Below are 55306 nucleotides of genomic sequence, written 5' to 3' on the forward strand. Positions count from 1 at the left end.
ATTTAAGTGATGTGCTGAAAAGGTTGCCGACACATAAAGTGACTCAGATTGAAGAATTGCTACCACACCGCTGGAAACCTGAACCGAATTAAAAAATAGGCATGGGGTTCAGCGGACGCTTACGTTCTGTTATTCCTAAGTAGAAATGTCCTACCTAATAACCAAATAGAAATGTCCTATACAGACACTTCCAAGTCAAGCACAGGATTCAGATTTCGTTCTTTGATTACTGTTTTCTGTGCACGTCTGCTCGGCATCTTTTGAGAACGATTGCGTTTGTTTTGCTGTTCTAATTCTTCGTGCTGTTGTTGAATATGATTGAGAACAGCACCTAAACGTTTATTCTCAACAACCTCTCGCTGGTTGAGCTGACTTAATTTATCGAAGATGCTGTAATTGATTTTTCTTCCTTGATGTTCAATGGCTACCGTGCCATCCGGGTATTCCAGAAACTCAAGATACTTGCCGATCAACCTTTTATTTTCTTCGGTATTTTCCAGTAAATATACGCATTTATCATAAGTAATCGTCAGGCTGTTCGTGACTCTGCGGGGTTCACGCCAGGTAAAAACATCATCTAATTCTTCGGCTGTTTCAGCGACAGTCCGGTGTAGATCCTTGGGATTAAAGGCCATATTGGCAAATTTACGATTAAATTGCTCGATAAAGCAGGGCAGCCAGGCATTCGCTTGCTCAATCGAACAGATGCCTTCCAGGCGCATTTCTTTAATCAGACGGTCCTGAAGCGTTCTATTCGCCCGTTCTACACGGCCTTTGGCTTGTGGTGAATTGGCGAAGATGATATCGATATTGAGGGTACTGAGTACGCGTCCAAACTGGGTAATCTTGGTGTCTTTCTTGCTGCTTTGATTCACCCTGAAGACTGAATGTTTATCACTGTAAAACGCCAACGGCTTACCATGCTGCTCAACATACAAACGTGTTGAAATCATATAGTCAAATGCTGATTCCGACTCACAGAAACGTAAATGCTGTAATTTTCCTGTGGCATCATCGATAAATACCAGCAGACAGCACTTAGCAGCGCGTCCTTCAAACCAGTCATGGTGTGAGCCATCGATTTGAATCAGTTCACCATAACAATCTCGGTTATAACGAGGCTGATACGGGCGTTTCAGGCGCTTGGCGCGAGGAATCCACAGATCGGCTGCAATCATCCAGGAACGCAGTGTTTCCACTGAAATATCGAATCCATGAACAGTGGTGAGCTTTTCATGCGCTAAAGTGGGTCCGAAACCATGCAGTTGATCCGAAACAATATTGAGGCACTTGAGTCTGAGCTCTTCAGGAAGCCTGGAATTGCTGATTTGGCCACGTGCAGCATGTGCTAATGCAGCTGGGCCTTGAGCTTTGTATTTTTGCAATAAACGTCTGATCTGACGTTCTGAAATATGAAGTAGCTGAGCAGCTTGGGACTGGGTTATGCGTTGATCACAGATTTCTTGCAAGACCGACAATCGTTTAAGTTCTTTATCCGACATAGACACCAACATATCAAACCGTCCGCTAAGAAAATTGCAAAAGTGCATATTCTAAAAGCGGACATTTTTACTTTGGAGAAACCGGACATTTCTATTTTGGAGTTACACTCTCGTTTCGCATAACAGCCATTATGTTAAATAATAGGGGCTTCTAAGTACGCGATTAGAAAATTTAGTCTTTAAGAGGAGAAATTTGTTCTAGCTTATCTTCAGGATTATTTTCTCTAATATGTATAATTCGATCATAATTTTCTACTCCTCGTAAGTGAGGTGGTGCAAATGCTGGATACTTGTTGAAAAAGTGCATTTTAATATTTAGTGCATGGTCTAAAATAAAAGCACATTCAATTCCATAGTACTTATCATTAATAAAAAAATTGTCTGTAGTTTCTATTAGTTCTTGGATAGCTAAATCCAATTTTTGAATTTTTTCATTAATATCTTTAGTTTTCTCTTCTATCTTTTTGTCCATTGGTATCACCTATAGAATTAAGTTTCCCTAAAATTAACATAATACACGTTATACGAAGCCAAAAATGGGGGCATGCAGCTCCCATTTTTAGTCTTTTATCCGCTTTTTTGCTTCATCATAAACAATGCTATCAGCTCGTTTTCCAACGGTAATTAGCAAAATAACTACCTGATCATCTTTGACCTGGTAAACAAGTCGGACACCAGCTTTTAATAATTTTATTTTATAGCAGCCTGCAAGATCACCTTTAAGCATATTCTTTGGAATATGTGGTTGCTCTATTACCTTAGCTAATTTTTTCTTGAATTGATCTCGTATAGCACTAGGAAGCTTTTCCCATTCTGCAGTGAAGTCCTTATGACGTAAAAGCTTATAAGTCATCTAATGTGACTTCCTCGAACATCTCTTTAGGATCATTAACACGTTTGCGAACAAGAGCTAATAAATCAGCATCTTCCTCTGAGAGTAAAGCTTTTTGTACTGGAAGCTTTCCAGTCGTAGCAATATATTCAAGAATATTAGTAAAGAACTCAGTAGGTGCAATTCCTTGTTCTTTTAGGATGGAATAAGACTTTTCTTTAAGGGCTTCATCGACCCTGAAATTAACAGTAGCCATCATTTTCCCATTTATTGAATGCATGAGAATATTGTAATGCAATATGCATTACAAAGATAGTTCGTATAACAACCACTATGTTAAATGGATAGTTGTTTAGTGGGAAAATCAAGTTTTTGAAATTTCAAATTGAAGTTTTTTCGTTCAATTAGTAATTGTAATTTATATTCTATTGAATAACTATTTCATAACTTTTCCTATCATATTTGGCTGCATACGTAGCTACTTCTTGATTAATCTTTTTATGATTTTTATCTAAATATGAAAAGATTATTGAATCCTCATTGTGCCGCTCGTAATTGATGGCGTATTTATATTCTGAATAAGGATAAAGAGTACCTAAGCTATAAGTTTTTTGAGCACTAATATAAGTTACTTTAAGGTCTGTAATTGGATAATCAGTCTGATTTTTAATAAAAATATATCCATCCTTTTCAAATGGCTGGCATCCTATAAGTAGAACTAATGTAAGACAGTAAAATAGGCTATTCTTCATTTTGGTAGTTCTTCAATTGGTCTTATGAGTCGATTAATAACTATAACTTTTGAGGTATCACAGCTATGATCTACTTCAGTTATCCAAGAATAATTATTTTTTTCTAGAGGATAGGATTCTCCGCCTCCATATGCTGCTTTATCACCTAAAAAATAAGTATCCGAATCTACTTTTAGGCTCTTAGTTTCCGTATCCCAATCTAGAGTTTTTGTAGCAAAAATTGGCAGAACTTTAGAGCCATCAGCATGTTCTAGGTATAGGCATTTACCTTCCCTAATAAGCTTAGCCTCACTATAACTTGCATTATCTGCTCCCCCCGTATATTGAATACGTGGAACAACTATATTTGATTCAATTTTTTCTGTAACTGGACTGCAGGCTGCAAGTAAACTTAATAAAATAAATTCTAATCTTTTCATATTAAAGGAATTTTTTGAGAGAGTAATAGAGAAATTAAAGCAAATTATTCCAAAAGGCTCTGATTAAAAATTGTTAAAATTAGTAGATATATGAGAGGAAATTATGAAAAAATTTTTATACTTCAATTGCTTATCTTTTATTTTTACTTATTTATCTTTGTTTTATCAGAAATATACATTAGTGGATCGTATAGTTGTAGACAAGCTTGGAAAAGTTAAAGTCATTGGAGGAGGATTTCCCTTACAGTTTTTAGTAGATGGTGAAGTATCTCCAGGTGGGAGTATAGCGCTAGATCCTTTAAATATTATTATAGGAATAGATCAATTTATCTTCTTATATTTTATTTTTGATTATTTGTTCTGGATAAGTGTTTTATTTGCTTTTTACATAATTTTGAAAAGGTACAAACTAAAACAGATTTTCTAAAATTAACATAATACACGTTATACGAATTCCCAAGGCATGGCTTTTAGTTATGCTTTTTTTATCAAAAGAGTATACTGATAAGATAGCCTAAAATTAATAGCCGTTGATTATTTGATTCTTCAGATTTCATCATATCTAGTAAATCATCTATATATTTTGAAATTAAATCTTGTTTTTTTTGAGAAGATGAATTCTTTATAATCTCATATTCATCGCGCTCTAATGGGTGGCCGATAATTAGCCTTATATATCCATTACTTTGTACAATTCTGCTAATTCCTTTTAAGCTACTAGTTAGAATGGATGATGAAAAAAAACCAACGGCACGATCATATTTCACCGCACAGGATAAAATAGGCCGATAGAATTCACTATAGAGATTATTGTTCTCTGTGCGATAGACTGAAAGTAGGTTTAATGATTTTAATGTGTTCATATTCGAGAATGCGTATATTCCTAATACTTAGAAAGTTTGTTTTAGATTACAATCGATTTAAAAATTTATTCAACTCATTAAAAAATACTTTTACTTTTACGAAATCGGTATCAAACCCGATACTTAATCTTAAGCTATTCATGCTTTCTATATAATTTAAGCCTATAGAGGTTAAAACATAAGAAGGTTCAATATTTAAAGATGAACATGCAGAACCTTGGGAACATAATATTTGAGAATTTGTGATGAATTGATTAGCATCAAAATCTGGAAATCTTATGTTTATGATGTGAGGGATATAATCTATTTCTGGGGAGTTGATTAATCCTTTCATGTTGTTTGTTTCAGTCCTAATAAATTCATTTATTTTCTGAATTTGATTAAAACTATTTTCAATAGTCTTATCTTCTATTGCGGCACTGAAACCTAGAATTAGAGGAGTCGCTAATGTGCCTCCACGCAATCCAAATTCTTGCCCAGCTCCATGAATTACAGGTTGTATCCTTGTTTCTCGTAAATCTCTGATATAAAGAGCACCTATCCCTTTAGGGCCATAAATCTTATGTGCTGAGAGTGAAAGAAAATCTATATTCAGTTCATCTACGTCTATGGGTAACTTTTTATAGGACTGGGCAGCATCAACATGAAGTCTAATATCTCTTTCTACACATGCATTGCCAATTTCTTTTATAGGTTGAATAGACCCTAACTCATTATTCACATGCATTATGCTGACAAGAGCAGTATCTTGCCTCATTGCATCTATAACATTTTGAGCTTTGATAATCCCATTGGCTTCTGGTGCAATATAGGTGATTTCATAATCATGTTCTTTAGCTAAAAAATTGCAGATAGCTAAGATACATTTATGCTCAATAGAAGATGTTATGATGTGTTTCCCTTTATTTTTATTAGCTAAAACATATCCTTTAATCGCTAGATTGTTTGATTCAGATGCTCCACTTGTAAAAATAATTTCACTTTTGTAAGCGCCTATTGAATTAGCAACTACTTCTCGAGCATATTCAATTTTTTCTGCTGTGATGCGACCATACTGATGTGCTGAGGATGGATTTGAGTAATCTTCTTGAAAAGAACGAAATAATTCGGTTTCAACAGAAGGGAGTAAAGGGGTCGAAGCAGCAAAGTCTAAATAAACCACGTTCTACTTAACTTAAATTTACGATTATATTTTGATGATACATCTTGAAGTAGAAGTTTTCAAAAAATAATAACTATATACGTCAAATTATGTCGTTGAATCGCTTTTGTTTTATTTTTAATAAGTACGCTATTCGGTAGTAATTATTTTGATACAGGTAATTCATTAATGAACTTCATGATTTTCAACATAAAATGATAGGATTTCCTCTCTTTTTCTAGAATTTTTCTGTCTATATTTTAGAGAATAAAGTTGAGATTTTTAGAAATTAATTATAAAAAATGCCAATTATATCAATAAGATAATTGGCAGTAGTAAAGACTTCTTTTATCCGGTGATGCGTCTATCATCCCAATAACACGGTACTACAATCAAATTGTTTTCATGTAATCGTGACCATAATCGGACACCTAAATCTCGCTGCATATTTTGGACTGTGAAATTGGAAATCAGCAGAGTAGATTTCATGTTGTCATAACGGCTATATAAGACTTTATGCACCATCTCCAGGCGTTTTTCATGCCGGTCATGCAGGCCATATTCATCAATCACCAATAAATCAAAACTGGAAAAATGGTCGATGACTTCTTTCTCAGAGCGTGAAGTATCTGACCAAGTATCCATCATTTTTTGAGCAATTTCTGCGCTGGTATAGTAGCGTGCAGATTTTGTACTGTTATGCAGAATGTTGCGAATAATTGATGCACTCAGATGGGTTTTACCTGTACCCGGTGTACCAATCATCAACATGTTCGGGTTGTGGTTAGAAATAATTTGCTGTGCAAAGGCCTGACATAGCTTGATGGTATTTTCTTGTGCAGGGCATGCAGCTACATAATTCTTGAAGCCACGATCCAGGTAGCGTTTATTGAGCCCTGAATTTTTAATTTTCTGTTGTAGCAATCGCTGTTGCAGTTCATTCTCATAGGCTGCATGTGAGTGATGAACAGTTTCTTTGGCACACAATTTACAGAGCCTGTGACCTGCAATTTCCATCAGGGGTATATGATGGGTAGGGCAAAGTGTTTCCGTTGTTTCTGTGCGAAACTGGAGCGTTTTAAGCATGGTATTCATGATCACTCTCCTAAATCCATTTGGAATTTTCTAAAAAATCCTCATTTTTTTCTTCAAAATTTGAAGATGAAGATGAAGATGAAGATGAAGATGAAGATGAAGATGAAGATGAAGATGAAGATGAAGATGAAGGGCATGGTTCAAGCATGACTTGAGTAATACTCGGGTTCTTCTCAGGAGCTGCTTGAGCATTTACTTTTCGTTGCTTGGCTGATGCTTGAGCATTACTTGCGGATTTCCCCCAACGTGCTTGAGCTGCATTTTTAGCTTTATCAGATTTCATTTGCTGATTTTGCAATGCCTGGCTTTTTAAACTGGTTAAAAAATTTGAATGAATCTGCTCAGATTCGACTTCAAATAATTCCAGGGCCATTAGCGTATTCAACAAAGTTTTAGCCTTGGTATGTTGCGATAATTTTGTGATGCTACATACAGTAGCTAGGTCATGAGGAATGGCACCATTTTTCCAGAAATCCATCATTAATAGCAGTGCAGCACCAATTTGTTCTGCTGTCATTCGTGCAAATTTTGCCTGTAAGTCGCCAATATAGAGTGGCATCCAAATTGAAATATCTTTATGCATGTGTTCACCTTTTTATAGGTATAAAGGGGCTGAGGTCATCAATTAGATGACCTTATATGTTTGTTTTATGAGTGAGCGAGACTCATTAAGCGGAGACGGGCCTGTTGAGCCAAGTCATCGTAATGAGCTTGCCCTTCATCCAGCATTCGCTGTAGCCAAAGTCTCAATGCTTGGTGGTCATCGAAGCATTTATTGATTTCCAGCAAAAAGGCCAGATTGTGCAGTTTGGGAATGTGAAACTCATGAATGAGTTCACGAGCGACCAAATCTGCTTCAGGACTGACCACCACACCACCAAAGAAAGCTTTACTATTCATGTGCAAGCTCCTCTGCAGTGAGTCTCTCCAGCATGGCTTCAAAAGCACTGCCATCGCGACGGGTAACATTCGGAATGTAGCGGCTATAGACCCGGAATAACATTTCAGTGGTTGAATGCCCCAATTGGCGAGCGACCCATTCTGGATTTTCACCTGCCGCCAGCCAGAGCGTTGCTGCTGTATGACGTGTCTGATAAGCACGACGAGGCGTTAATCCTAAAAAGCGCAGGATAGGGTGCCATACACGTTTATTAACTAAACGGTAGTCTAGAGGACCACCATCACGGTTGCAGAAGACGAAGTTCGATTTTCCGTTGTTGAGGCTTTTCTGTTGCAGAAAGGCTTGGTACACCCGGTCATTCATCTGGATCGTGCGGTCAGAACCATACGTTTTGGTTCCACCAAGAACACCATTCACTAACGCTTCACGGATATGGATCTCACGACGTTGCAAGTCGATATTTTTCCATTGAAGGCCATCGATTTCACTGGTGCGCATACCCGTAAAAAAGCGGATGGTGTAATAAGGTTTAAAGTCGTCACGAACAGATGTAATAATTCGCTGAACTTCTTCAAGAGAGAAAGGCGTGACTTCAATCCGACCTTCTTTCAAACTTTTTATGTTTTTGTAAGGGCTATCAAAATCATATCGTTCGGATGCGCTATCTAGTATCATACGAAGTACTGTCATAATCTGGTTGATTCGTGATGGTGAAAGGCATTCTTGGTTATTTCCGTATGTCACTTTGGCGAGGGATGAACGGAATCCAAGGATGTCTGACTTTTTGATGTTAATAACAGGAATTGTTCCGAAATATGGAGTTAAATATTTTCGAATAACAATTCTAATTTTTTCTGCATAGCTGTTACGCCATTCTATTTCTTTATCAGCAACCCATATTTCACAGTACTTAGAAAAAACAGGTGCTTTAGAACTCACTGCATTGATTTGGTTTTCAGCAGCTTTAATTTCTGCCAGTCGAGCACTTTTGGGAAAATATTTTGCATAATCAAATACACCTAAGAGCATTTCAGCTTCCATACGTTCAATCGCTTTTTCAAGTTTTTTACGATTGGTAGGTGTATCTTCCATTGCAGTTGTTTCACGGCAACGCTTATTTAAGTACCGAAAATCAATTGTAAGCTTGCCGTATCTTGTACGGATTGAGGCCATGTGATTGAGCTCCTATTGTAGTTGTAGGCTATGAAGAGAGCCGAACGAGGTTTTTGTCATATCTTCCTCAATGCGTTCCCAAACATAAAGAATTTTGCGCCCACCAAATGGGCGAATGTAATGAACGCCTTCAATTAAGACGCTATCTTTGAGTTGATTTCGGATAGTACGCTCGTTGTAATGAATTCGTTCCGAAAGTTCTTTTGTAGTAAGATACGTGAAGTTCATATGTATATCCTTTTAAAAAGTATCACAATGATGTTATTTAAGATTACAATGCAATACTATAAGCATTTAATACATCATGCAAGTACTTTATTACACAATGGTGGTAGTTAATGATAGTTTGCAATTTACCAGTTTTATTAGCAGAACGCAGAATGAAGGTTGCGGATGTTGCGCGTGAAACAGGGATGAGTAAAACCACTCTGCATAAACTTTATAATGGTCAATCGACTCGTATTGATTTTGAAACTATTGAGAAGCTCTGTTTATTATTAAATGTAGAGGTAGGAGATCTTCTGAAATTACAAGCTGAAGAATCTTAAGACGATGAAATATTTATGAAATTAAGGTGACCAAATTTGGTCACCTTATTTTTTAGAGTATTTTTTGATTGTGAGACAAGTAGTAGATATTGAGTTAAGTAGGGCTGAATTTTAAAAACTTAAAATGATCTGTAATTGTGAGAGTTTTATTGTGTGATCAAATTTGGTCACGATCCTAATTGATCTTGAAAAATATTGAATTGAAAATAATAGAAGTCTAATGACATAGAGATTTTCGGTGGAATAATTTTTTAGGCAGTTTTAGAAAGGGGTTCTTATCTTTTTGATTTATTGAAGGCACCATTTGGTCACCATTTGGTCACCAATTTTGATATAGCACTTTTGTAAACTTACTTTTTTAAGAATAAAGATCTCTTATGAAGAAAAATATTGAATAAAATCAACAAAAAAAGCCTCAATCTTTCGACTGAGGCTTTTGAAATTCTGGAGCGGGAAACGAGACTCGAACTCGCGACCCCAACCTTGGCAAGGTTGTGCTCTACCAACTGAGCTATTCCCGCATGCGGTGTATAATACATGATGCAAAAATAGGGTCAATCATTTTTTGCATGTCATTGTACTGACTGAATAAATAAACAACATTTTTAGAAAATAGTGTGGTTAAATGACTTAGGTTATTTGTTTTTATAAAAGTTTTCATTGTCTGCAAAAGTTTCAATATCGCTTGCTATGCACTGTAGTTATGCGAAAAATAAAAGTATCAGACATAAAAAATCCGCAGTACTAAATTTCTAAAAATGAAGCCGACTGCGGATTTTTTTAGGTGATTCAAAATAATTTTATTAAATTTAAATCATTGAATTTAATCAATATTATTCCACTGTTACGCTTTTTGCCAAGTTTCTAGGCTGGTCGACATCTGTACCACGTAAAACCGCCACATGGTAAGACAACAACTGCACAGGAATACTATACACAATTGGCGCAAGCAACGCGCTGACCTGTGGTACATAAACCACATGCTGGCGTTCTTTATCTGCAGGAATGCCGCTGTGTTCATCTGCAAATACAAACAGCTCACCACCACGTGCCTGTACTTCTTCCATATTGGATTTCAGTTTATCCAGCATGTCATCTTGCGGTGCTAAAATCACCACAGGCATGTCATTATCGACCAATGCCAATGGGCCGTGCTTTAATTCACCCGCAGCATAACCTTCTGCGTGAATATATGAAATTTCTTTCAGTTTCAAAGCACCTTCCAAGGCGATTGGGAATTGTGTGCCACGACCCAAGAACAAGCAGTGATTTTTCTCTACAAACAATTCAGACAAACGTAAAATTGCCGTATCATTTTGCAAAGTATCTAAAATCACTTTTGGTGTGTGCCATAAGCCTGCAATAATTTCAGCTGTTTCTGTCGCTGCAATTGCATTTTTCACCTGACCAATTTTGAGCACCAATAGCATTAATGCTGCCAATTGTGTCGTAAAGGCTTTGGTCGATGCCACACCAATTTCAGGGCCTGCGAGTGTCAACAAACTATGATTGGTTTCACGCACCATAGATGAAGTTGCCACGTTACAAATGGTCATGGTGCTAATATTTAAGCCTTTTGCAGCAGCACGTTTTTGCGTATCACGTAAAGCAGCTAAAGTATCTGCAGTTTCACCAGATTGTGAAATGCACACATACAATGTGTTATTCACAATGACTGGGGTGCGATAACGGTATTCGCTGGCAATTTCCACATGACATGGCAAGTTAATTAGCTGTTCAAACCAGTATTTTGCAATCATCCCTGCATGGTAGCTGGTACCGCAGGCAATAATCTGTACCTGTTGAATCTTGGCAAAATCAAGCTCGGCATCTTTCAGGAAATCTTCACGTAAAGCGTTGCCATTCAATGCTTGTGAAATGGTTTGTTGAATTGCTTCAGGCTGCTCATAAATTTCTTTGAGCATGTAGTGTTTATATTCACCCTTCGATGCATTGCTTACAGTTGCATCCAACTCTTTTACAGGGCGTTCAACCGTTTGACCGTTTACAAAAACTTCAATGCTGTCGCGAGTTAAGCGGGCGATATCACCTTCTTCCAAATACATAAAACGGTTGGTGATCGGCAATAACGCCAATTGGTCTGAACTGATAAAGTTTTCGCCAATACCGACACCAATCACCAAAGGAGAACCTTCACGTACCGTGATCAATTCATCTGGATAATCGGTATGGATAATTCCCAGAGCATAAGCACCTTTCAGTTGAGGCACGACTTGCTGTACCGCAACCAATAAATTCGGTGCAGTTTTAAGAGCATGGTTGACCAAGTGCGCAACCACTTCAGTATCCGTTTGAGAGCTGAACATATAGCCTAAAGCTTCTAGCTCATCTTTCAGTTCTTGATAATTTTCGATAATACCGTTGTGTACGACAGCAACATTGCCAGAAATATGCGGATGTGCATTGTTTTCTGTCGGTTTGCCATGTGTTGCCCAACGTGTATGGGCAATACCGAGTGAACCTGTGACTTGAGAATCTAGTACTGCTTGCTCAAGATTTGCGACTTTACCGACACGACGCTCACGCAAGACCTGACCTTGACTAATCAATGCCAAACCTGCGGAATCATAACCGCGATATTCTAAACGCTTTAAACCTTCAATGAGGATATTGGTAATACTACGTTCTGCAACGCCACCGACAATACCGCACATAGGAACTTCCTCTTATTTTTTCAATTTCTGTGGACGTTGATAATTTTCTTTAGTGAACTGTTTAGAACGTTCCACAGCTAAACACTGTTCTGCAACATCACGGGTAATGGTCGAGCCTGCGCCTACCGTTGCACCATTGGCAATGGTGACAGGTGCAACCAATGAACTATTTGAACCAATAAAGACTTGGTCACCAATAATGGTTTTAAATTTATTGGCACCATCATAATTGCAAGTAATCGTACCTGCACCAATATTGCTGCCTGCACCCACTTCGGCATCACCTAAGTAGGTAAAGTGGTTGGCTTTGGAGCCTAAACCAATTTGACTGTTTTTCACTTCAACAAAGTTGCCAATATGCACTTCATTGGCCAATACCGCACCCGGACGTAAACGTGAGAATGGACCAATTTGCGCAGCTTCACCTACAACCGCTTGGTCAAATACGCTATACGGCTGAACTTTAGTGCCCGCAGCAATTTTGGTGTTTTTGAGGATACAACCTGCACCAATTTCTACGCCATCACCCAGTTCGCAATCGCCTTCAATAATTACGTTAATATCAATGCGAACGTCTTTACCTGCAGTGAGATTACCACGTAAATCAAAGCGGGTTGGGTCAATTAAATGCACACCTTGTTGCATGAGTTGCTTGGCTTGGAAGTTCTGGAACTCACGTTCTAAGGCAGCCAATTGCACACGGTCATTCACGCCTTCTACTTCAAAAGCCAGTTCGGGTTCTACCGATGCAACTTCTAAACCATCGGCAATTGCCATCGCCACAATATCGGTTAGGTAATATTCCCCCTGCGCATTGTTATTACTTAGTTTTGGTAGCCATTCATGTAATTTGGTATTGCTGACGCAGTAAATACCCGTGTTAATTTCTTGAATTTGACGTTGTGCTTCAGACGCATCTTTATGTTCAACAATCGCTTGAATTTTACCGTCTTCACGTACAATACGACCATAACCAGTGGCATCAGCAAGGGTAAGTGTCACCAAGCCAATTTGGGTTTCACGTGAAACATTGAGCAGCTTTTGTAGGGTTTGCTCTGTAATACAGGGCACATCTCCCGATAAAATCAGCGATACACCTTCACGTGGTAAAACAGGTAAAGTCACTTTGACTGCGTGACCTGTGCCGAGCTGTTCCGCTTGTTCGACCCACTGTACCTGTTCATGCGCAAACGCATTTTGAACCAAAGCACCGCCATGACCGTAAATGGTAATAATATGATCGGCTTGTAATTTTTTTGCGGTATCAATCACGTGACCCAATAGTGGGCGTCCTGCAAGGGGTTGTAATACTTTGGGTAAATTTGAACGCATGCGCGTACCTTTACCTGCTGCAAGAATAATCACGGTGGTAGACATATTGAATCCTAGTGATGGCTAAACCAAAATAAATGATAAATAAATATAAATACACAACGCGGCCCAAAGGCCAGCAATAATATCGTCCAGCATGATGCCAAAACCACCCTCGACTTTACGGTCAATCACGCGGATTGGCCATGGTTTCCACACATCAAATAGTCGGAACAGGGCAAAACCTGCAATCACCCAACCCCAGTTGATTTGATCAACAAAAATCAGGGGGAGGAAGGTGATGGATTGTCCTGCAAACTCATCCCAGACAATGCGCCCATCATCATGTACGCCCATAACCTGTGCAGTACGTCCACAGATATATATGCCAACGAGGGACATGATGGCAATGGCAAAAAGGCTTGGAATGAAACCAAGCGCGAACCAAATGGGAATGAACAGTAGGGCAAAGGCCGAACCAAAGGTACCAGGAGCTTTGGGTAGTAGACCTGAACCGAAGCCAACACCACAGCATACAATCAGTCGGTCAGTCCAAGACATGGCTTTGAAATTAATCGCGGGTTTTTGCAAAGTGTTGGTATCCATGAAAATGAAGTGAACGATCTACGCCATTCTGTTCAAAGCTTAAGCGGTTTTGATTGTTAATTTTGCCAATAATATGAATAGGGGTATTCAGCGGTTTTTGCAAAAGCTGCTGATAATTTTGTGGGCTTATTGTAAAGCATAACTCATAGTCATCGCCACCTGCCAAGGCATATTGCCACTGCTTTTGTTGTGGTAATTCGGTTAATGCAGCATCTATAGGCAGTTGGCTGAGTTCAATACAAGCACCGACCTGAGAGGCTTTGAGAATATGCCCTAAATCTTGTGCCAAGCCATCTGAAACATCAATCATGCTTGAAGCCAGACCTTTGAGTTGTTGTCCAAGTTGACAACGTGGTGTTGGGTAGTCGAGACGTTGTTTTAAAGGATGATCGAGATGATCTAAACCAAAAGCGGCATCACCGACTTGTCCGCTGACGCAAATATAATCACCGACTTGCGCGCCTGAACGTGGAATGGCATGTCCTTGTTCAATCCAGCCTAAGGCGGTAACGGAAATGGTGAGATGCGGGCTTTGTGTGGTATCTCCACCAATTAAACTTACCCCAAATTGATCGCAACAATCATGTAAACCCTGACTAAACCCTTTGAGCCAGTCGTGATCAATTTGGGGTAGGCTCAATGCCAATAATATACTGTGTGGGGTGGCACCCATGGCGGCAATGTCAGATAAATTGACCGCAACCGATTTCCAACCAATCGCATGTGGGTTGGTATCGAGGGGGAAATGTCGTCCAGCGACTAAAGTGTCGGCACAAATGACCAATTGTTGTTGCGGCGGAGGGGTGAGCAGAGCTGAGTCATCACCGACACCTAAATCGACTGCATCGGGACGCGGTCTGTTGAAATAGGTCTCAATAATGGAAAACTCAGCCATACAACAATCGACTCAATACTTTGAATTAGTTGCTTTGTTGCTTTTCTGCTGCACGTAAGCTGTTGGCAAGACGGTCTAATACACCATTGATGTATTTGTGGCTGTCTGCACCACCAAAGTGTTTTGCCAATTCAATCGCTTCATCCAATACCACACGGTATGGAATTTCCAGATGTTGTTCTAACTCATAAGCACCTAAACGTAAGGTGGCGAGTTCAACACCATCGAGGGCTTGAATGTCACGATCAAGAACAGGCACCAGTAATGCATCCAATGCTTCATGATTGGCAACCACTTGAGTCAACAATTCATGATAATAGCCGAGATCCACTTTGTGCATGGCATTTTCCACACGGGTACGTGCTTCAATTTCATGTACTGGATTGTGGCTCATCTGCCATTCATAAATACCTTGCACAGCAAAACGACGTGCTTTACGTTTTGCTGCATAAGTTGCTTGAAGTGTTTGCGACATAGCGTTAAATAGCCTTTAACAAGTTAACCATTTCAATTGCAGTTAAGGCAGCTTCACTTCCTTTATTACCTGCTTTTGTTCCAGAGCGTTCAATTGCTTGTTCAATACTATCCGTAGTCAATACACCGTTAATCACAGGTAAGCCAGTATCTAAACCAACCACACCTAAGCCTTTGGCACATTCGCCTGCAACAAAGTCAAAGTGTGGAGTGCTACCGCGAATCACTGCGCCGAGTGCAATAATGGCATCATAACCATTCGATGCAGCTAATTTTTTAGCCACAACAGGAAGTTCCCAAGCGCCTGGTGCATGAACAACGGTGATATTATCCTCTGATACGCCATGACGTTTCAATGTGTCAATTGCGCCATCAAGCAAATGCTCAACCACAAAACTATTAAAACGACCGACTAAAATCGCATAACGGCCTTCGCTAGCGAGATGTAATAAACCTTCAATACGGCGAATTGCCATAGCAACCTCGATTATTTCTCTGATGTTGGATCTGCGGTGATATATTCCACCACTTCTAAGTTAAAGCCTGATAAAGCATTGAAACGTAATGGTGAGCTGAGTAGCTTCATTTTTTCAACGCCTAAATCACGTAAAATTTGTGCACCCACGCCAATGGTTTGGTATTGCTGTGACAATGCAGCATTGGCTTTGCCTTGTTTCGGGGATTTAAGGCTGTCTAGGGCAGGGCCCAAGTCTTGCAATTGAGCTTGACCAATCCAGACCAAAACACCACGTTCACTGTTGGCAATTTCTTTTAAAGCACGGTCTAAATTCCAAGTTGCCGAACCATCTGCTTTTTTCAGCTTCAGCAAATCACGGGTTGGATTAAAACCATGCACACGTACTGTGGTAACGCCTTCTTTCGGCTCGCCTTTGACCAATGCCAAGTGAATGTCTGGGTTCCCCAGTTCACGGTAGCGATATAAGTCAAAAGTACCATATTCGGTGTCGATGCTTTGCTGATCCAAACGCTCTACAGTTTGTTCATTGGTCATGCGATAGTGGATTAAATCGGCAATAGTACCAATTTTTAACCCGTGCTTTTCAGCAAAAATTTCTAAATCTGGACGACGCGCCATCGTGCCGTCTTCATTGATGATTTCACAAATTACCGATGCAGGCTCTAAACCTGCCAAACGGGCAAGATCACAACCTGCTTCGGTATGTCCTGCACGGTGCAATACACCACCTGGCTGTGCCATGAGTGGGAAAATATGCCCAGGCTGAACAATATCGGCAGGCTTGGCATGTGCAGCGACAGCGGTTTGAATGGTATGCGCACGTTCTGCGGCAGAAATACCCGTGGTAATGCCTTCAGCAGCTTCAATCGACAAAGTAAAGTTCGTACCGTGTTGTGCACCATTGGCATCAACCATTAACGGTAGGTTTAATTGCTGGCAACGGTCACGACTTAAGGTTAAGCAAACAAGACCACGCGCGTGTGTGATCATGAAGTTGATATCTTCAGGGCGAACGTGGGTTGCGGCAATGACTAAATCACCTTCATTTTCACGATCTTCATCATCCATGAGGATGACCATTTTTCCTGCACGGATATCTGCTACAAGCTCTTCGACAGTATTGAGCGGCATCAACCTTCACCTTCTTATTTGTCTGAAACGACATTGAATGAGAGAGATGCATAGTCTAACGGTTTTTTACCTGTTTTGCCTATGCTTATCATTTTCATTGCGTGACTTATGGTTATACACAGTGTCATCAGGCTTGAAAAGAGGCGAAAATAAGGATTTACTGCGTTGCTGTAGATTGTTTAGGCCATTAAGATGAAATGCAAAATCTGTGAAAAATAAAACTGTAGAGGGCATAGGATATTATCGCCCTCATTCTCGCCTTCATTTGAACCCAATTGGGTTTTGGGAGAAGGCAAGAATCAGGGATGAGATGATTCATTAAATTCAGGTATAAGCGAATTTCTGTTTAGCGCTCACGCAAGGCTTCTTTGGCTTTGTTGAATGGTTTGATCAGATAATCCAACACCGTTTTTTCACCCGTTTTAATATCGACTGTTGCGACCATGCCCGGGGTAATATCAAACGCTTGTCCTGTTTTGTTGCTGAGTTTGTCTGAATCGGTACGGATATAAACCCTTATCTTGGGATATTTTCTATTTCATATTACATCTTGTTTTGAGCGTTTTGGTTGTAAAATAAAACTGATTAAAAAATCCACAAAATGATCAACCTTTTTGACTGAGCGCTGAAAACATAAAAAATAAACACTTTTCTGTGATTAATTGCACAATAAATGCAAAAAAGTCATGTCTTGCATATCCTTAATTGTCTTTGTGTGGTTAGAATATAACAACTGTGCCCAAGATCTCTCACGTCCGTTATGAATATATTAATCGTTGATGATCATCCGCTGTTTCGCCATGCCTTAATTCAGGCGGTTCGTTATAGCTTACCGCAAGCTCAAATTCATGAAACTGCTGCAGTCAATGAATTGTACGAGCGTTTGGAAAATGGACCTGAGCCTGATCTTGTTTTATTGGACTTGAATTTACCAGGGGCATCGGGCTTTTCTGCATTGGTGCATGTGCGTGCGCAATATCCATCTATCCCAATTATTGTGGTGTCCGCTCACGAAGAAGCATCGATTATTCAACGTTCAATTGCGCATGGGGCGATGGGTTATATCCCAAAATCGGCACATCCGAGCCATATTGGTGAAGCAATTCGTCAAGTTTTAGAAGGTGAGATTTGGTTGCCGCCAAATTTGGCTGCGAATGTTAACTTTGACCCTCGCGCTGCAGATGAAACGGCTTTGGCTGAACGTATTCAGTCTTTAACACCACAGCAATTCCGTGTATTGATGATGGTGGCAGAAGGTTTGTTGAATAAACAAATTGCCTATGAATTAGATGTTTCTGAAGCGACGATTAAAGCGCATGTGACCGCAATTTTCCGTAAATTGGGTGTGCAAAATCGTACTCAGGCGGTATTGGCAATCAATGCTTTAAATATTGAAGAAAAGAAAATGTAAGATGTGACTGATCTGTAAAAGATGAGTTTAAAACCGCTATGTTGATCTGGAAGATTGAGCAGTGGTTTTTTATTGGGTGTTTGGTTGATAATGACCTTTTTAGAAAGCTAATTCACTTTAGGATGTGACATTTGGCGTTCAGGTTGTTGATGTGCTTAAAAACCTAAAAGGAATATTGTCTTATGTCTTTAGCTGTATGGCCTGAAACATATTCAGGCTGTCATGTCGATAAAACCGATAAAAATCGACATGAGAGAGTTGTCATGTCGATGACATAAACATATTTAGGTTGTCATGTTGATAAAATGAGTAAAAATCAACATGAGCTGAATAGCATATCAGTTTAATGATAGGCGACATGCCTCTTTTGAGATTCTTAGGCTTTGATTGTATCTGTACCCATAAATCCAATCGTGTGAAGTTGTCCTCAGCGAGAAAACCCGCCACTAATAAGAAATACATAGAAGGACGAATATATTTTAATAGTAATAGATGAATGGTGATTTGAATAAATCATACCTAAGTGAGTAGGGGGCTTCCCCCTATATGGGTTCAACTTTTAGAATTCACGATAACCAAGCCCGCCAGCCGTGATATGTGCTAGATTTCGATCATAGGTAATTATTTGGCTTTCTTTTCCGATGGTTTTATTTTTCTGACTTGAGCATCTGTAAGCATTGCAATGATTCCACAGAATTGGGGGTATAGTTTTGGGGGTAATTTATTATACCCCTAGTTATAACCCCAACTAGATCAAGCTTGCAATAGATAAAGTGGATTGCATTAAACATAAAAAAGGCCTAAACCCTTTAGATTCAAGCCCTTAAAACTACGGGATAATACCGTAAACAACTAATTTGGCGAAAGAGGGAATCATATTTTTACCATAACATATTGATAAATTGTAAAAAAAATATTTAATGTTTTATTTAATCCCCCAATCATCCCCCATGGGTAATTGGTTGGATGTAAAGAAGGGCTCTTAGCCCTTCATTATCAGAAGTCAAATCAACATTCTTTATAGATGAACTTTGGTGAAACGAATTCAGATTCGTAATAGACATAAATGTATTTAGCAAGCATTTGACCAAAAAAAGTTTTCCATGTCTTTTCATTTGTGCCGTCTACGCCCTGAATATCCATTTTATAGTCAATTTCTTGGATTTTTAACGTAATATTGGAGTTTGGTGCAATAATAAGATAGCTGTCATTTCTTAGTGTTATGCAATCTTTCATTGAAAGAGGGGGGCATTCACGTTCTGTTGCACAATATACATTTAAGACATAATTGTCTGATAAATCACGTTGTACGCAAAAAAATAAAGCCAAAATTTCAGATCGATGATTTTCATGAAATTTATTGATCATACTGGTAATTTGTTGGGTTAAAGCTTTTTCCAAAGCTATCTTATCTTTTAAAAACGTACATTCTTTTACATTGAAGACATAGGTAAAATGATTGAGGTTAAATCGTAGATAAGTTTTAAACAATGTTTTCATCATACGTGCATTTGCTTTTTTTATATCATTGATTAATGAAATACGTTTATTACGATCAGCCTGTGCAATTTTACTGGTCCAATGACTTTTTAATTCATATACGAATACATCTACAGCAGGTTTTATCCCCTCAATATATTGTTCATTGTGTAACAATATTGGATTAATAGGACCATCCGAATTGTAGCCCAAATTTGCATATGCCTTTTGCACAGCCATCACGCTTTGACTGATTTTGAATGTTGAATGTTCTAGCAGCAGGGTACTTATGGGATTAATTGATTGTAAATAATAAAATGCATGATCTGTATGTGGAGTGTTGCAGACATAGTATTGGGTATAAGTCTGAGCGTTCTTTTTAGTTTTTTTCTTGAACGGTTCATACTTAGGATTTGTGATGATTTCTGAAACTTTTTGCATAATGGATAGGTTAAACTCACCCGTACACAAATAAGGTAGATTGGTGCTTTCTGTAGTATTCGTAGGTTGCATTAGCATGTTCATGGTGGTTTCGTATTTTTTAAATAAGGGTGTTGATGCTCTCTGCCTTAGAGAGCATGATTTGAAAATTTTGAATTAGACTGATATTGATCCTGCGTTGATATTACGAGGCCTTCCAGCTTTGCTTTTTTCAAGCTTGCGAGTGCTATAGCCAAAAGTACGATGGTTCTTAAGCGTTTTTTCGATAATGAACTGATCGACTTTGGTGATGTAATCCACGACCATATACAGTGCGTTGATTTTTTCTTGGTCATCATGAACAAGTGTGCCAATTGCGAGTTTTCTGTAAGAACCCTTGTTGTGGTTACAACTATGGTAATAGCCTTTATTTAGGGTAATGTCTTTCCATAATTTAATGAGTTGACCTACAAAGTAAGTCTCTTGTTTATGGATATTGCCATCCATGAAAAAGATAAAATGATAATGATAGCCTTTCTGTATCCCATACTCTAATTTCCAAATATAGCCGGCAATGGGGGGTACTTTGTCATTCGGAGTATGAAGTTTTTTTAAGAAAATGCTCATGTAGGTTTTCATTAGTTCAAGTGTGATGTTGAATTTTCGATCAATTGAAAAATCAATCCTGAGTACTAGTAATTTACTGAATTTACTAATTAATTTATTGATAAGCCGTTTGGCTTTCTTCTTCTGATTAATGCTTTTTTCTTTGCGTAGTTGCACTGCTTTTTTATAGTCTGCATCAGTCGATAATGCCTCAAAGAGATGTTGGTAGAACTCGTTTAAAATTTGAGCTTTGAGCTTGTAATGAGCTGTACTGATCGCTATTGGTTCGTTGTGAGCAAGTTGCCAAAAGTTTGTAGAAGTATCATTTACAATATGTGAAGGCAGATATTCCACGCAGATCTTACGAAATAGATCTGTCTCAGCACTTGTGTACGTGACATCATATATAAATCTTGGGTCAATTCTTTTAAACGTATTATGTATTGCCGAATGATCTATTAGATAAGATTGTTTTCTTTTTGGATGAGATCTATATACATCGTTATTTCCATACGTTGACATCTTTTTAATGAGTTGAATGACAGTATTTTTGTGTATTGCTTCATCATCATCAATAATTACAATATTCTCTTCATCTATTTCACATATAGAATATTTTTCATAATAATCATCATGATAGTCATTTAGGTCTGTGTTCATATAATACTCTTTTAGGTAAATTTTAAGTAAGTGAATCCCTACCAAGGCATTGGTAGCCTTGGTATGAGTCGTGATAAGTTTGATATAGGTTTTAGAAGAGTTGTACGATGGATAATGAATCTAATTAATGTAATATTTATCAATAGGATATATTGATTATTAGTACTTATTAATTAAATATAAAATCCTAAATTATTGAAAAATATGACAACGATGATTTCAATAATCCATTTCATCTTTTCCTCAGTAATATCGATTTTCATAATCGAAAGTCGATTTGGAAAGTTAGCAGGTAAAACGTTGCTCAGCTTTAAGCTCAAGCCATTGAATGAGTTCATGCTCAAACCAACCTACAGCGTTCAAACTAAGCTTGATAGGTTTTGGAAACGTTGGATCATAACGTTTCGATTTTTCATTTATCTTTTCATATATGACAGAACGACTTACACCTGTAATTTCAATGACCTTTTTTAGTCGATGGATTGTAGGTGGTTGTAATGTATTAGATTGCATAAGATTTGACTCCGTGATTGAATAAGCCAAAATTAACAACGTATCTTTGGAAAAAAAACAGCGAATGTAATTCCAAACGGGGAAGTATGAAAAAAAATTCAATAGAATTTCTTAAAACGGCATGTTTCATTCGTACCAAACAATTCATTGATCAGGAATTTGAGCGTTATGCATTCATGCATCGCTATCAGAAACAGTTAAATGATTTGAATGAATTAAATCAATTAATCGTAGAGAGAATGTCTCAAAAGATCGGTGCGGTTGGTAATTTTTTACCACATCATTCTGAAAGGAAAATTGAATCAGAAAAGTTTGTTGAAAATGAATTGAATCAAGAGACTCTAGAAAAAAAATTAGAAGAATCTAGTTTATATAATGATTTTCTAGCACAACATCCTGAAATGAAGTTTGTTGCAAATTTTATGAAATTTGATTCCAAAAAGTTTTTTGAGTTAGAGTTATTGGCTGTATTTTGGGGGGATACTCAATATGGATCTGATTTTAAATCACCCATTTTAGATTTTTTTCAGATTATTTCGAATCAAGAATTTAGAGACAGAGCCTTTCAAACTTTGAACTTTATTAGAGGTGATAAAGAATATAATCAATTATTTGAGAGCGCATTCTCACTTACAGATATTTATGATTTAGCTGCTTTAAGTTTTAGAATGCAATTTGATCCGCTCAAATTCTTAATGCCACTGTGTTTAGAGTTTCATACAACTTTTTCCCGATTACCTTTTCAGCATGAGTCACTAATTCATTATCATTCATTGATTAATTTTTTGACACCGTTGGATACATTGAGAAAAGATCAGAATAAAGTATGGGCACAACCAAAAAATAAATTAGCACAGCGTATTTTAAATGGTGAAGAAATTGATGAGAATACAGCCACTATTCCAGAAATAAAATTAACGTTTCAAGTTGCACTAGATAAAGGGCTCTCATTCTATGATGCAATGTATTTCTCTTTGCTTGATGTGCACAGTATTTTGGGGCGACAGCTTAGTGAAGGTAATTTAGAGCATATTCCATTCCAATTAGAACAACTCACCAATATGATTGAATTTTTATCGGACAAGACTACGAAAGTTCAAACACGACATCCAAAAGAAAAATCCCTAATCGTAAGCTTTCAAAGTTTAATCTTGCACTATTTTAACTTTTTCAAAGAAATGGAATATCGCGCGCATAAAAAGGTAACAATTCCCAATAGTTTTAACCAATTTTTATACGACTTACTTAATTTGAAAGAGCACAAAAATTACTATCACTATAAATTGAATCCAACACACTATAGGAATGATAGCGACAAGATTGATATCTTATATTCAACTCATATGGAAGATCTTTCTTTTTCATATGATCCAATAAAGAAGGCTTTAAAGAATAGAATAAAACAAGTTGACTATCCTCAGATTCTCAGACAACCAAATTTGCAAACCGAAGTGATTAATCTATCTTCGCTTATAAAAAGTGAAAAAGATTTTACTTTTGTTGAACGATAGTTATGATTAAAAAGTAGCTTCTAACAAAGGGCACTTAATCATTAAAAGTGCTCTCGTTATTGGTACTGTTCTAAGATCAAAACGTAATACTCAAACTCCCTTGATCAGTAATCAATTCAGCTTCAAGGACTTGATCACCACGACATTTCAGTAGATAAGAAACAGTAGAACTATAGTTCATTTGAACAGGAATTTTGCTATAGAAATCACCTGTATAAAAACCACAGCGACCACGGTTAATATTTAGTCCCTCTAAAGTAAAGGGTTGATCAGTGGTAGACTGAATTTCTAAAATGTACTCAATTGCTCCAGGCACATTAAATGCTGATTGAGATTCACGACTATTTATTCTGGCACGAACTGATACCTCTTGTTGCTCCATTTCCATCGGAATATTATTGCTATATTCAGGATTGTCGGGAGCAAGATCAGATTCCATCATAGCAGTCAGTGCTTCAGGATGCTTGTCCCAGTTATCGAGAAATGACTGTGCTTGTTTGACTGCTGCGGGCAGATACTCTAGGTCATTTTCCACGATTTGGGTTAAGGCTTGAATTTTGGCTTCAACGTCTTCTTTACTATATGGATCATATTTGGATTGTGCATTATGAGTAGAGCTGTTGGGTGTTTGATCTGTATTTTGATGAGTTGGTTGATTGTTCTGACTACAAGCTATTAAGAAAGTGGAAATGATTACTGTGGTTAAAATGGTTCTCATCGTTTAATCCCTTTCTGCTATTTAGAGCGCATGGTTAGAAATCCGACCAAGCATAAAATTAAAATGCCACCAATAATCTTTCCTACCGTGGGAAACATCACCGCAGGCCAAACAAGCCCCTGCCCAATATTGTAGGCAAAAGACTTATAGTTATACTGTCCCCAAAAATGCTGATAGATTGCAAAAAAGAAACCGATAATTAGATAAATACTGATTAATCCTGTTTTAATATTTGAGTTCATTTACTTTCCCCCAGTGGCAAATTTTGCCAATGCAATAAAAATTCCCATCACAATCATGAAGCCAATGAATGGCAAGCCTAAAAAGCAAATCATCGCAATGATGCAGATGATACCTGCAAGTGTTCTCATGGCTACTCCTTCATGCATTGATAAGAAATATTGACCATATCCATTTGGAAGGACTCGGTTTGTTGCAAGGTATAGAGATTATTTTTGAGTCCCTCTTCTCCATATTTACTTTCAAGTTCGTCGTAAATACATGAGCAGGTACTGCCATCAATACCACCTGTTTTGCATCCACTGATAAATTGACGTTCTGTTTTGCTGGCACAGCCTGATGCCATAAGTGCAAGTGTAATGAGTGCAAGTGAAGTATGAATTTTCATCATTTCCCCCGAATTATTGTTGTGTTATTTGGTGCGTTATTGATATTGCTAAATTTACTGAACAGTAGGCGAGACAAAGCCTGTAAAGGAATGTAGTCCTTTAGAACAATCCAATGAGCAATAAAGTTTACGAATGATGTCTAGGGCGACAAGGGGGGTGTTTTAGGGAAAACAATAAAGATAGAAAATGCTTAGTCATGGGTATGACTCCTTTGGCTATGAAAGAAGTTTCACCGCATTACTGCTAAATAATGGTGGCGAAACGAAAGAGGGTTAGCAGACTGATAGCCAAAGGATCAGCACACCCGAAGGTGTCCCCCTCCCGTTCCGCCGCAGAGGGGGCACGCAGGGATTCCCACCAAAAAGTTAAACTTTTTAGTGTATGGCTAAACGGTCTGCTAAAACCGACTGACGATGTAGGTCAGCAATTGAATGATAAATTTAAGGTAGGGCTTAGTCAATCAAGCTTATAAAAAATGAGAAAGATCAAATGATGTAGCTTTGAGTTGACTTCAAAATAAGGATAGTAAATAATCTGCTACAGGTTGCGTTGACCCCACTAGCACAGCAATTAGTAAAAAAAACGATTACAACTTATTCTGATAACCATCTATTCATAACTGTGATCTTGTAGATCCCAATATGAGGTTTAAAGCTGTGCACCTTATATTGAGTGAATCTTAAAGGATCAGTCATGCCAATCGCTAAACATATAAAGTCTCTAGTTGAAAGACTTAATTCAGAAATCGCTTTTTATAATCTTAAATTTGAGCCATTAAAGTCTTCACATGGCTATGATTTGCTTTCTTGTTTATGTGGTTTAGATAAATATCATTTTCAGCAAGTTGGCTTCGTTTCTACTAGCCTTTTTTTGAATGTTCCGGCTTATCAGCCAGTAGGGTGGAATCATCACATTGGACTTGATCAAGCACTTGAACAGCTCATTTGTAAGAAAACAGGATTACACAGTAAAGAGCATTTCTATATTTTAGGTGGACTTGTTGCTCAACTGACAATGCATGGTTTTAAGGGGGAGGGAGAGTGTATTCGACATCCTGATCAATTGATCGCTATGCTTCGGGAACTCTATAACACGGATAAATCTGTGTTAGAACATTTGGATAGCATTGTTGAGCTAATTGATAATCTTGAATATGTCGAAAATAAAAAATCTAAGAATCTAAAGTTACCTCACTATTGGATTTTACATTGGTGCTATGCAGTACTGCGTAAACACGAAATAATGATCAAAAAAGAGATTCTGGCAAATAATAAAATCCTTACCAAACAGCAAGCCTTGCTTATGGTATATCAGCCATATTTTGAGTGTGCGCAAGGTGCTTTAGAAAAATACTATGCTTGGTGTATAGAGCAAAACTTTGATCAGGCAGTGGACTTTAATGAACAATTCAAAGCAGTTTTGTTTACCAGTAGTTATGATCAAACTCATGCCTTTGCTATGCCAGCTCAAAATCATGAATTGCAATTAATTACGTCGAGAAAGACCAGTAATATATTTTATCAAATTGATGATGTTCATCAGGGGGAATATGAAACATGGAATTCATTTTACCGACTGATGAATGAGGCGGAACGTGAAGCTGTAACAGATGAAGAAAGTATCATCCTGATTCTTTTGCAACGACATTTTAGAAAAGATGCGCTTGGCAGAGATGATACAGGTATGGATTTTGTTGTTATCAATACATACCAATATTTGTTTTCTGATGAGTTTGAGGATGAGTTGAAGCAGCGTTTTCCTTTGCTGAATGAGAGAGGGCGTCAGCATCAACTTGAACAGAAAGCTTTGTCTATTTATAGTCAAATGTATCGCCATTACTTGAAGCACAAGAAATTTGATGATTATCAATTGCCAGAATTAGTTGGAATTAAAGCAACTGAATGATGTGTTGAAAGCGTCAAGAGATGGCATAAATATAAATTAAATATTTAGCTGAATACTAAGGGTGGAAGGAGGGATGTAGCAACATCCCTTCACTGCTATGTTGATGGAAGTTATTCTTTTGGAGGTAGAACTTTTCCACCTTTACTTGCAGGTGCAAGCATAGATTTTACCCATTCCTGAGATAAAAATTTAGGTTTTTCTGAGGTTGGATGTGATGATACAAATTGATCTGGCTGAGTGATAGCATCAGTTGTGACCTTTGTTTGCTTTGGGGACTTTAACGGTTTTGTGTAAGACATTGCTTGAATCGCATGTTGCTCGTCCACAATACCTTTGGCAACTTTATCTAATTTTCCTGTACGTGTTGCATGTTGGATTTGATGCTTCGTATAGCCATACTTTGCACAAAAATCTGCAATTCGAATGTGTGTCATAATTTTAAAACCATTTTGTATTTTTTTTATCGTACTGATTTTATATAACAAATCAATCATTAAATTGAATCATATTCTAAATTATTTCAGATACATAACATCCTAATGAGAATCATGAAGCTCTTTCGAGTACACATGAAAATATGAAAACAAAGCCTGCCTTCGAGCAGGCTTTTTTATGCCCAAAATTAGGAGTCAAGTCATGAGCTTGAATTGTCCCTTTTGTCATTCAACCGACATCATGATTGTTGAAGCGAATGCGCAACAAGCAAATTCAACATTATCAAATCTTGCATCACCCGCAGCTTTAGGGGCCTTAGGTACAACCGTTGCGAAGTCTTTCAATTTGCCTCCCATCGTTGGAGGAATTGCAGGAACTGTACTCGGTGGTTTGTTTAATTCTTTTACAGAACAAAGCACACCTCCGCAGCAAAATTTGTGCTTCTGCCATAACTGTTACCAAAAGTTCCCCATTCAATATCTGAATTAAGAACAGATCCAATTTTTCAATATGATTTTAAAAAGGAATAAAACTATGGCACATCAACTTGAACAAATGGCTTATGTCGGTGAAACCCCTTGGCATGGGCTAGGGAATCAACTAAGTCAAAACCAACCGATTGAGGTCTGGGCACAGCAGGCAGGCATGGACTGGCGTATCGAGTCATCCAATGTCAGTTATATGGCACAGAATGAACGTGGGCAAAGCATCATCATGCCGTATGAAGACCAGCGTGTACTGTACCGTTCTGATACTCATGCACCTTTGTCAGTGGTCAGTCAACGTTTTCAGGAAGTCCAACCTCGTGAGATCTTAGAGTTCTATCGTGATCTAACTGAACAATCAGGCTTTGAATTGGAAACCGCAGGCGTGCTTAAAGGTGGCAAGAAATTCTGGGCGCTGGCACGGACAGGACAAAGTTCAGCACTAAAAGGAAAGGATGTCAGTAATGGCTATATTCTTCTTGCAACTGCATGTGATGGAACACTGGCGACAACAGCACAATTTACTTCCATCCGTGTCGTCTGCAACAACACCTTGGCGATTGCTTTACGTGGTCAGAACAGTAATGCAGGTGTAGTGAAAGTTCCGCATAGTACCAAGTTTGATGCAGATAAAGTCAAACAGCAATTGGGCATTTCAGTACGTGCATGGGATGAACACATGTATGAAATGAAGCAGCTCAGCCAGCGTAGAGTCACCCAAGGAGAAGCAGCAGCTTTCTTTGATGCAGTGTTCAACAACACCAGCATGAGTGTGGCAGATCAGGAGGACAATATTATTCAGTTCTACCGTGATGTTGCGACTCAGGCAGCGCAGGTAAATGCCAAGGAAAAAGCTGAACCTAATGCCAAGGCGATGACAAAAGCAATGGATATGTTTAATGGTCAGGGACGTGGTGCAGAGTTGAGTTCTGCTAAAGGAACAGCCTATGGATTACTGTGTTCAATTACAGAATTTATTGATCATGAACGACGTGCCATGAGTACAGATCATCGACTCGATTCAGCTTGGTTTGGTGCAGGAGCAGCGATCAAGCAACGTGGACTCGAACAGGCTTTGCGTATGGTGTCATAGCGTAGAAATTTGAGTTTCTTGCAATGGAAAGTTAGACCTAACCAAGCATTTTTAAATGGAATTTCGAATTTTAAAAATTATTAAAACCACATCTTCGGGTGTGGTTTTTTATGCCCTTTATTTGCCACTATCCATATAAAATGAGGAAGCAAGCTATGAATACAGCAATATTAAACCCATCCATTCAACAAGCCAGTAAACCCTTTAACGCCCCAAAACTGTTTACAGCAAAACGCTTGGTGAATACCAAAAATATGACTCAATCTGACTGGCTTGAAGTCAGACGACAAGGTATTGGCAGTAGTGATTGTGCAGCAGCCTGTGGATTGAATCCCTATATGTCGATGCTCGAACTTTGGATGATCAAGACAGGGCGAGTCAAACAATCGATTGAAGATGAAAGTTCAGGACATGCACCACTCTATTGGGGTAAGCAGCTAGAACCATTGGTGGCTGAGTACTACAGCATGCACACCAATAACAAGGTACGCAGAATCAATGCAGTGCTTCAGCATCCAGATCCTGATAAGCATTTTATGCTTGCCAATCTGGATTACTCCGTTGTGGGTAGTGATGAAGTTCAAATTCTGGAATGCAAAACAGCAGGAGAGTACGGTGCAAAACTTTGGCGAGATGGTGTGCCTTTATATGTCTTGTGTCAGGTACAACATCAATTGGCAGTGACAGGCAAACGCGCAGCACATGTTTGTGTGTTGATCTGTGGTCATGAAACCAAAATCTTCAAAGTGACGCGCTCCGAATCTGTGATCCAGCATATCATCAATGCAGAACGTTACTTCTGGGAGTGTGTGGAAAAAGACACACCACCTGATGTAGATGCCAGTGAATCGGCAGCCAAAGCCATACAGCAGCTTTATCCACAACATATTCCGTTGACTTTTGAAGACTTGAGTCATAACGAACAAGCCAATCAATTGTTTGCTCAACTGATTCAAGAAAAGCATCACATTGAGCTGCATCAAAATAACTTTGATGAAACTAAGCATCAAATCCAGATGTTGATGAAGGATGCTGAACGAGCAACCTTTGCCAATGGTTCGGTGACGTGGAAGAAATCCAAAGATTCAATCAGTTTAGACAGCAAAGCCTTACTCAAACTTCACCCAGAAATGCTTGAGCAGTTTCCGCAAAACAAAGCAGGAACACGACGCTTTCAGATCTATACCAATGACTGAATTCATCACGTCGATATTTCCAGTCTTCAAAAAAGCGCAAAAAACCACCCCCGACCTACCGACTCCCGAAGGAGCGGTAGGCCAACAATGGCGGTCTTTGCATTTCATCTGATCTTTAAACGGTTTTGTATTTGCTTACATAACAAAGGGTCAACAGTAAAATTTTATTTAGAGGAAAACTATCATGATTAAAGGTTTAGCAATTACACCACCAATTTTAGGACGAATCAGCATAGGTCGTGTGGTGGAAAAGAATGGCAAGCGTCTGCCAGAGAAAGATGACCAGTTTACGATTACCAGTCAGATCCAAAGCAAAGAAGGCTGGATTAAACATCCCCTAGATGAACAGCTACGTGCAAACGCAACGAATGGGAAGTTGAGATCCATTCCCGTGCGGATGATCTTTAATGATCCCGAACTCAATCTTCGAGCTGAATACAGTTTATTTGATCGACAGACGGGCAGACCTGTTTGTGTGGGTAATGGTGACACATGCCAACGTATTACTCATCAAGGGGTTGAACAACATCCATGTCCATCACCTGATTTGTGTGCTTTAGCGCAAGGTGGCAACTGTAAACCTTATGGTCGTTTACATGTGAATCTGGATGACTCGGATGAGCTGGGTACATTTATCTTTAGAACCACAGGCTTTAATAGTATCCGAACATTAGCAGCACGTTTGAGTTACTACCATGCAGCATCGGGTGGCTTGTTGTCGTGCTTGCCATTGCAGCTCACACTACGGGGCAAGAGCACTACACAGAGCTATCGTCAGCCTGTGTACTACGTGGATCTGACTCTGCGTGATGGGAGTAGTTTGAATGATGCGATTGCCCAAGCTAAACAGATTGATGAACAGAGCAAGCATGCTGGGTTTTATCAAGAGGCATTGGATCACGTCGCAAGACAGGGCTTTGCGAATGCCCGATTTGAAGCGGATATGGAGGAGGGCTTGAGTGTGGTGGATGAGTTTTACAGTGACCAGCAAAATGTTGTTGAAGTGCAGCCTGATTCTATTGCTCTAACAACGGATTTTATAAATATTAAACAGGGGCTTAGAAAAACTGTTAAGGCTGAAGTTTGAAGCAAGTCATTGAAATATAAAAATAAGGGAGTCAGTCTCCTTTATTTTTTTTTCATGTGTATAGATTCTGCTGGAAGTAGTCTTTATTAGTATTACAACTATCATAGCTGATACAACCTCCATTAATAGGATTTTTTGAGTTTTTAAATACAACTCTTTATCAATAGGTATTCATATTGTGTAAATTTAGATGTTTGTTTTTTAATGTAATAAATAGTAAATTTGCGTATGATATTTATTGTTGAATAAAAATCTACTATTCCAGTAGACCTCTTGCGAAAGTCGTTATTGCAAGTTAATTCGGTTTACCAGTGCAGCGATTAAGTTAATGCGTAAACCGAATCTTTTCCGTCTATTTCGATAGCGTTCACTTAATATTCTAAATGTTTTCAATTGACTATTGATGTGTTCGATCACAACTCGTATTTTTCCAAGCATTTTATTGTACTTTTTCTCAGCATCAAATAAAGGTAAATTCTTCTTTTTCTTAATTGGCATCAATAACTTAAATCCATCTTGTTCTAATCTATAGTACCCTAAATCCGTCAGAACATATTCACAATGTTTAAACTTCTTAACCGTTTTTCTTGCCAGTTTAATATCATGCTGACTGCCATTTGATACATCGATCCCTATGATTTGTTTGCTCTGCGGATGATAGATCACTTGGGTTTTTAGTGTATGTTTCTTCTTTTTATCACTGTAGAACTTACTCTGGTTTTTTTTTCGGGCGTTCTATTGAACATTCTGTCGCATCAATAATGACCCAGTTAAAGTGTTCGTCTGCTGTGGTAATACTTCGTTTTGGCAGAGTAAAACATCTCGATTTCATCAAAGCATCTTCAACCTTTTTAATGGTTCGATTCACATTACTTTCAGCGATATGGTAGTATGCCGCCAATTCTAGTTGAGTGTTGTAGTTGCGTAAGTAATTGAGCGTTAATAACAATTGATCCTCTATAGCTAAAGTATGAGGACGACCTGATTTCTTTTTAAGTGATTCTGCTTTTTTTATAACATCGACCATTTCAGTAAAAACTGGTCGAGGTACATCAACCAAGCGCTTAAATTCAGAATCTGAAAAACGGTTTAATTTCTCATATCTCATGAAATCTATATTCAGGCATTTTTTACTTTCGCAAGAGGTCTATTGAATTCTGATCATCATCATTAATACAGTGTTGTAATGAAAATTTATTTTCTGAGTTTTCTGCATCAGTGATATCTGTATCACTTTTAGAAGACCTAGATGGGTTTGGATGATCCATAAGTTCTGATGTATCTAGTAAGTCTTGTTGATGATGAATCTTCTTTGTAGTGATAATTCTCTTTAGTAGGAGAAGTCATATTAGTTACGTTAGTTGAGTTAACAGTTGTAAAACTATCATGTAGTGGATGGGAGTTACTGTTTACGGTTGGTTGAGATTTGTCTTCTTCCTCCCATTTTTGCAATAAATTGTTCCAAATTCTATCAATTTGTTCTTCATGTTGAGCTAAATGAGTAGAGGAATTCATTTCATTTGACGATGGTAAAAATTTTTCTAACTCTGCAAGATTCGTTGGTGAAAAAGCAGAGTGGTTATTTGCACAAAAACAAGCTATTTTAGCGATTTAAATTCAAGATGGTACATTGGGTGCTGTTTCGTTTTTAAAATCAAAAATACGCTTTCCTATGAATAAATAGCGATATAAGAGTGAATAAGCAGGTAAACTATTAATATGTCAGTAGAAATATCTCAAGTTAAGTCAAAAAAACGTACTCGTGACTACGGTGAGGTATTTACCAATGACCGTGAAGTCAATGCTATGTTAGATTTAGTTAAAGACGAAAGCGAGCGTGTTGATTCAAGGTTTTTAGAACCTGCCTGTGGCACAGGCAATTTTTTAGCCAAAATTTTAGAACGTAAGTTAGGAACAGTTAATCGTTTGGCTAAAAAAAATCAAACAAACTACGAGAGACATGCTATCTTAGCAATATCTTCGATTTATGGCATTGAATTGCTTGAAGATAATCTTATTGAGTGTCGTAAACGGTTATACGACATTTTGGTAAAAGATTATGAAAGTAAATATAGCAAAACCCAAGAAGATTTTATCAATACAATTGAATACTTATTGAGAACGAATATTTTGCATGGTGATGCGTTGTCGCTAAAGCAAAACAATGGTGAACCAATTGTTTTTCCCCAATGGGCATTTATTAACAATAGCTTGGTTCAACGGCATGACTTTATTTATGAATACCTGATGCCGTCAGAAGCAGAATCCGAAAATCTATTATCAGACGAAGAACGGGGTTCTTATGCGTATTCTGAAACAGGTGAGCGAAAATTCTTTCCAAAATCTTTTAAATTATATGCCCCCACACATTTTTTAAAGCTATGGGAACAGTCATATGGTAACTGAAAATCCATTTAATGAAGCATTATCAGAGAATCAAGATAAAGGGCAGCTAAGTCTATTCGTTAATTATAATCCTGATGTCTTAAATTGTTTGGCAAATCTGTCAAGTGATGAAGTTTTCACGCCACCTGATATCGCCAATCGTATGCTCGACTTGTTACCGAAAAAGCTATGGTCAAATAAAAATGCGACATTTCTTGACCCATTTTGCAAATCAGGGGTATTTTTGCGTGAGATTGTCTTACGACTGAATGAAGGATTAAAGTCGCAGATACCGACTGAACAAGAACGTTTTAATCATATTTTGACCAAACAGGTATTTGGTCTAGGGATTACCCTACTAACGGCTTTAATTTCTCGTAGAACGCTGTACTGTTCAAAACAAGCAAACGGTAAATTATCCGCTTGTACAGCGTTTAATGATGAGAATGGCAATATCTTTTATCAGCGATTGGAACATCGTTGGGGCAATGATGGCAAGTGTAGTGAGTGTGGGGCATCACGCAATGAGTATGATTTTGTATCAGATAATCGTGAAAATCATGCGTATGCCTTTATTCATGGCAATCCTTTGGCATTACTAGAAAATCGTTTTAAAGAATTGGGGAAAGAAATGAAGTTTGATGTAATTATCGGCAATCCACCCTATCAAATGAGTGATGGTGGTGCTCAGGCGAGTGCCAAACCTATTTATCATTTATTTGTTCAGCAAGCTAAAAAGCTAAACCCTAATCATCTATTAATGATTGTTCCATCCCGTTGGTTCGCAGGGGGTAAAGGACTGGATGAATTTCGTGATGAAATGCTCAATGATAAACGTGTAAAAGAAATTCATGATTATCCGAATGCTGCGGATTGTTTTCCGCAAATTGACTTGTCAGGTGGCGTGAATTTCTTCCATTGGGATAGTAATTATAATGGCGATTGTACTATTGCCACCTATGATAGCAAAGGTTGCTCTTCAAAAATGTCAAGACCTTTAAAGGAAGAAGGGATTGATATTTTAATACGCTACAATCAAGGTGTTGAGATTATTAGAAAAATTAGAAAATTCAAAGAAAAAAGCTTTGCTGATATTGTTAGTGCAAGAAAGCCTTTTGGTTTAGATAGCACATTTCGAGGTAAACCAAACAAGTTTGAAAACTCAGTTTTAGTTTATCAAAATCAAAATAGTGCAAGCATTGGCTATCAAGACAGAGGGTTAATTCTTAAAAATAAAGCCTTAATCGATAAATATAAAGTTTTTATATCATACTCTTATGGAGAAAGGATTTCTGAATATTTTTGGGTAATCGGCAAACCGTTTGTGGGTGAACCCAATACTATTTGTACTGAAACCTATCTTGTGGTTGGTGATTTTGATGATAAACAGACCGCAGAGAATGTGATTTCTTACATGAAAACAAGGTTTTTTAGATTTTTAATTCTTTTGATAAAAAATACTCAACATGCAACTCAAAAAGTTTACCAACTAGTTCCAATGCAGGACTTTTCAAAACCTTGGACGGATGAAGAACTTTATAAAAAATATAAACTAACCAAAAAAGAAATCGCCTTTATCGAAAAAATGGTTCGTCCAATGGATGCAGAACAGGATTAGACTATGAGCAATGAATTACTCACTACCCAACTAAAAAAGCCTACCATCTACGCCTATAGTGACATCCGATATAATGGCAAGCTAAAAGTAGGCTATACCGCCACAAAAACTGCTGAAGAACGAGTTAGAGAACAATATCCAGTCAAAACGCCATCACAAAGTTGGACACTTTTGCTAGACGAACCTGCAATCCGTGAAGATGGTTCATTCTTTACCGACCATGATGTACATAGAACCCTTAAAAAACACGGTATTGAGCGAGATGCAGGTGAGTGGTTTGATTGCGATATCAAAGCGGTGCAAGCAGCACTCATGGAAATCCGTACTGGTAAGCCTAACATCGAACATCGCACCCAAAGTTTTAAAATGCGTCCTGAGCAACAAGAAGCCGTTGAACGTACAGCTCAGTATTTTACCAACATAAAGCAAGAAGAAGCCTATCGTAACAAAGAACCGCATTTTTTGTGGAATGCCAAAATGCGTTTTGGTAAAACGTTTACCGCCTATCAACTGGCAAAAAAAATGGGTTGGAAGAAAATACTAATTTTGACTTTCAAACCTGCGGTGCATAACGCATGGCAAGAAGACCTAGAAAATCATATTGATTTTGAAGGTTGGCAGTTCGTCAGTAATAACGAAAATACCTTAACCTATGAAGAAGCAGATAAAACTAAACCTATCGTTTGCTTTGGCTCATTCCAAGACTATCTTGGTAAAAATAAAGCCACAGGTGGTATTAAAACCAAAAACGAATGGGTACATGCTACTAACTGGGATTGTGTGATTTTTGACGAATATCACTATGGGGCATGGCGTGAAACCGCCAAAGACTTATTTGATAATGATGAAGCCAAAGGTGAACAGGAGTACGCATTATCGACTGATTTGAAGAATTTCGATGAAGAATTACTACCCATTACTACAGAGCATTATCTTTATTTATCAGGTACGCCATTTAGAGCGTTAAATTCAGGCGAATTTATTGAAGAGCAAATCTACAACTGGACGTATTCTGACGAGCAAAAGGCAAAAGAAGAGTGGGCAACGCATTCAGATGAGCCCAATCCCTATGCAAGTTTACCTAAGATGGTCATGATGACGTATCAGCTACCTGATGCTGTCAAAACTATTGCTCAACAAGGTGAATTTAATGAATTTGACCTAAATGAGTTTTTCTTCGCTGAAGGTACAGGTAAAGATGCCAAATTCAAACATGAAGAATATGTGCAAAAATGGCTTGATTTAATGCGTAACGCCTTACCTGATGCTTATGTTGATAGTCTAAAACTAGGCAGACAAAAACCGCCTATGCCGTTTTCTGATGTCAATTTACTCGGTAATTTACTGCATACCTTTTGGTTTTTGCCATCAGTGGCTTCATGCGATGCAATGGAAAATCTGCTCAAACAACGCCAAAATGTGTTTTATCAAGATTATCAAATTGTCAATGCGTCAGGTACAAAGGCAGGTATTGGTAGTGAAGCTATTCCACCTGTTAAGCGAGCAATGGGTGAAAATCCATTGGCAAGCAAAAGTATAACGCTATCTTGCGGTAAATTAACCACAGGTGTATCAATTGCCCCTTGGACAGGCATACTCATGCTACGCAACATGACCAGTCCTGAAGGTTATTTTCAGGCAGCCTTTCGGGTGCAGACCCCTTGGGTAATGCGTGGACATAACCCCAATGACCCAAACAATGAAGAAATCATCAAAGAACAATGTTACGTCTTTGACTTTGCTCCAACACGAGCATTACGACAAATCTCTGACTATAGCTGTCGCCTAAATGTTGGTGAGCAAAGCCCTGAAAGAAAGGTTGAAGAGTTTATCCAGTTTTTGCCTGTACTGGCTTATGATGGCTCTAGTATGCGTCAAATTGATGCTGCTGGGGTGCTTGATATTGCCATGCAAGGAACCACCGCTACCTTGCTTGCTAAGCGTTGGGAAAGTGCATTATTGGTTAATGTCGATAACTTTACCCTACAGCGTTTCCTAGACAATGATGAAGCGATGCAAACGCTGCAAAAAATTGAAGGCTTTCGCTCCATCAATAAAGACATTGAAACCATTATCAATCGCTCAAATGAAGTCAAAAAAAGTAAAAAAGATAAAAATGACGATGAGACAATGAGCAAAACTGAAAAGGATGAACTAACCGCCAAAGAAAAAGAAATGAAAGGTCTGCGTAAGCAAATTCAAGAAAAGCTAATCAAATTTGCAACTCGTATTCCAATTTTTATGTATTTGACCGATTATCGGGAACATACCTTACATGATGTTATCACACAGCTTGAACCACAGTTATTTGAACGTGTAACTGGCTTGACCCAAGCGGATTTTAGATTGCTTGTTAACCTAAACTTGTTTAATGAATCACTGATGAATGATGCAGTTTATAAGTTTAAGCGTTATGAAGATGCAAGTACGAGCTATCATACGATGGATTGGGAACGGCATGAAACGGTGTTCTTGTACAATACTGAAGTAAGCCGTGAGTTGCTTGAGAAAAACTGATAGGTTTTATGATTGTGTTTTAGGGGCAACTAAGGCTTTTGGGTGTTAGTTGCTTTTTGTTTGATTTAATACAATGAACCTCTATTTTATTCATAAATTTACCCAAGCAAAGACTTACAAAACTGGCAAAATATCACCTATTAGGACTTACGCATTTCCTATCATTGCAAATCTAAAATAAGATGCTAGACCCCTACCTATGCAGAGGTGACGGAAATTTAAAGTGGCTCGTCATTCCTGCGAATGCAGGAAGCCAGTGTCTTTTGCGTAAGTCCTAACCTATAAAGAATTTATCAAAGAACCTGATAAAAAGAAAATCGAACCGCTCAAGATGGTGTACAAGTAAGCGATCAAGTTCGACATTTGGTTTCTGCATTAGGACAAGATGATTATACTTTGATTGAGTTGATGCAGCTGCTTGGTTTAACTCACAGAGCAACATTCCAAAAGAACTATCTGAATCCTGCAATAGAGTTAGGTTTGATCGAGCGGACTATTCCAGATAAGCCGAAAAGTCCGAAGCAAAGGTATCGCTTGAGAAAATAAGTTTTATGCATCCTAAGCACTGAAATTAAGCTCTTCTATTCTTAGGAAAAGGTACAATTTTATCCCTCAAGCTATCAATAAAATCAGACCATTCCTGCATCATCTTGGTTCGATACTCTAAATGTTGTGCATGATTGTATGCTTGAGAAACAACATTACCAACGGTGTGAGCTAGTTGAATTTCAATCGCATCATGCATATAACCTTGCTCATGTAGAGTTGTAGAGGCAAGCCCACGAAATCCATGCCCTGTCATTTTACCTGTATAACCCATCGTACGAATGGCACTTAAAAGGGCATTGTTACTTAAGGGCTTTGCAGTACTGTGATTATAAAAAACAAATTGTTTATTACCTGTAAGGGGTTTTAGATCTTCGATGAGTACAATAGCTTGTCGAGATAAAGGAACAATATGGGGTAGAGCCATTTTCATTTTATAAGCTGGGATGCGCCATAACTTATTTTCAAAATCAATTTCATCCCATTCCATGTTTATGAGCTCAGCTGTCCTCACAAAAGTTAAAGTCATAAACTGTAATGCTGTCTTAACTAAGATATTGCCGTGATAGTGATCCATTCGTTCTAAGAAAGGCGGAAATTCAGAAATATCTAAGCGAGCCATATGTTTTACTTTACGGGGCTTTAGTGCTTCCTGAAGATGAGGAGTCGGGTCATTCTCGATCAGACCTTTACGTATTGCAAAACGGAAAATACGTCCTGCTAAAGGTATAGAGCGTTTCGCCATCTCTTGTGCACCGCGAGCTTCAATCTGTTTAGCACAAGCAAGGATATCTTTACCCTTAATCTGATCAATAGGCATATGCCCTAATGCGGGGAAGAGATCCTTTTCAAAAACAGATAAGTCTCGTAAATATGTCCCTTCTTTAATAACAGGCTTTCGATCTTCCATCCATTCCATAGCGAGGGATTTGAAAAGAGTACTTTCATCAGTTTGTTGTAAGCGCTCATTCTTTATGGCATTCGGATCAATACCATTGTAAAGCTGAATACGTGCTTCATCACGTGCACGGCGAGCTTGAGCAAGTGTGATTTCTGGATAGCTGCCAATAGTTAAAGTGCTTTCACGGCCATTAAACCGATATTTTAAACGCCAGAACTTTCCACCAGATGGAGTGACCTCAAGATATAATCCTTTTTCGTCTGAGTATCGCTTTTTTTTATCAAGGGCTTTTATTTTTCTAACTTGAGCATCAGTAAGCATTTTTAATGGTATCCGTGCAAATTGGGGGACGAAAAATAACTTAAAAAATTTGTCCCCCAATTATCCCCCACGATATGGGGGATTGCAATGGATGTGCTAGGATTTTATAAAATAATAAAAAAGGCTTAAACCTATATAGTTTAAGCCTTTCAGTACCCCGTTGGATGCTACGGGAAGCTAATTTGGCGGTGAAAGAGGGATTCGAACCCTCGATACGCTATTAACGTATACACACTTTCCAGGCGTGCTCCTTCAGCCACTCGGACACTTCACCATAGGCGGTGGATAATAACCAAAAAATAGTACAAAGCCAAGTTGAAACATTTGATTTAGAGAAAAACTTTCAGCGTAGTGCTATGATTCTCAAAAATACCGTCTAAATCGAAGACACCTATGCAAAGTACTGCAAAAAAAGCAGCCTTACCCGTCATTACCTTGGCTGCGCTCGGCGTCGTATTTGGGGATATCGGAACCAGCCCCCTGTACGCCTTCCGACAAACTTTTTTAACGGCCCATCTTGCAATTACTCAAGCCAGTGTATTGGGAATTTTATCCCTGATTTTCTGGTGCATGATGCTCACCATCAGCTTCAAATACGTCACTATCATTATGCGTGCCGATAACAATGGCGAAGGCGGGATCATGTCATTATTGGCATTGAACCTGCGCACCACCCGCATTGCCGAAGACAAAAAAATCTTTCTGATCGCACTTGGCTTTATTGGTGCATCCCTGTTCTTTGGCGATGGCATTATCACCCCCGCCATTTCAGTATTGTCTGCCATTGAAGGACTAAGTATTGCCACGCCTATCTTTAATCAATGGCTCGTACCGCTCTCCATTGGTATTTTGGCAGGACTGTTCATTGTGCAGCGTCATGGTACAGGCACTATGGGCAAATTTTTTGGCCCACTGACTTTGCTGTGGTTTTTAGCCATTGGCGGTGCAGGGCTGCTCAGTATCATCCAAACCCCATTTGTATTGGCCATGGTCAGTCCACACTGGGCGTTTAACTTTGTAGTAGAGCAACCCTTTGTTGCATTTCTCACCATGGGTGCGGTGATTTTAACCATGACGGGTGGCGAAGCACTCTATGCCGATATGGGGCATTTTGGGCGGATGCCTATTCGCCTCGCGTGGTTTTTGATTGTCTTACCTTGCTTGTTATTGAATTACGCAGGACAAGGGGCATTATTGCTACGTAACCCTGCAGCGATTGAAAATCCGTTCTATATGTTGGTGCCTGAATGGGGCTTATACCCGATGATTGGTTTAGCCACAGCTGCAGCGGTGATCGCTTCTCAAGCGGTGATCACAGGGGTATTTTCAATGGTCAATCAGGCCATTCAATTGCGTTATTTACCACGCCTGACTGTACGTCACACGTCCGATGTTGAACGTGGTCAAATCTATTTGCCATTCATTAACTGGGCCTTATTTATTTCGGTGCTTATCTTAATTTTATTATTTGAAAATAGTGCCAGACTTGCCAGTGCTTATGGCGTGGCAGTGACCATGACCATGCTGTGTGGCACGATTTTAATTTCAGTGCTGGCCTATGGTTTTTGGCGTTGGCCGATGTGGAAAGTTGCCCTTTTTGCAGTGCCATTTTTAACCCTAGATTTAATTTTTGTGGCTTCGACCTCGCTCAAAATTGTGTCAGGGGGATGGGTGCCAATTTTAATTGGCGCCATCATGTATACCATTTTAATGACGTGGAAAGATGGTCGTGCATTGGTTTTCAATCGTTTGGAAAAAGATGCCTTGCCGATAGACCTATTCATTCACAGTATTAGTATGGGCAATGAAACCAAATTTGTCCCTGGCGATGCGATTTTCTTGACAGGTACGCCTAACATTGTGCCACATGCCATGTTGCATAATATTAAGCACAACAAGGTCTTACATGAACGCAATATCATGGTAACGGTCATCACGCGTGATATTCCATTTGTGGCGCAGCAAGATCGGATTCAAGTCGAAAAACTGGATGATCGTTTTTATCGGATTGCCATGTATTACGGTTTTAAAGATCAGCCAAATATTCCAAATGCCTTGAAACAAGCCTATGAACAGCTTGAGTTTGAATTCGATATGATGCAAATGAGCTTCTTTATTTCGCGTGATCGAATTGTGCATACGGTGGGCGATGGCATGTCACCGTGGCGTGAAAAACTGTTTATTTCAATGCAGCGCAATACCAGTCCTGTGAGTGATTTCTATCAAATTCCAACCAACCGTGTGGTGGAATTGGGTAGTCAAATCGAAATTTAAAAACTGCTCAATAGATTTTAAAAAACCAGCATTATAAAGTGCTGGTTTTTTATTTTTAGCTCAAGATTGGTCTTAAACAGATCTTATTGTTCCGTATCACTTGGTTGTAGATGGCTTAAATCTATATCGTTTACATCTGCGCCCTGTGCCGCAGGTGCTGTGGTTTCAAGCCGTTCAGTCGTGGGCAGATTGACTGCTGCTTGTTCAGATGCAGCAGGGTTTTGTGGTGCAGCATTTAGCGCTTCTGCGGTGACATCCACATCATCGCCAGCATTTACAGGTAAATCGGCTGAAGATGACAATAATGGCGCAGAGGTGGCTTGTATGTGTTGTTCGCTCACTTGCTCTGCCTGCGCTGCGTGTTGCAGTTCGGATTCAGTCCCGACAGGCATCGTCATCGGTACATTGTCTTGAGCCAGATTGGCTTGTTCGGCTGAAATTTGGTTTGCAGGCTGTTGCGCTATATTTTCTGCTGGACTTGTTAAGTTTGTATCTGTACTCGGTACAATGCGTATCTGACCATTGGCGATTAATTCTTGTAGTGAGCCTGCTTGCCCATTAATCGTGGTGCTTATTTTGACTTTAGATAAACTTTCTAAAGTATCACCTGCTTGAATGGGTGGTTCGGCAAAGGCAGAAATGCTGATACTGCTACCAACCAAAGCACAAGCAAAAAGATGAAAACGCATGTATTTCTCCATCAAAAATCGCAAAAATAAAGTTAAAACCAATTTAAATCGTCAATGACATCCAGCTAGAGCAGCGCAATGCGCTTGGGTGTCGCTGAGCGATGTCTTTAAGGTGTATTTAGCTTGGCAGATTCGCTAAAACGGATGCAATCAAATCTACCAAACTTGATCTAGACTGATGTCAAAAGTGCTTAAAACTCAGGCTGTGTATGGCTTTTGTGGTGTTATGGCGCGGGTTTTGTTTAATTGTTAGACGAACAAGAGGTGCTTCATATACAAGCTGTGAGTGGATTGTTAAGCTCGGGCAAACTCTGCGGATTTAGAGCGAAGTCACAGTAACGGTTATGGCAAGAAAACGGCGCAATTCCAACAACATTTGGACTCAAATTTTCAATCAAAACAGCTTGAAAGTGCTACTCGGTGTAGTGGCAACAGGGAGTTTTGTGATTGCTTTTGGTCAAGAAAAAATTAGCCAGTGGACTTCACTGGTGCCGAGTTCAGGAAATAGTGCTTGCCTAACCCAGTTCTATCGAGAAACGCCGCCCTATTTACTGAAAAATAGCCTGCAAAAAGACAGCTATCCGCTGTGTTTTAATGACTTTAATGTGATGTATTCAGGGGTATCCAAAACCCCGTTATGGGTGGCAGAAGCCTTAACACCAGCGCGTTTGAGTCAGCGGATTCCACGTGAAGATAACTTTCACGAAGAACCGCGCGTCAAAGCCGAGCATCGTGCGACTTTGCTGGATTATCGTGGTTCGGGTTATGACCGTGGACACATGGCACCGAATGCCGACATGACCAACTTGGCAGCCCAGTTTGACAGTTTTTCTTTGGCAAATATGGTGCCGCAAGCCCCTAAAAATAATCAGCAGGTCTGGCGTGAACTTGAAGAAGCCACCCGAGCGGTGGTGACTAAGCAAAAGCAAGATGTGTATGTGATTACGGGGCCAAGTTTTAATGCCAAGCGTCTAAAAACCATTGGGCAGGGCGTTATTGTGCCGACTGCGGTGTATAAAGCTGTGTATATGCCCAAAACAGGCGCGATAGGGGCTTATTACGCGCCCAATAACGACTCGTTACAGGTGCAAGTGGTGAGTGTCTGCTATTTAGAAGAACAGTTGGGCATTAATTTATTCCCACAATTAAGTGAAGAACAAAAGCGCAATACCTATAAATTGCCTTTGACTGCAAATGCTGTAAAAGCCAATACACCGATTGCCTACTCACATTGGGATGCAGAAAGCCAGTGCGCAGAAGATGTATCTGCTGAGCAATTACAAGCCTTGCAAACCGAATTTAAACGCTCAGGCAGTAGTCCTGCATCGGGTGCTAGCATTGATGCAGATACCCAAGATGCAATTGTGAAGCAATTGATTGAAGCTTTATTGCAATATATTTTACAGTTGTTGAAATCTTAAACTGGGTTAAGATGATGGATATTGCATCCTTCATGCTAAGGTGAATTCAATGTTTAAACCGTTTCAAAATGGGACTGAATCACATGCGATTCATGACTTAACCTTAGAAAATGATTTAGATTGCATCAATGTGTATGGCAATTTGCAAATCAGCAAAGATCAGGCGGGTTTACAGGCAGCCAAAGCACTACAGGCTTTTTTGAATGAAGTTGTTGCAACTTTGGAGCAGACTCCGAATCTGCCTGAAAAGTTAGATCGTCCCGAAGCGGGTGAAATTGAAAATCCATTTTTATAATGGATGCCATCTCAAGATATTAAATCTACTTTAATCTGCTCATCTAAGCCATTAAAAAGCCCGCTCAAACGCTTGAACGGGCTTTGTTGTTTTGTGTGTTTTTAGATAAATCCCAGACATCTTGAAAAGCTGTGGATTTAAAGTTTTGAAGATCAGTCTTCAGCTTTTGCCATAGCGCGATACAGCACCGCACCAATCACCGCACCTACAATCGGTGCAACCCAGAAAGCCCAAAGCTGGCTGAGTGCTGCAGTTTCAGCAAAGAACGCCACACCTGTACTACGTGCAGGGTTCACGGAAGTATTGGTTACAGGAATACTGATCAGATGGATTAAGGTCAGTGCCAAACCAATTGCAATTGGAGCAAAACCTGCAGGTGCACGTTTGGCGGTTGCACCCATAATCACCATCAAAAAGCCAGCAGTGAGTACCACTTCAATCAATAATACTGAACTGAGGGCATATTTTCCTGGAGATAAATCACCATAACCGTTGGTCGCGAAACCGCCTGTGCCTGCAAAACCTGCCTGACCCTGTACAATCAGATACAACACCAGTGCGGCCAGAGTCGCACCAATAATTTGTGAAATAATATACGGTGCGAGTTCTTTGGCTTCGAAACGTCCACCTGCCCACAAACCAATACTGACTGCAGGGTTAAATTGACCACCTGAAATGTGCCCAAGTGCATAGGCCGCGGTTAATACGGTCAGACCGAACGCGAGGGATACCCCCACAAAACCAATGCCCAATTCAGGAAAAGCTGCAGCCAATACCGCACTACCACAACCACCAAATACCAGCTAGAATGTGCCAGCCAGTTCTGCGAAATACTTATTCAATTTGATTCTCCAGTGCTTATTTTTTGAGTTAATTGATCAAACTTCAATTAAATTTATCGCATTTTAGATCGATATTGTGATGAATTTAACATAAATTAAAGTAAAAAGAAGCAATCATGAAGCACGTTGCATCCGCCATTGTTGTGGTGTGTGCTGCGTCCATTGTTTAAACGCACGCTGAAAGGCACTTTGTTCTGAATAACCCAGCAATAGCGCAATTTCTTGCAGACTTAAATGTGGGTCTTGTAAATATTGTTCTGCCAATAAACAGCGTACTTCCTGCATGCGTTTTTGATAGGTCGTGCCTTGCTGTTGCAAATAACGTTGCAACTGACGTACAGAAATATGTAATTGCTGAGCAATATGTTCAATTTGATACATATTTTTTTGCAGCCCCGTCAAAATGGCTTGCTGTAAACACTGATCGGTTTGGGTGCTATTCGGTAGCTTTTCCAATAAGGCTTGTGCCTGTTGCAACAATAAATGCTGTAAGGTCTGATCGCCCTGATGAAAAGGTTTTGCCAGTTCGGAAACAGGCAGCAACACTTGGGTAATTGGCTGAGAAAAACGCACTTTGCAATGAAAATACTGCTCATACAGTGCAATATTTTTGGGTGCAGGATGATGAAAATGTACTTCGTGCAGGCAAATATCTTCAAACTGCATAAAGTGCTTCAAAAATTCCATCATTAAAGCAATGGCAATTTCATCGGTTAATTGTGTGGTCATGTGCACGGGCAATTCTGACCAACGAATGGATAAATAATCGTTTTGTGCTTCGACTTGCAACGGGCCACCATCGTAAATCAAGCGATGAAAATCGTGGTAACGCTGTAATGCTTCACCCAGATGATCACAGGACAAGGCTAAATACGCAATGATGCCTAAATGTTTGGGCTGCACGTATTTGGCAATTTCCAAACCCAAAGCAGGTTGTGGTAATTGTTGCTCCAAAGTGCTGAGCAAGTCACGCCAGAGGGCATAATCAAAACGTTCCAGATTTTGAATCTGATGTAATTTTTCTGGAATGGGCAGCTTTTTTGCTTGGTAATAGCACATCAATAAATGCCCTAAGCCACCATAGACCGAGCCCGTATATTCTTTGAATTGTTGCATGTGTTATCGGTTTATTTTTGTCGTCATTTGTCAATGATATTGATTTTTTTGGTCAAGATCTAGTCAATCTCACATGCCTATAGTGAACATCAGAGTCAAGATGTCCTGTGTTTAAGGAGAAATAGCGATGTGGAAAGGATTTCTAGCAGGTTTGGTGGTTGCCAATGGTTTTGAATGGGTGGCACATAAATATATTTTGCACGGAACGCATCGAGCAGGGCAGCGCCGTTATAGTCCTGTGCCTGAAAGTATGAAATCACATTGGGAACATCATCGTGAAGTGCGTAAAACCAGTTTTCACGATCATGGCTATGTCGAAGGGATTCGCAACTGGCGTACCAAAAATGAAATTGTGTCTTTGGCTGTGGTGGCAACGGTGGCCAGTGGCGTGTTCTATCCAATTTCTAAGGGTATGAGTTTGGCTGCGCTATATAGTGCTGCGAATTATTATTATATTCACCGTCGTGCGCATTTAGAGCCAGAGTGGGCAGTTAAGAAAATTCCGTGGCATTATGACCATCACATGAACAGCAATCAGGATGCGAACTGGTGCGTGACCAAACCGTGGTTTGATTATATTTTAGGAACGCGAGTCATTTCAGCACCTGCCTTACAGGAGCAAAATCCGTTAGGCATTGCCTTACCTCGGGTGATTGCACAGGGTTTAAACCATCTGTCTGCTGCATATTTTCCTGCCAAATGGGTCGAGAAAAAATTAGCTGTGGCAGAGCAGTTATCTTAACTGTATTGCAGCAAATGAAGGTTTGTACTGACAGCTTGGGCAAGTCTTGTCGCAAATGGTCAATGTTTTTGGTGTTTTTGGTCAATATTTCAGCTAAAGCTCTGCGTATATTGTGTGCAGTGAAATATCCACGGATGTTTCGGTTGAATATTGTGTGATGATAAATTGATTTTGTTGATTATTTTTTTATAAGTCTATTTAAAAAGATAAAAGAACCTCAGCGCTGTGGTTTTTTGAGTTGATAGGAGTCTTCGGACTCCTTTTTTTCTGCCTAAATTTTACCTTTACTTCAATTTTAAGCTAAAAAAAGTGCAATCTTCAGATTGCACTTTTCACAGTTCGTTTGCACTATGATTTTACAAACGCATTTCAATGCCTTGTGCTGCCAAATATTGTTTGGCTTCAGGAATGGTATGCTGACCAAAGTGGAAAATTGAGGCTGCCAGTACCGCATCGGCACCGCCTTTTAAAATACCATCTGCCAAGTGCTGTAAATTACCTACACCGCCAGAAGCAATGGTAGGTACCATTACACGGTCATTGATGGCACGCATGAGCGCCAAGTCATAGCCTGCTTTGGTGCCATCGGCATCCATTGAGGTGACCAACAACTCACCTGCGCCGTAGTCCGCCATTTTCACAGCCCATTCAATTGCGTCAATACCAGTGGGTTTACGACCACCGTGGGTGAAAATTTCCCATTTGTTATCACCCGTTTTTTTCGCATCAATAGCAACCACAATACATTGTGCGCCAAAACGTTGTGAGGCTTCTTGCACAAATTCTGGGTTAAACACGGCTGCAGAGTTAATGCTGACTTTATCTGCACCTGCGTTCAATAATAGGCGAATGTCTTCAACCTTGCGCACGCCACCACCAACGGTGAGGGGCACGAACACGGTTTCTGCCATACGTTCTACGGTACGATAAGTCGTATCACGACCATGATGGGTAGCGGTAATGTCTAAAAAGGTGATTTCATCGGCACCTTGTTCATTATAACGACGCGCCACTTCGACAGGGTCGCCCGCATCACGAATATCAAGGAATTGCACGCCCTTAACCACGCGACCATTATCTACGTCTAGGCAAGGAATAATACGTTTCGCTAGCATAAATTTTTCCAATTATTACAGCCGATTATGAAACTCACCCACACAAGCGCTACACCTTGGCAGATGGAGCGGGTATTCTATCAAACTTAGCTCAGGTTTTTCGCAGGTTTTCTATGTCGGTTTATACTCCTTTGACTTTAAAGGAAGTTCAGGTCTTTGCAGCGCCTTATGGATTGGAGGTGGTCGAGCTGATTCCCATTCAAGGGGGGATTCAAAATACCAATTATTTTTTGCGTTGCGACAATCAAAACGAGTACGTGCTGACCATTTTTGAAGAATTAGATCAGCAAGCGGCAGGTGAATTAATTCCTGTATTGCAGCATTTGGGGCAAGCGGGTTTGCCTGTGGCAGTGCCTTTATCCTATTCGGGACAAGCCATTCACCAATTAAAAGAAAAACCTGCACAAATTGCACCGCGTTTAATTGGGCAGCATCCGACACTGGCAACAGTGGCGCAAGTGGAAGCGATTGCGATTGCACAAGCCAAAATGCATGTGGCCTTACAAAATTTTCCTTTGCAGCGCGATCATGTACGTGATCATGCTTATTGGGCAGGGGTCGCACGCCAATTAAAACCAAGCATGCATGTGGCCGATCAAGCCTTACTGTCCAAACTTTTGGGCTTGTATGAAGCTTTAACCGCAGTCTATCCGCAGCGTCCCAAAGGTTTTATTCACTCGGATTTATTCCGTGACAATACCTTGTTTGCAGATGATCAGTTGCAAGGCATTTTAGATTTTTATGAATTAAATCAAGATGAATTGCTGTTTGATATTGCGATTACGCTGAATGATTTTTGTACCGATTTTCCTGAGCTGAGCTTAAATGAAAGCAAGGCGATTGCATTTTTAAATGCCTACGAAACGGTGCGTCCTTTAACCCAAGACGAAAAAGCCTGTTTGGAACTGTATTTGGCAATGGCGGCAGGACGTTTTTGGTTAATGCGTTTGCAGGTGGCTGCTAAAAATGCGGCAGAAGGGCGGACAGGCGCAGATATTTTGCAGAAAAATCCAGATGAAATGCGGAATATGCTGATTGAACGCTTAAAGTTTGTGACAGCTTGAGGGATATAGAACATGCGTGATCAAGGGCGTTTAGTCGAATGGTTTGATGAGCAGGGTTATGGGTTTATTCAGCCGAATGACCACCAAAAAGATCGCGTGTTTTTACACATTAAGGACTTCGCCCGACAAGGGCCACGTCCAATTGTGGGCTGTGCCTTGGAATATACCGTAACTGTGGATGAGCGCGGACGTTACCGAGCACAGCAAGCGGTGTATTTAAAAGCTTCGCAGACCAAAGCAGCAAAGGCATCTGCTGTGAGTGCGAAAACATCCAACATCACGCAAAAAATGCAGCCGATGCAAATATTATGTGTGGCTTATATTGTTGCTTTGGCTTTGCTGACGCTGTTGGGATTGCTCAGCGGCATGTTGTTATTATTCATCAGTTTGATGAATGCGCTGAGTTATTGGCTGTATGCACAAGATAAAGAAGCTGCACAGCAGGGTGGACGTCGTATTCCTGAAAATAACTTGCATATTGTGGCTTTTTTAGGGGGTTGGCCTGCAGCATGGTTAGCACAACAAAAATTACGCCATAAAACACAAAAACAACCCTTTGGTAAGATTTATTTTTGTACGATAGGCTTAAATATCTTGCTGATTTTATGGTTAATTTCTCCGTTGAATCAGCTCAGTATCTAATTGGGAATATTGTTCTAGTAACAGGCTTGTCAGGTGCATTATGTCAGAAGCAGAGCATTCATATTCAGTAGATCAAGACCCACATCGTTCATTGACCATGATTTTATATGTGCTGTATATCGTGGCGATTTTTTCTGCGGGGATATTGGCCGTTATTGCCTTAATCATCAACTATTTAAAACGTAGTGATGTACAAGGTTCAATTTTTGCCAGTCATTTTACTTGGCAAATTCGCAGCTTCTGGTGGTATCTGTTTTGGAATATTGTGGCCTTTGTGCCGTTCTTTTTGGTGTTCTTTAGTCCAGATGCGCAAAGCTTTGCCAGTATGACTTTGGCTGCGACACTTTTCTGTATCGCAGTGGTTGCTATTTCGTGGTTATGGATTGTTTACCGTGCTATACGCGGTTTAATTCGCGTGAATGATAATTTACCGATGTATCATTAAATTCACGTTCGTTCGTCTTTTTAAGATGTTTTGAGCGATCTTGCCTAGATGCTGTTCATTCAACTTTTTGGGATGATGTGTTTCGTTTTAAAAATTTTGGTCGCCATTCGCTGACCAGCACGCCTAAAACCACCAGTAGTCCACCGAACAACGCCAGAACTGCCAAGCGCTCGCCTGCCAAACGTCCAATCAATGCGGCCCAAACAGGCTCACCTGCATAAATAATAGCAGCTTGCGCAGGGTCTACTTGTCGTTGCGCCCAGTTCATCACCAATTGAATCACGGCACTGGCAATGCCTAAGCCGAGCAAAACAGCAAGGAGTGACCACTGAAATTCGGGCAATTGAGTTTCTCCAACCCATGGTGCAATCGCAAAACACAATAACGATGCACAACCCAGTTGGATGAGGGTAACGCGCTTTAAATTGACCCGATTGGCAAAATAGCTAATTAAAATAATTTCAAAGGCAATCGCAATTGAACCGATTAAAGTAATGGCTTGTCCAAAACTTAACTGAATTGCGCCTAAGCCATTGCCTGTTAAAAAGACCAAGCCTACAAATGCCAAAATAGCACCCAACCAAGTCATGACATGCGGACGTTGATCAAAGCATAACCACAGCAATAGCGGTACAAGCGGGACATACAGCGCCGTTAAAAAGGCCGATTCGCTACTGCTGATACTTTGTAAGCCAATGGTTTGAGTGACATAACCTAGCGCAATGACTGCGCCTATGGCAAAGCCTGCATAGAGTTCATCGATGCTAAAACCACGTAAGCTTCGCCATGAAATCAGCCCCACGGCCAACGTGGCTGCGGCAAAACGTAAGCCTACAAACAGTACTGGACTGCTGAAGTTCAAACCGTATTGCACGGTAATGAAGGTTGCACCCCAAATTAAGGTAATCAAAATGAGCGCCAGTTGCGGGGCTTTGCTGCGAAGCATTGGTGAAAGCTGAGACATAGAACCAGTGGGAGATGAAGAAAACTCAAAATGAGTAAAATAAAATCAAAATAAAAAAGAGGTCCGCAGACCTCTTTAAAAATACGCGGCAGAATTACAAAGATTGCTCATCTAAAAGCAACTGTGCCTCACGCAGGCTTAACGTGCCTTCGTAAATTGCACGACCTGTAATCGCACCTAAAATGCCAGGCTGACCTTTTAGGTTGCGTACGTCATCTAAATTGGTCACACCGCCAGAAGCAATCACGGGTAAGCCTGAATATTGCGCCAAGTTTACGGTTTGTTCTACGTTCACACCTTGCATCATGCCATCACGGGCAATATCGGTATAAACAATGCTAGATACACCTGCATCGGCAAAACGCTTAGCTAAATCTGTTGCCTTCACGTCTGTGACGTTGGCCCAACCATCAGTAGCCACCATGCCATTCATGGCGTCAATGCCGACAATGATGTGTCCTGCAAATTTCTTGCAGGCTTCTTCTACAAAAGTAGGCTCTTGTACGGCTTTGGTACCAATAATCACGAACGATACGCCTGCATCCAAATAGTGTTCGATGGTTTCGAGTGAACGAATACCGCCACCAATTTGAATTGGAAGATCCGGTTGTGATTTTGCAATCGCTTCAACCACAGGTTTATGAATTGGCGTACCTGCGAAAGCGCCGTTTAAATCGACTAAATGCAAGCGACGCGCGCCTTCATTTACCCAGTGTTGTGCTGTTGCCACTGGATCGTCAGAAAATACAGTATCATCTTCCATACGACCTTGTTTTAAACGAACACACTTGCCATCTTTCAGGTCAATTGCAGGGATGATCAGCATGCTTTCGCTCCTTGCCAAAAACTTATTGAATTCAATCTGTGCATCTTAACAAAGTATTGTTAAATATCTAAGCATCTGTTGTAGGTTTTGTTTTAGAGGGACGAATCCGCAATTTGAGTGAACTGTTTGGGATATGCTCGGGCAATAGACCCAAACGCCCCAATTCTTCAAATATCAACACAGGTGCGTAGGCATCGGCGGCAGCATAGGCAATTTGTGCTTCACTGAGCTGTTTGCATGCCCAGTTTGAGGTGCTGATACTTCGGCTTTTAGGGAAATGAACGTGAAATAATAATGCCATGGCATTTTTAAGCCCAAGCGGACTTTTAAAACCAAAACTGCCAAAACATTTGGATAGTTCAATCACGCTATTCAGTTGTATACCTTTTTTACGAAATAAATGGGCATCATTTTTCAGCCCAAAACCTACTTTAATTTGATCGCGATTGGCAAAAACTGGCTGCAAAAATTGCCAAATGTCATCATTGAGCTGAAATAGATAGGCTTTTTCTAAGGTTGCGAGCTGAATTAAATGCGGGCCTGTAGAAACTTCGCCTACATTAAACGTGGGTTTAGATTCAGAATCGAAACCCAAGACAGCTGCGGTTTTCAGTTCAGCTTCAATTGCTAGACATTGCTCTAGATTTTGAATCAGTACAATATTTTGACGCGCAATATTTTCAAACAGTGGCAATTGCCGAATTTCATCAGGGCTAGGCAGGGTACGCAGACGAGTGAGATCCATAACATTCAAAGCGGTAAAGAAGCGGTTTTAGCCTAAAGCGTTTTGCGGAATTTGGCAAAGTTTAAAAGATTGAAAATGCTGTGCAGGACAAAGATTGCAGCGAATATCCTGAAAAAATAGCCCAATAGATGGGCTATTTCGAAATATCAACCAAGTGGAATATTTTTGCTTAGACGTTGCTGAATATACCTGACAAGAAGCTGCCAATAATCGCCAAAATCATCAGCACAATAAAAATCCAAGCCAGTACTTTTTCCCAACCTGCAGTTTCACGTACCGCACCATAGCTATTTTGACGATCATCGCCAGGTGCAAATACCAAATATAAACCCATAATAATATTCACCAAAGGCACCAAAATCAGCAAAGATAACCAGCCAGTATGATTGCTGTCATGCAAGCGGCGGATGGTGAAAATAAAGCTAAAATAGAACGCAACGATATAAATGATCACGAGCAAGATCATGCCGATGCCCATAGAGCCAGAGCCGAGCTCTAGCAATAAATTGGGTGCAACAACGGCAATAATTGCAATCAGTACTGCAAGCCCCAAGCTGAGCAAACAGTTCCACGCTAAAAATGATAATCGACCAAAACGCCCCGCTGCACTGAGTGCAGAATCTTCTACATATTGACTCATTGTTGTAATTCCTAGATTTTTTGAATTTTCTGTCGCATACCGTATATTTGCTCAAAAATCTTGTGAGATATCTCTCTCACATCGCAAACATAGACCAATTATCGACAGACCCTCAGTTTATTTTGAATAAAAGGTATAAAAAACGCTTTAATTTTAAACACAAATCAATGTGCAATAAAAGTGAAAAACATTCACGCAAAAATAAAGCCGAGATTAACTCGGCTTTATTGATTGAAGCATCCTGAATATTAGATATTCCATTCCACAAAGTTTTTTAGTAACTGCAAACCAACAGTGTGACTTTTTTCTGGGTGGAACTGCGTTGCAAACAAGTTGTCTTGATGCAGGGCTGTACAGAAAGTTAAACCATAATCACAGGTCGCGGCCACGATTTTTTCATCTTGCGGTTCAACATAAAAACTATGCACGAAGTAAAAACGCGCATCTTGTTCAATGTTGTTCCACATAGGGTGGCTCGGGTCACGTTGATGTACCTGATTCCAACCCATGTGTGGCACTTTTAAACCTGCTACTTCAGGAAAGCGTTTGACTGTACCTGCAAAAATGCCCAGTGCATCTGCTCCGCCATTTTCTTCGGAATGTTGCATCAGCGCCTGCATGCCTACACAAATTGCAAGTACAGGTTTATTAAAGACCGCGTTGCGCACCACGTCATCAATGCCAGCTTCATGCATGCCTTGCATACAATCACGCATAGCACCCACACCTGGAAACACAATTTTATCGGCTTGTGCAATCAGTTTTGGGTCATTGGTCACATCTACCGTTGCACCCACATGCTCTAAAGCTTTCGCTGCAGAGTGTAAATTTCCCATGCCATAGTCAAGAAGGGCAATTCGGGTCATTAGAGTGTTCCTTTGGTTGATGCCACTGTATTTTCAGCACGCGGATCGACTTCACATGCCATGCGTAAAGCACGTGCAAATGCTTTAAATACGCTTTCAATTTGGTGGTGGCTGTTTTTACCTTTGAGGTTGTCGATGTGCAGTGTCATTAATGCATGGTTGACAAAGCCTTGGAAGAATTCTGAGAATAAATCCACATCAAAAGTACCAATACGTGCGCGGGTAAATGGAATATCCATAAATAAACCCGGACGACCCGATAAATCGACAATCACACGGCTTAAAGATTCATCAAGTGGTGCGTAAAAGTGACCGTAGCGTCGTAAACCTTTTTTATCGCCCAAAGCTTGAGCAAAAGCTTGTCCAAGCGTGATACCACAGTCTTCTACAGTGTGGTGATCATCAATTTCCAAGTCGCCATCACAATGAATATCAATATCAAACAAACCGTGTCGCTTGATTTGATCAATCATATGGTCTAAAAATGGAACTCCAGTGTTGAGTGTGCCTTGACCCGTACCGTCCAGATTCACACGAACTCGAATTTTAGTTTCGTTGGTATTTCTCACCACTTCACTGATACGTTGGGTCATAGACACGTTCCTCAAAAAACGTCAAAAATGATTGATGTAAAATGTTTTCGCTGTGACGAAGTCTCAGCATATTAGATTGCTCAGGAAGGTTAATCAATGCCTATTACCGTACATGCCTATACTTCACTGGAAAATACCGAAGTGCGCAGCCAGCTTGAGCGACTGTATGATACCAGCCCTGAATTTGGCGATGGGCAAGATGCGGTAAGCCAACTTGAGCAGAACTTGGCTCAGTATACCCTACTTTACACGGCAGAATTTAATACTAAAGTGATTGGTGCGATTTGGTGCACAGGGCAAGATGATCATCGTACGCTTGAATATATTGTGGTGCATCCTGCAAACCGTGGTCGAGGTGTGGCAGATCGTTTGGTGAGTGAGGTGTGCCGTATGGAAGAAGCCAAAGGTGTGCAGCACTTTCAGCCGGGTTGTGGTGCGATTCATCGTTGTTTGGCGCATTTGGGTAAGTTGTGAGTTTTTAAAAAGCTGACGTTGTGTCTGTCTTTTCAGTTTATCCGTATAGGTCAAAATTAAATTAGTATCGAAAATCCCTTCTCTTGCGCCATATATGGCTCAGGGATGAGGAATATCTTCCGTAAGAGGATGATGGGGGATTGAAGTATGGTTTTAATCGGATTTGTGAAAGAAGTTTATCCACTGGAGCGAAAAACCTCGTGGTTCAGCACGAGGATATAAGCGACTGGAGTAAACCATATGAACGACACGAAATGTCGTTTTAAATACTTGTACTATAGTCACTATTAAGAAAAATACTGTTAAAATAATTGGATGAAG

Annotated in this window: 59 protein-coding genes, 2 tRNA genes and 2 pseudogenes; 21 read left to right on the forward strand and 42 right to left on the reverse strand. The window is 39.6% G+C overall.

Annotated elements, in window-relative coordinates; genetic code table 11:
* Positions 1 to 176: 176 nt before the first annotated feature.
* The 5 genes from FTU35_RS10740 to FTU35_RS10760 all read right to left on the reverse strand — a co-directional run bounded on the left by FTU35_RS10740 (position 177) and on the right by FTU35_RS10760 (position 3505).
* Complete coding sequence (locus FTU35_RS10740) at positions 177 to 1502, reverse strand: ISNCY family transposase (protein ID WP_154320213.1); 1326 nt, start codon at positions 1500 to 1502, stop codon at positions 177 to 179.
* A 172-nt stretch (positions 1503 to 1674) separates the two neighbouring features.
* Positions 1675 to 1974 carry a hypothetical protein gene (locus tag FTU35_RS10745; RefSeq protein WP_000358348.1) on the reverse strand — a complete coding sequence of 100 codons (300 nt, stop codon included), beginning with the start codon at positions 1972 to 1974 and terminating at the stop codon, positions 1675 to 1677.
* 87 nt (positions 1975 to 2061) lie between these two features.
* On the reverse strand, positions 2062 to 2355 hold the full coding sequence (locus tag FTU35_RS10750) for a type II toxin-antitoxin system RelE/ParE family toxin (RefSeq protein WP_004733298.1): 294 nt from the start codon (positions 2353 to 2355) through the stop codon (positions 2062 to 2064).
* On the reverse strand, positions 2345 to 2590 hold the full coding sequence (locus FTU35_RS10755; RefSeq protein ID WP_070154357.1) for a type II toxin-antitoxin system RelB/DinJ family antitoxin: 246 nt from the start codon (positions 2588 to 2590) through the stop codon (positions 2345 to 2347). The genes FTU35_RS10750 and FTU35_RS10755 overlap by 11 nt, the downstream gene beginning before the upstream one ends.
* A 492-nt stretch (positions 2591 to 3082) precedes the next feature.
* Positions 3083 to 3505: a hypothetical protein gene (locus FTU35_RS10760; protein WP_004676061.1), complete on the reverse strand. Its 423-nt coding sequence runs from the start codon at positions 3503 to 3505 to the stop codon at positions 3083 to 3085.
* Between the two features lie 103 nt (positions 3506 to 3608).
* On the opposite strand from FTU35_RS10760, the gene FTU35_RS10765 reads away from it, so the two are divergent.
* Complete coding sequence (locus FTU35_RS10765) at positions 3609 to 3932, forward strand: hypothetical protein (protein WP_004676058.1); 324 nt, start codon at positions 3609 to 3611, stop codon at positions 3930 to 3932.
* A 61-nt stretch (positions 3933 to 3993) separates the two neighbouring features.
* Here the strand turns inward: FTU35_RS10765 and FTU35_RS10770 are convergent, their stop codons facing one another.
* The 7 genes from FTU35_RS10770 to FTU35_RS10800 form a co-directional block, all read right to left on the reverse strand.
* On the reverse strand, positions 3994 to 4368 hold the full coding sequence (locus FTU35_RS10770; RefSeq protein WP_180064723.1) for a hypothetical protein: 375 nt from the start codon (positions 4366 to 4368) through the stop codon (positions 3994 to 3996).
* Positions 4369 to 4414: 46 nt separating this feature from the next.
* On the reverse strand, positions 4415 to 5530 hold the full coding sequence (locus FTU35_RS10775; protein WP_154320225.1) for a cysteine desulfurase family protein: 1116 nt from the start codon (positions 5528 to 5530) through the stop codon (positions 4415 to 4417).
* A gap of 327 nt (positions 5531 to 5857) precedes the next feature.
* Positions 5858 to 6604: an ATP-binding protein gene (locus FTU35_RS10780; protein ID WP_154320226.1), complete on the reverse strand. Its 747-nt coding sequence runs from the start codon at positions 6602 to 6604 to the stop codon at positions 5858 to 5860.
* A 10-nt stretch (positions 6605 to 6614) separates the two neighbouring features.
* On the reverse strand, positions 6615 to 7187 hold the full coding sequence (locus tag FTU35_RS10785; protein ID WP_160255773.1) for a DUF1376 domain-containing protein: 573 nt from the start codon (positions 7185 to 7187) through the stop codon (positions 6615 to 6617).
* 65 nt (positions 7188 to 7252) lie between these two features.
* Entirely contained in the window at positions 7253 to 7504 is a 252-nt protein-coding gene (locus tag FTU35_RS10790) for a hypothetical protein (RefSeq protein WP_005092513.1), read from the reverse strand.
* On the reverse strand, positions 7497 to 8678 hold the full coding sequence (locus FTU35_RS10795; protein ID WP_154320227.1) for a site-specific integrase: 1182 nt from the start codon (positions 8676 to 8678) through the stop codon (positions 7497 to 7499). The genes FTU35_RS10790 and FTU35_RS10795 overlap by 8 nt, the downstream gene beginning before the upstream one ends.
* A 12-nt stretch (positions 8679 to 8690) precedes the next feature.
* Complete coding sequence (locus tag FTU35_RS10800; RefSeq protein ID WP_019837125.1) at positions 8691 to 8906, reverse strand: hypothetical protein; 216 nt, start codon at positions 8904 to 8906, stop codon at positions 8691 to 8693.
* A gap of 110 nt (positions 8907 to 9016) precedes the next feature.
* Here FTU35_RS10800 and FTU35_RS10805 point away from each other — a divergent pair, with 110 nt between their 5' ends.
* A complete protein-coding gene (locus FTU35_RS10805; RefSeq protein WP_084792783.1) occupies positions 9017 to 9226 on the forward strand; it encodes a helix-turn-helix transcriptional regulator in 210 nt (69 codons plus the stop codon).
* 445 nt (positions 9227 to 9671) lie between these two features.
* Here FTU35_RS10805 and FTU35_RS10810 read toward each other — a convergent pair.
* From FTU35_RS10810 to FTU35_RS10850, 9 genes and pseudogenes are all read right to left on the reverse strand, one after another.
* A tRNA-Gly gene (locus FTU35_RS10810) sits at positions 9672 to 9747 on the reverse strand.
* A 312-nt stretch (positions 9748 to 10059) separates the two neighbouring features.
* Complete coding sequence (gene glmS / locus FTU35_RS10815; RefSeq protein WP_179989014.1) at positions 10060 to 11901, reverse strand: glutamine--fructose-6-phosphate transaminase (isomerizing); 1842 nt, start codon at positions 11899 to 11901, stop codon at positions 10060 to 10062.
* Positions 11902 to 11913: 12 nt separating this feature from the next.
* Complete coding sequence (glmU, locus tag FTU35_RS10820; RefSeq protein ID WP_180064724.1) at positions 11914 to 13278, reverse strand: bifunctional UDP-N-acetylglucosamine diphosphorylase/glucosamine-1-phosphate N-acetyltransferase GlmU; 1365 nt, start codon at positions 13276 to 13278, stop codon at positions 11914 to 11916.
* An 18-nt stretch (positions 13279 to 13296) separates the two neighbouring features.
* Complete coding sequence (locus FTU35_RS10825; protein ID WP_180064725.1) at positions 13297 to 13818, reverse strand: phosphatidylglycerophosphatase A; 522 nt, start codon at positions 13816 to 13818, stop codon at positions 13297 to 13299.
* Positions 13784 to 14713 (reverse strand): thiamine-phosphate kinase, encoded by a 930-nt coding sequence (thiL, locus tag FTU35_RS10830; RefSeq protein ID WP_004974348.1) that lies wholly within the window; start codon positions 14711 to 14713, stop codon positions 13784 to 13786. Before thiL ends, FTU35_RS10825 begins: the two co-directional genes overlap by 35 nt.
* A gap of 25 nt (positions 14714 to 14738) precedes the next feature.
* On the reverse strand, positions 14739 to 15188 hold the full coding sequence (gene nusB, locus FTU35_RS10835) for a transcription antitermination factor NusB (protein WP_004974349.1): 450 nt from the start codon (positions 15186 to 15188) through the stop codon (positions 14739 to 14741).
* Positions 15189 to 15192: 4 nt separating this feature from the next.
* On the reverse strand, positions 15193 to 15663 hold the full coding sequence (gene ribE, locus FTU35_RS10840; RefSeq protein WP_004974350.1) for a 6,7-dimethyl-8-ribityllumazine synthase: 471 nt from the start codon (positions 15661 to 15663) through the stop codon (positions 15193 to 15195).
* 11 nt (positions 15664 to 15674) lie between these two features.
* Positions 15675 to 16796: a bifunctional 3,4-dihydroxy-2-butanone-4-phosphate synthase/GTP cyclohydrolase II gene (ribBA, locus tag FTU35_RS10845; protein WP_096902634.1), complete on the reverse strand. Its 1122-nt coding sequence runs from the start codon at positions 16794 to 16796 to the stop codon at positions 15675 to 15677.
* 346 nt (positions 16797 to 17142) lie between these two features.
* A pseudogene (locus tag FTU35_RS10850) lies at positions 17143 to 17313 on the reverse strand (secretion protein HlyD); the annotation flags it as partial.
* 243 nt (positions 17314 to 17556) lie between these two features.
* Between FTU35_RS10850 and FTU35_RS10855 the strand changes: the two are divergent.
* Complete coding sequence (locus tag FTU35_RS10855; protein WP_004974358.1) at positions 17557 to 18207, forward strand: response regulator transcription factor; 651 nt, start codon at positions 17557 to 17559, stop codon at positions 18205 to 18207.
* A gap of 1008 nt (positions 18208 to 19215) precedes the next feature.
* Here FTU35_RS10855 and FTU35_RS10860 read toward each other — a convergent pair.
* The 3 genes from FTU35_RS10860 to FTU35_RS10870 form a co-directional block, all read right to left on the reverse strand.
* Positions 19216 to 20211 (reverse strand): hypothetical protein, encoded by a 996-nt coding sequence (locus FTU35_RS10860; RefSeq protein ID WP_180037915.1) that lies wholly within the window; start codon positions 20209 to 20211, stop codon positions 19216 to 19218.
* A gap of 72 nt (positions 20212 to 20283) precedes the next feature.
* Positions 20284 to 21372 carry an inovirus-type Gp2 protein gene (locus FTU35_RS10865; RefSeq protein ID WP_180037913.1) on the reverse strand — a complete coding sequence of 363 codons (1089 nt, stop codon included), beginning with the start codon at positions 21370 to 21372 and terminating at the stop codon, positions 20284 to 20286.
* A gap of 285 nt (positions 21373 to 21657) precedes the next feature.
* Complete coding sequence (locus tag FTU35_RS10870) at positions 21658 to 21885, reverse strand: AlpA family transcriptional regulator (RefSeq protein ID WP_017400743.1); 228 nt, start codon at positions 21883 to 21885, stop codon at positions 21658 to 21660.
* An 86-nt stretch (positions 21886 to 21971) separates the two neighbouring features.
* On the opposite strand from FTU35_RS10870, the gene FTU35_RS10875 reads away from it, so the two are divergent.
* Positions 21972 to 23396, forward strand: a complete 1425-nt coding sequence (locus FTU35_RS10875) for a hypothetical protein (RefSeq protein ID WP_017400744.1) — start codon at positions 21972 to 21974, stop codon at positions 23394 to 23396.
* A gap of 76 nt (positions 23397 to 23472) precedes the next feature.
* Here FTU35_RS10875 and FTU35_RS10880 read toward each other — a convergent pair whose 3' ends face one another.
* Genes FTU35_RS10880 through FTU35_RS10890 form a run of 4 tightly spaced genes read right to left on the reverse strand, consistent with a single transcriptional unit; the run spans position 23473 to position 24742 of the window.
* A complete protein-coding gene (locus FTU35_RS10880; RefSeq protein ID WP_180037911.1) occupies positions 23473 to 24114 on the reverse strand; it encodes a hypothetical protein in 642 nt (213 codons plus the stop codon).
* 17 nt (positions 24115 to 24131) lie between these two features.
* Complete coding sequence (locus FTU35_RS10885; RefSeq protein ID WP_180037909.1) at positions 24132 to 24356, reverse strand: hypothetical protein; 225 nt, start codon at positions 24354 to 24356, stop codon at positions 24132 to 24134.
* Complete coding sequence (locus FTU35_RS13490) at positions 24357 to 24485, reverse strand: hypothetical protein (protein ID WP_257222700.1); 129 nt, start codon at positions 24483 to 24485, stop codon at positions 24357 to 24359. It lies immediately after the preceding gene.
* Positions 24486 to 24487: 2 nt separating this feature from the next.
* Entirely contained in the window at positions 24488 to 24742 is a 255-nt protein-coding gene (locus tag FTU35_RS10890; RefSeq protein WP_180037908.1) for a hypothetical protein, read from the reverse strand.
* Between the two features lie 694 nt (positions 24743 to 25436).
* Here FTU35_RS10890 and FTU35_RS10895 point away from each other — a divergent pair.
* A complete protein-coding gene (locus FTU35_RS10895) occupies positions 25437 to 26648 on the forward strand; it encodes a hypothetical protein (protein WP_180037906.1) in 1212 nt (403 codons plus the stop codon).
* Positions 26649 to 26758: 110 nt separating this feature from the next.
* Here FTU35_RS10895 and FTU35_RS10900 read toward each other — a convergent pair whose 3' ends face one another.
* The gene (locus tag FTU35_RS10900) at positions 26759 to 27142 is read right to left on the reverse strand and encodes a hypothetical protein (RefSeq protein WP_180037904.1); all 384 of its coding nucleotides are present in this window, start codon (positions 27140 to 27142) and stop codon (positions 26759 to 26761) included.
* Between the two features lie 142 nt (positions 27143 to 27284).
* Here FTU35_RS10900 and FTU35_RS10905 point away from each other — a divergent pair, with 142 nt between their 5' ends.
* From FTU35_RS10905 to FTU35_RS10920, 4 genes are all read left to right on the forward strand, one after another.
* Positions 27285 to 27572, forward strand: a complete 288-nt coding sequence (locus tag FTU35_RS10905; RefSeq protein WP_180037902.1) for a hypothetical protein — start codon at positions 27285 to 27287, stop codon at positions 27570 to 27572.
* Between the two features lie 45 nt (positions 27573 to 27617).
* Positions 27618 to 28661, forward strand: a complete 1044-nt coding sequence (locus tag FTU35_RS10910; protein WP_180037900.1) for a DUF932 domain-containing protein — start codon at positions 27618 to 27620, stop codon at positions 28659 to 28661.
* 155 nt (positions 28662 to 28816) lie between these two features.
* Positions 28817 to 29857 (forward strand): YqaJ viral recombinase family protein, encoded by a 1041-nt coding sequence (locus FTU35_RS10915; RefSeq protein ID WP_180037898.1) that lies wholly within the window; start codon positions 28817 to 28819, stop codon positions 29855 to 29857.
* Positions 29858 to 30041: 184 nt separating this feature from the next.
* Positions 30042 to 30944 (forward strand): hydrolase or metal-binding protein, encoded by a 903-nt coding sequence (locus FTU35_RS10920; protein WP_180037897.1) that lies wholly within the window; start codon positions 30042 to 30044, stop codon positions 30942 to 30944.
* A gap of 285 nt (positions 30945 to 31229) precedes the next feature.
* Here the strand turns inward: FTU35_RS10920 and FTU35_RS10925 are convergent.
* Positions 31230 to 32052, reverse strand: a protein-coding gene (locus FTU35_RS10925) for an IS5 family transposase (protein ID WP_180037941.1) whose coding sequence is annotated in 2 segments (ribosomal slippage) — positions 31230 to 31670 and positions 31672 to 32052 — 822 coding nt in all. Because the reading frame shifts where the segments join, the coding sequence is not laid out codon by codon here.
* 611 nt (positions 32053 to 32663) lie between these two features.
* Between FTU35_RS10925 and FTU35_RS10930 the strand changes: the two genes are divergently transcribed.
* From FTU35_RS10930 to FTU35_RS10945, 4 genes and pseudogenes are all read left to right on the forward strand, one after another.
* Entirely contained in the window at positions 32664 to 33350 is a 687-nt protein-coding gene (locus FTU35_RS10930; protein ID WP_180038338.1) for a hypothetical protein, read from the forward strand.
* On the forward strand, positions 33340 to 34947 hold the full coding sequence (locus tag FTU35_RS10935; RefSeq protein WP_180038336.1) for an Eco57I restriction-modification methylase domain-containing protein: 1608 nt from the start codon (positions 33340 to 33342) through the stop codon (positions 34945 to 34947). Before FTU35_RS10930 ends, FTU35_RS10935 begins: the two co-directional genes overlap by 11 nt.
* Before the next feature lie 3 nt (positions 34948 to 34950).
* Positions 34951 to 37464 carry a DEAD/DEAH box helicase family protein gene (locus FTU35_RS10940; protein ID WP_180038335.1) on the forward strand — a complete coding sequence of 838 codons (2514 nt, stop codon included), beginning with the start codon at positions 34951 to 34953 and terminating at the stop codon, positions 37462 to 37464.
* A gap of 321 nt (positions 37465 to 37785) precedes the next feature.
* A pseudogene (locus FTU35_RS10945) lies at positions 37786 to 38010 on the forward strand (Fic family protein); the annotation flags it as partial.
* A gap of 25 nt (positions 38011 to 38035) precedes the next feature.
* Here the strand turns inward: FTU35_RS10945 and FTU35_RS10950 are convergent.
* Both FTU35_RS10950 and FTU35_RS10955 read right to left on the reverse strand, forming a co-directional pair.
* On the reverse strand, positions 38036 to 39232 hold the full coding sequence (locus FTU35_RS10950; protein ID WP_180064726.1) for an integrase arm-type DNA-binding domain-containing protein: 1197 nt from the start codon (positions 39230 to 39232) through the stop codon (positions 38036 to 38038).
* 183 nt (positions 39233 to 39415) lie between these two features.
* Positions 39416 to 39506 (reverse strand) — tRNA-Ser (locus tag FTU35_RS10955).
* A 119-nt stretch (positions 39507 to 39625) separates the two neighbouring features.
* Between FTU35_RS10955 and FTU35_RS10960 the strand changes: the two genes are divergently transcribed.
* Positions 39626 to 41506: a potassium transporter Kup gene (locus FTU35_RS10960; RefSeq protein WP_004974367.1), complete on the forward strand. Its 1881-nt coding sequence runs from the start codon at positions 39626 to 39628 to the stop codon at positions 41504 to 41506.
* Positions 41507 to 41589: 83 nt separating this feature from the next.
* Here FTU35_RS10960 and FTU35_RS10965 read toward each other — a convergent pair whose 3' ends face one another.
* Positions 41590 to 42195, reverse strand: a complete 606-nt coding sequence (locus FTU35_RS10965; RefSeq protein WP_004974369.1) for a hypothetical protein — start codon at positions 42193 to 42195, stop codon at positions 41590 to 41592.
* 344 nt (positions 42196 to 42539) lie between these two features.
* Here FTU35_RS10965 and FTU35_RS10970 point away from each other — a divergent pair, with 344 nt between their 5' ends.
* Together FTU35_RS10970 and FTU35_RS10975 are read left to right on the forward strand one after the other, a co-directional pair.
* Positions 42540 to 43616 carry a DNA/RNA non-specific endonuclease gene (locus FTU35_RS10970; RefSeq protein WP_004974371.1) on the forward strand — a complete coding sequence of 359 codons (1077 nt, stop codon included), beginning with the start codon at positions 42540 to 42542 and terminating at the stop codon, positions 43614 to 43616.
* Positions 43617 to 43665: 49 nt separating this feature from the next.
* Positions 43666 to 43911: a hypothetical protein gene (locus tag FTU35_RS10975; protein WP_004974374.1), complete on the forward strand. Its 246-nt coding sequence runs from the start codon at positions 43666 to 43668 to the stop codon at positions 43909 to 43911.
* Between the two features lie 152 nt (positions 43912 to 44063).
* On the opposite strand, the gene aqpZ is transcribed toward FTU35_RS10975, so the two are convergent.
* Together aqpZ and FTU35_RS10985 are read right to left on the reverse strand one after the other, a co-directional pair.
* Positions 44064 to 44714, reverse strand: coding sequence for an aquaporin Z (aqpZ, locus tag FTU35_RS10980; RefSeq protein WP_180064729.1), 651 nt, complete (start codon positions 44712 to 44714; stop codon positions 44064 to 44066).
* Between the two features lie 153 nt (positions 44715 to 44867).
* A complete protein-coding gene (locus FTU35_RS10985; RefSeq protein WP_180064727.1) occupies positions 44868 to 45869 on the reverse strand; it encodes an AraC family transcriptional regulator in 1002 nt (333 codons plus the stop codon).
* Positions 45870 to 45996: 127 nt separating this feature from the next.
* Here FTU35_RS10985 and FTU35_RS10990 point away from each other — a divergent pair, with 127 nt between their 5' ends.
* Positions 45997 to 46611, forward strand: a complete 615-nt coding sequence (locus FTU35_RS10990; protein WP_154320231.1) for a hypothetical protein — start codon at positions 45997 to 45999, stop codon at positions 46609 to 46611.
* 356 nt (positions 46612 to 46967) lie between these two features.
* Here the strand turns inward: FTU35_RS10990 and hisF are convergent, their stop codons facing one another.
* Positions 46968 to 47726 carry an imidazole glycerol phosphate synthase subunit HisF gene (gene hisF, locus FTU35_RS10995; protein ID WP_154320232.1) on the reverse strand — a complete coding sequence of 253 codons (759 nt, stop codon included), beginning with the start codon at positions 47724 to 47726 and terminating at the stop codon, positions 46968 to 46970.
* Positions 47727 to 47839: 113 nt separating this feature from the next.
* On the opposite strand from hisF, the gene FTU35_RS11000 reads away from it, so the two are divergent.
* Genes FTU35_RS11000 through FTU35_RS11010 form a run of 3 tightly spaced genes read left to right on the forward strand, consistent with a single transcriptional unit; the run spans position 47840 to position 49877 of the window.
* Positions 47840 to 48790 carry a homoserine kinase gene (locus FTU35_RS11000; protein ID WP_154320233.1) on the forward strand — a complete coding sequence of 317 codons (951 nt, stop codon included), beginning with the start codon at positions 47840 to 47842 and terminating at the stop codon, positions 48788 to 48790.
* Between the two features lie 12 nt (positions 48791 to 48802).
* Complete coding sequence (locus FTU35_RS11005) at positions 48803 to 49432, forward strand: DUF1294 domain-containing protein (protein ID WP_179994019.1); 630 nt, start codon at positions 48803 to 48805, stop codon at positions 49430 to 49432.
* Positions 49433 to 49472: 40 nt separating this feature from the next.
* Complete coding sequence (locus FTU35_RS11010; protein ID WP_167846391.1) at positions 49473 to 49877, forward strand: hypothetical protein; 405 nt, start codon at positions 49473 to 49475, stop codon at positions 49875 to 49877.
* A gap of 55 nt (positions 49878 to 49932) precedes the next feature.
* Here FTU35_RS11010 and FTU35_RS11015 read toward each other — a convergent pair whose 3' ends face one another.
* From FTU35_RS11015 to hisB, 6 genes are all read right to left on the reverse strand, one after another.
* Positions 49933 to 50841 (reverse strand): DMT family transporter, encoded by a 909-nt coding sequence (locus FTU35_RS11015; protein WP_104852667.1) that lies wholly within the window; start codon positions 50839 to 50841, stop codon positions 49933 to 49935.
* Between the two features lie 94 nt (positions 50842 to 50935).
* Entirely contained in the window at positions 50936 to 51667 is a 732-nt protein-coding gene (gene hisA / locus FTU35_RS11020; RefSeq protein ID WP_004974395.1) for a 1-(5-phosphoribosyl)-5-[(5-phosphoribosylamino)methylideneamino]imidazole-4-carboxamide isomerase, read from the reverse strand.
* Between the two features lie 67 nt (positions 51668 to 51734).
* Positions 51735 to 52412, reverse strand: coding sequence for a hypothetical protein (locus FTU35_RS11025; RefSeq protein WP_004974396.1), 678 nt, complete (start codon positions 52410 to 52412; stop codon positions 51735 to 51737).
* Positions 52413 to 52581: 169 nt separating this feature from the next.
* Positions 52582 to 53052: a DUF805 domain-containing protein gene (locus FTU35_RS11030; protein WP_180064728.1), complete on the reverse strand. Its 471-nt coding sequence runs from the start codon at positions 53050 to 53052 to the stop codon at positions 52582 to 52584.
* Between the two features lie 248 nt (positions 53053 to 53300).
* Positions 53301 to 53918 carry an imidazole glycerol phosphate synthase subunit HisH gene (hisH, locus tag FTU35_RS11035; RefSeq protein ID WP_004974401.1) on the reverse strand — a complete coding sequence of 206 codons (618 nt, stop codon included), beginning with the start codon at positions 53916 to 53918 and terminating at the stop codon, positions 53301 to 53303.
* Entirely contained in the window at positions 53918 to 54511 is a 594-nt protein-coding gene (gene hisB / locus FTU35_RS11040; RefSeq protein WP_096902642.1) for an imidazoleglycerol-phosphate dehydratase HisB, read from the reverse strand. Before hisB ends, hisH begins: the two co-directional genes overlap by 1 nt.
* Positions 54512 to 54607: 96 nt before the next feature.
* Here hisB and FTU35_RS11045 point away from each other — a divergent pair, with 96 nt between their 5' ends.
* Positions 54608 to 54985, forward strand: a complete 378-nt coding sequence (locus tag FTU35_RS11045) for a GNAT family N-acetyltransferase (protein WP_096902643.1) — start codon at positions 54608 to 54610, stop codon at positions 54983 to 54985.
* Positions 54986 to 55306: the final 321 nt, after the last annotated feature.

Origin of the sequence: Acinetobacter sp. YH12095 (assembly GCF_013419245.1) — a bacterium.
Taxonomy (GTDB): domain Bacteria; phylum Pseudomonadota; class Gammaproteobacteria; order Pseudomonadales; family Moraxellaceae; genus Acinetobacter; species Acinetobacter towneri.

What these genes read in the sequence shown, in the direction of transcription:
- FTU35_RS10740 (WP_154320213.1), bottom strand. Translation starts at nt 1,502, where the DNA reads ATGTCGGATAAAGAACTTAAACGATTGTCGGTCTTGCAAGAAATCTGT.
- FTU35_RS10745 (WP_000358348.1), bottom strand. Translation starts at nt 1,974, where the DNA reads ATGGACAAAAAGATAGAAGAGAAAACTAAAGATATTAATGAAAAAATT.
- FTU35_RS10750 (WP_004733298.1), bottom strand. Translation starts at nt 2,355, where the DNA reads ATGACTTATAAGCTTTTACGTCATAAGGACTTCACTGCAGAATGGGAA.
- FTU35_RS10755 (WP_070154357.1), bottom strand. Translation starts at nt 2,590, where the DNA reads ATGGCTACTGTTAATTTCAGGGTCGATGAAGCCCTTAAAGAAAAGTCT.
- FTU35_RS10760 (WP_004676061.1), bottom strand. Translation starts at nt 3,505, where the DNA reads ATGAAAAGATTAGAATTTATTTTATTAAGTTTACTTGCAGCCTGCAGT.
- FTU35_RS10765 (WP_004676058.1), top strand. Translation starts at nt 3,609, where the DNA reads ATGAAAAAATTTTTATACTTCAATTGCTTATCTTTTATTTTTACTTAT.
- FTU35_RS10770 (WP_180064723.1), bottom strand. Translation starts at nt 4,368, where the DNA reads ATGAACACATTAAAATCATTAAACCTACTTTCAGTCTATCGCACAGAG.
- FTU35_RS10780 (WP_154320226.1), bottom strand. Translation starts at nt 6,604, where the DNA reads ATGAATACCATGCTTAAAACGCTCCAGTTTCGCACAGAAACAACGGAA.
- FTU35_RS10785 (WP_160255773.1), bottom strand. Translation starts at nt 7,187, where the DNA reads ATGCATAAAGATATTTCAATTTGGATGCCACTCTATATTGGCGACTTA.
- FTU35_RS10790 (WP_005092513.1), bottom strand. Translation starts at nt 7,504, where the DNA reads ATGAATAGTAAAGCTTTCTTTGGTGGTGTGGTGGTCAGTCCTGAAGCA.
- FTU35_RS10795 (WP_154320227.1), bottom strand. Translation starts at nt 8,678, where the DNA reads ATGGCCTCAATCCGTACAAGATACGGCAAGCTTACAATTGATTTTCGG.
- FTU35_RS10800 (WP_019837125.1), bottom strand. Translation starts at nt 8,906, where the DNA reads ATGAACTTCACGTATCTTACTACAAAAGAACTTTCGGAACGAATTCAT.
- FTU35_RS10805 (WP_084792783.1), top strand. Translation starts at nt 9,017, where the DNA reads ATGATAGTTTGCAATTTACCAGTTTTATTAGCAGAACGCAGAATGAAG.
- glmS (WP_179989014.1), bottom strand. Translation starts at nt 11,901, where the DNA reads ATGTGCGGTATTGTCGGTGGCGTTGCAGAACGTAGTATTACCAATATC.
- glmU (WP_180064724.1), bottom strand. Translation starts at nt 13,278, where the DNA reads ATGTCTACCACCGTGATTATTCTTGCAGCAGGTAAAGGTACGCGCATG.
- FTU35_RS10825 (WP_180064725.1), bottom strand. Translation starts at nt 13,818, where the DNA reads ATGGATACCAACACTTTGCAAAAACCCGCGATTAATTTCAAAGCCATG.
- thiL (WP_004974348.1), bottom strand. Translation starts at nt 14,713, where the DNA reads ATGGCTGAGTTTTCCATTATTGAGACCTATTTCAACAGACCGCGTCCC.
- nusB (WP_004974349.1), bottom strand. Translation starts at nt 15,188, where the DNA reads ATGTCGCAAACACTTCAAGCAACTTATGCAGCAAAACGTAAAGCACGT.
- ribE (WP_004974350.1), bottom strand. Translation starts at nt 15,663, where the DNA reads ATGGCAATTCGCCGTATTGAAGGTTTATTACATCTCGCTAGCGAAGGC.
- ribBA (WP_096902634.1), bottom strand. Translation starts at nt 16,796, where the DNA reads ATGCCGCTCAATACTGTCGAAGAGCTTGTAGCAGATATCCGTGCAGGA.
- FTU35_RS10855 (WP_004974358.1), top strand. Translation starts at nt 17,557, where the DNA reads ATGAATATATTAATCGTTGATGATCATCCGCTGTTTCGCCATGCCTTA.
- FTU35_RS10860 (WP_180037915.1), bottom strand. Translation starts at nt 20,211, where the DNA reads ATGAACATGCTAATGCAACCTACGAATACTACAGAAAGCACCAATCTA.
- FTU35_RS10865 (WP_180037913.1), bottom strand. Translation starts at nt 21,372, where the DNA reads ATGAACACAGACCTAAATGACTATCATGATGATTATTATGAAAAATAT.
- FTU35_RS10870 (WP_017400743.1), bottom strand. Translation starts at nt 21,885, where the DNA reads ATGCAATCTAATACATTACAACCACCTACAATCCATCGACTAAAAAAG.
- FTU35_RS10875 (WP_017400744.1), top strand. Translation starts at nt 21,972, where the DNA reads ATGAAAAAAAATTCAATAGAATTTCTTAAAACGGCATGTTTCATTCGT.
- FTU35_RS10880 (WP_180037911.1), bottom strand. Translation starts at nt 24,114, where the DNA reads ATGAGAACCATTTTAACCACAGTAATCATTTCCACTTTCTTAATAGCT.
- FTU35_RS10885 (WP_180037909.1), bottom strand. Translation starts at nt 24,356, where the DNA reads ATGAACTCAAATATTAAAACAGGATTAATCAGTATTTATCTAATTATC.
- FTU35_RS13490 (WP_257222700.1), bottom strand. Translation starts at nt 24,485, where the DNA reads ATGAGAACACTTGCAGGTATCATCTGCATCATTGCGATGATTTGCTTT.
- FTU35_RS10890 (WP_180037908.1), bottom strand. Translation starts at nt 24,742, where the DNA reads ATGAAAATTCATACTTCACTTGCACTCATTACACTTGCACTTATGGCA.
- FTU35_RS10895 (WP_180037906.1), top strand. Translation starts at nt 25,437, where the DNA reads ATGCCAATCGCTAAACATATAAAGTCTCTAGTTGAAAGACTTAATTCA.
- FTU35_RS10900 (WP_180037904.1), bottom strand. Translation starts at nt 27,142, where the DNA reads ATGATTGATTTGTTATATAAAATCAGTACGATAAAAAAAATACAAAAT.
- FTU35_RS10905 (WP_180037902.1), top strand. Translation starts at nt 27,285, where the DNA reads ATGAGCTTGAATTGTCCCTTTTGTCATTCAACCGACATCATGATTGTT.
- FTU35_RS10910 (WP_180037900.1), top strand. Translation starts at nt 27,618, where the DNA reads ATGGCACATCAACTTGAACAAATGGCTTATGTCGGTGAAACCCCTTGG.
- FTU35_RS10915 (WP_180037898.1), top strand. Translation starts at nt 28,817, where the DNA reads ATGAATACAGCAATATTAAACCCATCCATTCAACAAGCCAGTAAACCC.
- FTU35_RS10920 (WP_180037897.1), top strand. Translation starts at nt 30,042, where the DNA reads ATGATTAAAGGTTTAGCAATTACACCACCAATTTTAGGACGAATCAGC.
- FTU35_RS10930 (WP_180038338.1), top strand. Translation starts at nt 32,664, where the DNA reads ATGTCAGTAGAAATATCTCAAGTTAAGTCAAAAAAACGTACTCGTGAC.
- FTU35_RS10935 (WP_180038336.1), top strand. Translation starts at nt 33,340, where the DNA reads ATGGTAACTGAAAATCCATTTAATGAAGCATTATCAGAGAATCAAGAT.
- FTU35_RS10940 (WP_180038335.1), top strand. Translation starts at nt 34,951, where the DNA reads ATGAGCAATGAATTACTCACTACCCAACTAAAAAAGCCTACCATCTAC.
- FTU35_RS10950 (WP_180064726.1), bottom strand. Translation starts at nt 39,232, where the DNA reads ATGCTTACTGATGCTCAAGTTAGAAAAATAAAAGCCCTTGATAAAAAA.
- FTU35_RS10960 (WP_004974367.1), top strand. Translation starts at nt 39,626, where the DNA reads ATGCAAAGTACTGCAAAAAAAGCAGCCTTACCCGTCATTACCTTGGCT.
- FTU35_RS10965 (WP_004974369.1), bottom strand. Translation starts at nt 42,195, where the DNA reads ATGCGTTTTCATCTTTTTGCTTGTGCTTTGGTTGGTAGCAGTATCAGC.
- FTU35_RS10970 (WP_004974371.1), top strand. Translation starts at nt 42,540, where the DNA reads ATGGCAAGAAAACGGCGCAATTCCAACAACATTTGGACTCAAATTTTC.
- FTU35_RS10975 (WP_004974374.1), top strand. Translation starts at nt 43,666, where the DNA reads ATGTTTAAACCGTTTCAAAATGGGACTGAATCACATGCGATTCATGAC.
- FTU35_RS10985 (WP_180064727.1), bottom strand. Translation starts at nt 45,869, where the DNA reads ATGCAACAATTCAAAGAATATACGGGCTCGGTCTATGGTGGCTTAGGG.
- FTU35_RS10990 (WP_154320231.1), top strand. Translation starts at nt 45,997, where the DNA reads ATGTGGAAAGGATTTCTAGCAGGTTTGGTGGTTGCCAATGGTTTTGAA.
- hisF (WP_154320232.1), bottom strand. Translation starts at nt 47,726, where the DNA reads ATGCTAGCGAAACGTATTATTCCTTGCCTAGACGTAGATAATGGTCGC.
- FTU35_RS11000 (WP_154320233.1), top strand. Translation starts at nt 47,840, where the DNA reads ATGTCGGTTTATACTCCTTTGACTTTAAAGGAAGTTCAGGTCTTTGCA.
- FTU35_RS11005 (WP_179994019.1), top strand. Translation starts at nt 48,803, where the DNA reads ATGCGTGATCAAGGGCGTTTAGTCGAATGGTTTGATGAGCAGGGTTAT.
- FTU35_RS11010 (WP_167846391.1), top strand. Translation starts at nt 49,473, where the DNA reads ATGTCAGAAGCAGAGCATTCATATTCAGTAGATCAAGACCCACATCGT.
- FTU35_RS11015 (WP_104852667.1), bottom strand. Translation starts at nt 50,841, where the DNA reads ATGTCTCAGCTTTCACCAATGCTTCGCAGCAAAGCCCCGCAACTGGCG.
- hisA (WP_004974395.1), bottom strand. Translation starts at nt 51,667, where the DNA reads ATGCTGATCATCCCTGCAATTGACCTGAAAGATGGCAAGTGTGTTCGT.
- FTU35_RS11025 (WP_004974396.1), bottom strand. Translation starts at nt 52,412, where the DNA reads ATGGATCTCACTCGTCTGCGTACCCTGCCTAGCCCTGATGAAATTCGG.
- FTU35_RS11030 (WP_180064728.1), bottom strand. Translation starts at nt 53,052, where the DNA reads ATGAGTCAATATGTAGAAGATTCTGCACTCAGTGCAGCGGGGCGTTTT.
- hisH (WP_004974401.1), bottom strand. Translation starts at nt 53,918, where the DNA reads ATGACCCGAATTGCCCTTCTTGACTATGGCATGGGAAATTTACACTCT.
- hisB (WP_096902642.1), bottom strand. Translation starts at nt 54,511, where the DNA reads ATGACCCAACGTATCAGTGAAGTGGTGAGAAATACCAACGAAACTAAA.
- FTU35_RS11045 (WP_096902643.1), top strand. Translation starts at nt 54,608, where the DNA reads ATGCCTATTACCGTACATGCCTATACTTCACTGGAAAATACCGAAGTG.